This is a genomic window from Kitasatospora sp. NPDC091276 (assembly GCF_040684355.1).
In the GTDB taxonomy this organism is placed as follows: Bacteria; Actinomycetota; Actinomycetes; order Streptomycetales; family Streptomycetaceae; genus Kitasatospora.
This window is the reverse complement of record NZ_JBFBFU010000009.1, coordinates 57672-103463: the sequence shown is the minus strand read 5'-3', so window position 1 is coordinate 103463 and position 45792 is coordinate 57672. Positions and strand designations below refer to the sequence as shown.

General features: G+C 72.9%; 37 protein-coding genes and 1 pseudogene (1 of these 38 cut by a window edge). 17 read left to right on the top strand and 21 right to left on the bottom strand.

The features are described 5' to 3' along the window. The 9 genes and pseudogenes from AB0O19_RS13670 to AB0O19_RS13630 form a co-directional block, all read right to left on the bottom strand. Nucleotides 1-992: protein kinase (locus tag AB0O19_RS13670; protein ID WP_363619422.1), on the bottom strand; the 992-nt coding region annotated here is incomplete at its 3' end. A gap of 259 nt (nucleotides 993-1251) precedes the next feature. After that, nucleotides 1252-1863, bottom strand: a complete 612-nt coding sequence (locus AB0O19_RS13665) for a bacterial proteasome activator family protein (RefSeq protein ID WP_350876669.1) — start codon at nucleotides 1861-1863, stop codon at nucleotides 1252-1254. Between the two features lie 198 nt (nucleotides 1864-2061). After that, nucleotides 2062-2736, bottom strand: coding sequence for a hypothetical protein (locus AB0O19_RS13660; protein WP_363619421.1), 675 nt, complete (start codon nucleotides 2734-2736; stop codon nucleotides 2062-2064). A 134-nt stretch (nucleotides 2737-2870) separates the two neighbouring features. Further along, entirely contained in the window at nucleotides 2871-3848 is a 978-nt protein-coding gene (locus AB0O19_RS13655; RefSeq protein WP_363619420.1) for an NAD(P)H-quinone oxidoreductase, read from the bottom strand. A 47-nt stretch (nucleotides 3849-3895) separates the two neighbouring features. After that, complete coding sequence (locus tag AB0O19_RS13650) at nucleotides 3896-4942, bottom strand: potassium channel family protein (RefSeq protein ID WP_363619419.1); 1047 nt, start codon at nucleotides 4940-4942, stop codon at nucleotides 3896-3898. Nucleotides 4943-4991: 49 nt separating this feature from the next. Further along, the gene (locus AB0O19_RS13645; protein WP_363619418.1) at nucleotides 4992-6266 is read right to left on the bottom strand and encodes a molybdopterin molybdotransferase MoeA; all 1275 of its coding nucleotides are present in this window, start codon (nucleotides 6264-6266) and stop codon (nucleotides 4992-4994) included. Further along, a pseudogene (locus AB0O19_RS13640) lies at nucleotides 6263-7222 on the bottom strand (NTP transferase domain-containing protein). Before AB0O19_RS13640 ends, AB0O19_RS13645 begins: the two are co-directional and overlap by 4 nt. 16 nt (nucleotides 7223-7238) lie before the next feature. Next, entirely contained in the window at nucleotides 7239-8285 is a 1047-nt protein-coding gene (locus tag AB0O19_RS13635) for an MBL fold metallo-hydrolase (protein ID WP_363619417.1), read from the bottom strand. Nucleotides 8286-8517: 232 nt separating this feature from the next. Further along, complete coding sequence (locus AB0O19_RS13630) at nucleotides 8518-9282, bottom strand: polyprenol monophosphomannose synthase (RefSeq protein ID WP_363579852.1); 765 nt, start codon at nucleotides 9280-9282, stop codon at nucleotides 8518-8520. A gap of 329 nt (nucleotides 9283-9611) precedes the next feature. On the opposite strand from AB0O19_RS13630, the gene manA reads away from it, so the two are divergent. After that, entirely contained in the window at nucleotides 9612-10802 is a 1191-nt protein-coding gene (gene manA / locus AB0O19_RS13625) for a mannose-6-phosphate isomerase, class I (protein ID WP_363619416.1), read from the top strand. A gap of 74 nt (nucleotides 10803-10876) precedes the next feature. Here the strand turns inward: manA and AB0O19_RS13620 are convergent, their stop codons facing one another. Then, on the bottom strand, nucleotides 10877-12337 hold the full coding sequence (locus tag AB0O19_RS13620) for an acyltransferase (protein WP_363619415.1): 1461 nt from the start codon (nucleotides 12335-12337) through the stop codon (nucleotides 10877-10879). 80 nt (nucleotides 12338-12417) lie between these two features. After that, a complete protein-coding gene (dnaB, locus tag AB0O19_RS13615) occupies nucleotides 12418-14055 on the bottom strand; it encodes a replicative DNA helicase (protein ID WP_363619414.1) in 1638 nt (545 codons plus the stop codon). Nucleotides 14056-14507: 452 nt separating this feature from the next. Here dnaB and AB0O19_RS13610 point away from each other — a divergent pair, with 452 nt between their 5' ends. Continuing rightward, nucleotides 14508-15848 carry an MATE family efflux transporter gene (locus AB0O19_RS13610; RefSeq protein ID WP_363579856.1) on the top strand — a complete coding sequence of 447 codons (1341 nt, stop codon included), beginning with the start codon at nucleotides 14508-14510 and terminating at the stop codon, nucleotides 15846-15848. A gap of 113 nt (nucleotides 15849-15961) precedes the next feature. Here the strand turns inward: AB0O19_RS13610 and rplI are convergent, their stop codons facing one another. The 4 genes from rplI to rpsF form a co-directional block, all read right to left on the bottom strand. After that, entirely contained in the window at nucleotides 15962-16408 is a 447-nt protein-coding gene (gene rplI, locus AB0O19_RS13605) for a 50S ribosomal protein L9 (protein ID WP_063348488.1), read from the bottom strand. A 17-nt stretch (nucleotides 16409-16425) separates the two neighbouring features. Continuing rightward, the gene (gene rpsR, locus AB0O19_RS13600) at nucleotides 16426-16662 is read right to left on the bottom strand and encodes a 30S ribosomal protein S18 (RefSeq protein ID WP_030304537.1); all 237 of its coding nucleotides are present in this window, start codon (nucleotides 16660-16662) and stop codon (nucleotides 16426-16428) included. Nucleotides 16663-16742: 80 nt separating this feature from the next. Next, nucleotides 16743-17360: a single-stranded DNA-binding protein gene (locus AB0O19_RS13595; protein WP_363619413.1), complete on the bottom strand. Its 618-nt coding sequence runs from the start codon at nucleotides 17358-17360 to the stop codon at nucleotides 16743-16745. A gap of 96 nt (nucleotides 17361-17456) precedes the next feature. Then, the gene (gene rpsF, locus AB0O19_RS13590) at nucleotides 17457-17747 is read right to left on the bottom strand and encodes a 30S ribosomal protein S6 (RefSeq protein WP_063348486.1); all 291 of its coding nucleotides are present in this window, start codon (nucleotides 17745-17747) and stop codon (nucleotides 17457-17459) included. Nucleotides 17748-18062: 315 nt separating this feature from the next. Between rpsF and AB0O19_RS13585 the strand changes: the two genes are divergently transcribed. The 3 genes from AB0O19_RS13585 to AB0O19_RS13575 all read left to right on the top strand — a co-directional run bounded on the left by AB0O19_RS13585 (nucleotide 18063) and on the right by AB0O19_RS13575 (nucleotide 20706). Beyond that, the gene (locus tag AB0O19_RS13585) at nucleotides 18063-18362 is read left to right on the top strand and encodes a hypothetical protein (protein ID WP_063348485.1); all 300 of its coding nucleotides are present in this window, start codon (nucleotides 18063-18065) and stop codon (nucleotides 18360-18362) included. A 177-nt stretch (nucleotides 18363-18539) separates the two neighbouring features. After that, nucleotides 18540-19658: a peptidoglycan bridge formation glycyltransferase FemA/FemB family protein gene (locus tag AB0O19_RS13580; RefSeq protein ID WP_063348484.1), complete on the top strand. Its 1119-nt coding sequence runs from the start codon at nucleotides 18540-18542 to the stop codon at nucleotides 19656-19658. A gap of 13 nt (nucleotides 19659-19671) precedes the next feature. Further along, the gene (locus AB0O19_RS13575) at nucleotides 19672-20706 is read left to right on the top strand and encodes an alanine racemase (RefSeq protein WP_363619412.1); all 1035 of its coding nucleotides are present in this window, start codon (nucleotides 19672-19674) and stop codon (nucleotides 20704-20706) included. Nucleotides 20707-20730: 24 nt separating this feature from the next. On the opposite strand, the gene AB0O19_RS13570 is transcribed toward AB0O19_RS13575, so the two are convergent. Together AB0O19_RS13570 and AB0O19_RS13565 are read right to left on the bottom strand one after the other, a co-directional pair. After that, nucleotides 20731-22308: a glycosyltransferase 87 family protein gene (locus tag AB0O19_RS13570; protein WP_363619411.1), complete on the bottom strand. Its 1578-nt coding sequence runs from the start codon at nucleotides 22306-22308 to the stop codon at nucleotides 20731-20733. A gap of 162 nt (nucleotides 22309-22470) precedes the next feature. Next, entirely contained in the window at nucleotides 22471-25128 is a 2658-nt protein-coding gene (locus AB0O19_RS13565; RefSeq protein ID WP_363619410.1) for a transglycosylase domain-containing protein, read from the bottom strand. A 353-nt stretch (nucleotides 25129-25481) separates the two neighbouring features. Here AB0O19_RS13565 and AB0O19_RS13560 point away from each other — a divergent pair, with 353 nt between their 5' ends. From AB0O19_RS13560 to AB0O19_RS13540, 5 genes are all read left to right on the top strand, one after another. After that, a complete protein-coding gene (locus AB0O19_RS13560; RefSeq protein ID WP_063348480.1) occupies nucleotides 25482-26183 on the top strand; it encodes a PadR family transcriptional regulator in 702 nt (233 codons plus the stop codon). A gap of 126 nt (nucleotides 26184-26309) precedes the next feature. Beyond that, nucleotides 26310-27392: an inositol-3-phosphate synthase gene (locus tag AB0O19_RS13555; RefSeq protein ID WP_363579861.1), complete on the top strand. Its 1083-nt coding sequence runs from the start codon at nucleotides 26310-26312 to the stop codon at nucleotides 27390-27392. Between the two features lie 140 nt (nucleotides 27393-27532). Continuing rightward, a complete protein-coding gene (locus AB0O19_RS13550) occupies nucleotides 27533-28870 on the top strand; it encodes an MFS transporter (RefSeq protein WP_363619409.1) in 1338 nt (445 codons plus the stop codon). 96 nt (nucleotides 28871-28966) lie between these two features. Next, nucleotides 28967-29611, top strand: a complete 645-nt coding sequence (locus tag AB0O19_RS13545; protein ID WP_363619408.1) for a hypothetical protein — start codon at nucleotides 28967-28969, stop codon at nucleotides 29609-29611. Between the two features lie 34 nt (nucleotides 29612-29645). Then, entirely contained in the window at nucleotides 29646-30710 is a 1065-nt protein-coding gene (locus AB0O19_RS13540; protein ID WP_363619407.1) for a hypothetical protein, read from the top strand. A gap of 58 nt (nucleotides 30711-30768) precedes the next feature. Here the strand turns inward: AB0O19_RS13540 and AB0O19_RS13535 are convergent, their stop codons facing one another. Beyond that, a complete protein-coding gene (locus AB0O19_RS13535) occupies nucleotides 30769-32193 on the bottom strand; it encodes a CCA tRNA nucleotidyltransferase (RefSeq protein WP_363579933.1) in 1425 nt (474 codons plus the stop codon). A gap of 331 nt (nucleotides 32194-32524) precedes the next feature. Here AB0O19_RS13535 and AB0O19_RS13530 point away from each other — a divergent pair, with 331 nt between their 5' ends. The 7 genes from AB0O19_RS13530 (at nucleotide 32525) to trxA (ending at nucleotide 43300) form a co-directional block, all read left to right on the top strand. Beyond that, complete coding sequence (locus tag AB0O19_RS13530; RefSeq protein ID WP_363619406.1) at nucleotides 32525-35107, top strand: DUF6049 family protein; 2583 nt, start codon at nucleotides 32525-32527, stop codon at nucleotides 35105-35107. Nucleotides 35108-35164: 57 nt separating this feature from the next. Next, nucleotides 35165-37648: a murein biosynthesis integral membrane protein MurJ gene (gene murJ, locus AB0O19_RS13525; protein WP_363619405.1), complete on the top strand. Its 2484-nt coding sequence runs from the start codon at nucleotides 35165-35167 to the stop codon at nucleotides 37646-37648. Nucleotides 37649-37955: 307 nt separating this feature from the next. Further along, entirely contained in the window at nucleotides 37956-39929 is a 1974-nt protein-coding gene (locus AB0O19_RS13520) for a serine/threonine protein kinase (protein WP_363619404.1), read from the top strand. Nucleotides 39930-39977: 48 nt separating this feature from the next. After that, on the top strand, nucleotides 39978-40697 hold the full coding sequence (gene sigM / locus AB0O19_RS13515) for an RNA polymerase sigma factor SigM (RefSeq protein WP_363619403.1): 720 nt from the start codon (nucleotides 39978-39980) through the stop codon (nucleotides 40695-40697). Next, nucleotides 40694-41656: a hypothetical protein gene (locus AB0O19_RS13510; protein ID WP_363619402.1), complete on the top strand. Its 963-nt coding sequence runs from the start codon at nucleotides 40694-40696 to the stop codon at nucleotides 41654-41656. The genes sigM and AB0O19_RS13510 overlap by 4 nt, the downstream gene beginning before the upstream one ends. A gap of 204 nt (nucleotides 41657-41860) precedes the next feature. Then, nucleotides 41861-42829, top strand: coding sequence for a thioredoxin-disulfide reductase (gene trxB, locus AB0O19_RS13505; RefSeq protein ID WP_363619401.1), 969 nt, complete (start codon nucleotides 41861-41863; stop codon nucleotides 42827-42829). A 144-nt stretch (nucleotides 42830-42973) separates the two neighbouring features. After that, nucleotides 42974-43300 (top strand): thioredoxin, encoded by a 327-nt coding sequence (trxA, locus tag AB0O19_RS13500; protein WP_363579871.1) that lies wholly within the window; start codon nucleotides 42974-42976, stop codon nucleotides 43298-43300. Between the two features lie 64 nt (nucleotides 43301-43364). On the opposite strand, the gene AB0O19_RS13495 is transcribed toward trxA, so the two are convergent. The 3 genes from AB0O19_RS13495 to AB0O19_RS13485 form a co-directional block, all read right to left on the bottom strand. After that, on the bottom strand, nucleotides 43365-43982 hold the full coding sequence (locus AB0O19_RS13495; RefSeq protein WP_350876727.1) for a GNAT family N-acetyltransferase: 618 nt from the start codon (nucleotides 43980-43982) through the stop codon (nucleotides 43365-43367). A 124-nt stretch (nucleotides 43983-44106) separates the two neighbouring features. Next, complete coding sequence (locus AB0O19_RS13490; RefSeq protein ID WP_363579872.1) at nucleotides 44107-45165, bottom strand: ParB/RepB/Spo0J family partition protein; 1059 nt, start codon at nucleotides 45163-45165, stop codon at nucleotides 44107-44109. Next, nucleotides 45162-45792, bottom strand: the 3' portion of a protein-coding gene (locus AB0O19_RS13485) for a ParA family protein (protein ID WP_350876943.1). It continues 320 nt past the right edge of the window; only the last 631 of its 951 coding nucleotides appear in the window; the start codon falls outside the window, past its right edge; its stop codon occupies nucleotides 45162-45164. Before AB0O19_RS13485 ends, AB0O19_RS13490 begins: the two co-directional genes overlap by 4 nt.

Below are 45792 nucleotides of genomic sequence, written 5' to 3'. Positions count from 1 at the left end.
TGCGGGGTCTGCGGGGTCTGCGGGGTCTGCGGCGCCGCGTGCACCGAGCGCGGGCCCTCGTTGATCACCAGCGGCGTACTGGCCTGCAACGGGTGCCCGCTGCCACCGCCCTTCGCGGCCGCGATCAGCCGCTCCGCCTCGTCCCGCATCGCCGCCGCGCTCTGGAACCGGTGCGCCGGGTCCTTGCGCAGCGCCTGGGCGACGAAGGCGTCCACCGCCGGGGTGACCGACCGGTTGAGGGTGGACGGCGCCGGCGGCTCCTCCTGGACGTGCTTGTAGGCGATCGAGAACGCCGAGTCGCCGTCGAAGACCAGCTGCCCGGTGAGCATCTCGAAGAGCATCACGCCGACCGAGTAGAGGTCGGAGCGGGCGTCCACCGGCTTGCCGAGCGCCTGCTCGGGCGACAGGTACTGCGGGGTGCCGACCACCATGCCGGTCTGCGTCATCGACGTGGCGCCCGGTTCCAGCGCCCGGGCGATGCCGAAGTCCATGACCTTGACGTTGCCCTTGCGATCGAACATGACGTTGCCGGGCTTGATGTCGCGGTGCACCAGGGACATGTCGTGCGAGGCCTCCAGCGCGTTCAGCACGCCGACGACGACCCGCAGGGCCTCCTCGGTCGGCATCGCGCCGTACTGGGCGACCGCCTCGTTGATCGCCTCGCGCAGGCCCTTGCCGTCGACCAGCTGCATGACGATGTACGGGGTGCTGGAGCCGTCCGGCGCGACGTCCTCGCCGCTGTCGTACACCGTGACGATGTTCGGGTGCTCCAGCCGGGCCACCGCCTGCGCCTCGCGGCGGAACCGCTCCTTGAACGAGGCGTCCCGGCCCAGCTCGTTGTGCATGCTCTTCAGCGCGACCTGCCGGTCCAGCACGCTGTCGTACGCGAGGTGCACCGAGGCCATGCCGCCCTCGCCCAGCAGCCGCTGCAGCACATAGCGGCCGTTGCCCAGGGAGGAGCCCCCGACCGCCGCGTTGCCGTGCTCGCTCATGGTCCTCTGCTCCCCCTCGGCGCGGCCGTGGCGCCGCGACCGTGACGTTCGGTCTCGTCCGTGCGTGGTGGGCCGGGCCCGCGGGCCTGGCGGACCCCTGCCGCGGCGGTGCGACCGGCCTGCGACAGGGGTCAGGGTATCGGCTGACGCCGACGGTGATCGGTCCAGGGCCGGTCCTGCCCCCGGACCGCCGGGGCGCCCTCCGGCGGCGCCCCGGCCCCGGGCGGACCGTCGTGGTACGTCCGGTGTCGGCGGCCCGTTACAGGTACGGGCCGGAGCGGATGCCGCGGCCCTGACCCGGCTCGTCCTCGTCCGGCTCGCCGCCGTGCAGACCGGGCGGCAGCGCCCGCCGCATCTGCTCCAGCTGGGCCCGCGCCGCCATCTGCTGGGCGAACAGCGCGGTCTGGATCCCGTGGAACAGGCCCTCCAGCCAGCCGACCAGCTGGGCCTGGGCGATCCGCAGCTCCGCCTCGGTCGGAATGCTGTCCTCGGTGAAGGGCAGCGACAGCCGTTCCAGCTCGGCGACCAGCTCGGGGGCCAGACCGAGCTCCAGCTCCTTGATCGAGCTGGCGTGGATGTCCTTCAGCCGGGCCCGGCTGGCCTCGTCGAGAGGCGCCGCCCGGACCTCCTCCAGCAGCTGCTTGATCATGCTGCCGATGCGCATGACCTTCGCGGGCTGCTCGACCATCTCGGTCACCGGGAGCTCACGCGGCAGGTCGCCCTCGTCCTCGTCCCCCGCCGAGCCGGCGAACCCCTGGCCCACGGGCAGCCCGTCCGGTCCGACGATCAGCACCTTCTGGCCGTCCTGCGACTGCCCGCCCGCGGCCTGGAATGGCTGCTGAAACGAGCGCTCGTTCATCGGATTCGTCATGAACAACATTCTCTCTCACTGGGGTTGGTCGGGCGGAAGCCCCCGTACAACCGCCGTCCTGAGCCACCGCTGACGACGGTACGCCCCCGGGCGCCGCCCCGGAATCCGTACGGATACTCAGCTCCCGGCCCGCCCCGGCCCCCCTGGGGCGTGCACACACCCCTCACGGAACCTACCCCGCCGCCCCCACCCCGCGACTCACCCCCGGCGCAGCCGCAGCCCGATCAACCCCAGGCCGCAGCCGATCAACCCCAGCCCCGCGCCCAGCGGGAACTGGACGGTCGAGGCGTCCCGCCAGCGGGCGGGCAGGACGGCGGGGACGGCGGCGGCGACGGCCTGGGCGGTCGCGGCGGCGGCCGCGGTGGCGGCGTCCGGTGCGGCGTCGGCGCCGGGAGCCGCCGCGTCCGGGGTGCCCTGGTCGGCCTCGGGCCGGTCCCCCGCACCGGCCTGCCCGGTGCTCCGGTCAGGAACCTGGTCGGGGTTCTGCTCGGGAGCGTGCTCGGGGTTCTGCTCGGGAGCCCGGTCCGGCGCCCGCTCCGGGGCGGTGTCGGCGCGCTCGGGCGCCCACACCACCCAGCGCCGGTAGACCCGGGCGTCGCCCCGGCCGGGGCGCGGGTGCCGCGGCGGCCCGACCGCCGGAACGGCCGCTGGCTCCGGCCTGCCCACGGCGGCGGGCTCAGCGGTGAACGGGGACGGCGACGCCGCCGCCGGCCCGACGGCGGCGGCGGCCGCCGATGCTGCGGCCAGCGGGAGCGTGAGCCCGAGCACGGCCGCCGCGATCAGTCGCTGGGCCCGGCCCGGGCCGGTACGGCGGGTACGACGGTGGTGCGGCGCGGCGGGCAGCGGCCCGAGGAGGTGCGTTGGTGCGGCCACGGTCGGAGGTCCTTCCGACGGCCGACCGCGCGCGGCGGGGTCGGCGGCGGGACAGCTCCGAACCAGCCTCGCACAATCCGACGATCAGGGCATTTCGGACGTCCCGCCTCGGGCCGCAGGCCCTCGGACCAGGATCAGGTCCGCAGCACGACCTTGCCGACCTGCTCCCCCGCCTCCAGCACCCGGTGCCCGTCGCCGGCGTCGGTCAGCGGCAGCACCCGGTCGATCACCGGCTTCACCACCCCGGACTCCACCAGCGGCCACACGTGCTCGCGCACCGCCGCCACGATCGCCGCCTTCTCCGCCAACGGGCGCCCGCGCAGATTGGTGGCGATCACCGCGGCGCGCTTGCGCAGCAGCGCGTTGAGGTCGAGCTCGCCCTTCACGCCGCCCTGCAGCCCGATGATCACCAGCCGCCCGTTGACGGCCAGCGCGTCCACGTTCCGCTGCAGGTACTTGGCGCCCATGATGTCCAGGATCACGTCCACCCCGGCCCCGCCGGTGGCCTCCTTGAGCACCTCGACGAAGTCCTGCTCGCGGTAGTCGATCGCGATGTCGGCACCGAGTTCGACGCACCGGGCCAGCTTCCCGGCGCTGCCCGCGGTCACCGCGACCCGCGCGCCCACCGCCTTGGCCAGCTGGATCGCCATGGTCCCGATGCCGCTCGCGCCGCCGTGCAGCAGCACCGTCTCGCCGGGCCGCAGGTGGGCGGTGAGGAACACGTTGGACCACACCGTGCAGGCGACCTCGGGCAGCGCGGCGGCCTCCTCGAAGCCCAGGCCCTTGGGCAGCGGCAGCAACTGCCCGGTCGGCACCGCGACGAGCTGCGCGTACCCGCCGCCGGACAGCAGCGCGCACACCTCGTCGCCGACCGCCCAGCCGGACACGCCCGGGCCGAGGGCGACGATCCGCCCGGCACACTCCAGCCCGGGGTAGGGCGAGGCGCCGGGCGGCGGGTTGTAGTTGCCCTGCCGCTGGAGCAGGTCGGCGCGGTTGACGGCGGTGGCCGCCACCTCGACCAGGACCTCGCCCTCGCCGGGCACCGGGTCGGGCACCTCCGCCCACACGAGTGCCTCGGGACCGCCGGGTACGGGAATCGTCATCGCATGCATGCCCCGAACCTACTGCGCGTCATGGCGAGGAGCGGGCAAGGCCCGCGTCAGCCGGTCGACTTGATCACGATCACCCGGTCGGTGAGCTGGAGCACGGCGGCCTCGGGCTCGGTGTAGTTGAGCACCCGCCGGCCGCGGACCACCGCGACCACCAGGTCCTCGCACGCGCGCGGGCTGTGCCCGGCCTCGGCCCGGGTGACGGGGCGCTCGACCACGTCCAGGCCGTTGCCGTAGGTGAGCAGGTCCTCCATGACCGCGCCGGCGTGCGGGCTGAGCATCGACAGGCCGAGCAGCCGCCCGGCCGAACTGGAGCTGGTGACGACGACGTCGGCGCCGCTCTGCCGCAGCAGCGGGGCGTTCTCGTCCTCCCGGACGGCCGCGACCACGGTGGCGCCCTTGTTCAGCTGGCGCGCCGTCAGCGTGACCAGGACGGCGGTGTCGTCCCGTTCCGGCGCGACCACGACCCGGGCGGCGGTGGGCACCTCGGCCCGCAGCAGCGTGTCGGTGCGGGTGGCGTCGCCGACCACGCCGACCAGCCCGTGCCGGGCGGCCTGGTCGATCACCTTGCGCTGCGGGTCGACGACGACGATCTCGTCCTTCTTCACGCCCTGCCCGAGCAGGGTGTCGACGGCGCTGCGGCCCTTGGTGCCGTACCCGATGACGACGGTGTGCTCGCGCACGGTGGACCTCCAGCGGTTCAACCGCCACTGCTGGCGGGTTCGTTCGGTGAGCACCTCCAGCGTGGTCCCGACCAGGATGATCAGGAACACCACGCGCAGCGGGGTGATCACGAAGATGTTGGTGAGCCGGGCGCCGTCGCTGTACGGGGTGATGTCGCCGTACCCGGTGGTGGACAGCGTCACGGTGGCGTAGTACGCCGCGTCCAGGAAGCTGACCCCGTCGCCCGCGTTGTCGTTGTAACCGTCCCGGTCGACGTAGACGATCAGCGTCGTGGCGACTAGGACGGCGAGCGCCAGCAGCAGCCGGGAGCCGACCTGCCGGAGGGCCGGCGCGCTCCGCCGGGCGGGCAGCACGATCCCGGCGTCCGACCACGGCTCGGTCCCCGGGGCGGGCGCACCCCGCAGCCTGCTCATGCGGTCACCTCCCCGCTGTCGTGGGGCGCGCACGCCCCGGTGGGCCCGTTCACGGCGCCTCCAGCAGTTCGACGGGTTCGCCGGCCGCCGCGCCGCCGGGCGGGACCACGGCCAGCGCCTCGGCCCGGGCGAGGCCGCGCAGCATCGCGGGCCCGTCGAAGGCGAGCGGGACGACGCCGTCGGCGGTGCGCCGGACGGGCAGCAGCCGGGTGTCCACCGGGTGCCCGGGCAGGCCGACGGCGGTGGGTGCGAGGGCCGGGGTGACGGCGGACCGCCCGCTGCGGGCGTGCAGCAGCGGCAGGGCGAGGGTGACCGTCCCGGCGACGGCGGCCAGCGGGTTGCCGGGCAGGCCCACCAGGTGCCGCCCGCCCGGAAGCCCACCCGGAAGCCCGGCTGGACCCCCGCCCGGAAGCCCGCTCCGGGCGGGGCCGGCCGACGGGAGTTCGGCCAGCAGCATCGGGTGTCCGGGGCGGACGGCCACGCCGTCCACCAGCAGCCGGGCCCCGGCCTCGGCGAGGGCCCGGTGCAGGAAGTCGACCGGGCCGGCCGCCGTTCCGCCGGTGGTGACCACGATGTCGGCGGTGGAGTGCCGCAGCGCGTCCCGGAGCAGCCCGAAGTCGTCCCGGACGGACCGCACTTCGGCCACCTCGGCACCGGCCGCCCGCAGCCAGGGCGGCAGCAGCGGCCCGAGCGCGTCCCGGACCAGGCCCGGACCGGGGACGCCCGAGGCGAGCAACTCATCCCCGAGGACGAGCAGTTCGACCACCGGGCGACGGCGCACGGCGAGCCGGTCGTGACCGCAGGCGGCGGCCAGGCCGAGCACGGCCGGGCCGACCAGGGCGCCACCGGGCAGCAACGCCTCGCCGCGGCGGCACTCCTGGCCGCGCGGGCGGACGTCCTGACCGGTGGTCAGTGATTGGTGGCCGCAGTCGTGCAGCAGCGTGCCGTCCGTGCGGCCGTGCTCACGGCGCAGGACCGCGGTGGCGCCGGGCGGCAGTTGGGCGCCGGTGGCGATCTCGACGGCGGCGCCGTCGGCCAGCGGCGCGGACGCGGCCCGGCCGGCCAGCACCCGCCCGGCGACCCGCCAGGGGCCCGGCCCGGCGACCGCCCAGCCGTCCATCGCGGAGGTGTCGAAGGCCGGCAGGTCGGTCAGCGCGGTGAGCGGCTCGGCGAGGGTGCGGCCGAGCGCCTCGGCGAGCGGCAGCCCGACCGCCGGCAGCGGACGCAGCCCGGCCCGGCGGGCGGCCTCGCGGGCCTGCGCCCAGCTCAGCACGCCGGGGCCGGTCGACGGGGCGGCCACGGTGGTCTGGCCGACGGCGCTCACGGCTCGCCCGGCCCGGCGTCGGCGCTCCAGCGCTCGGCGAGCGCGGCGGTCCGCCGGGCGGCCTCGGCCACGGCCTCCGGCCCGCCGCCCTGCTGGGCGGCCGCGTAGCCGATCAGAAAGGCGGTCAGCGGCGCGGCCGGGCGGGCCACCCCGTGCGCGACCACCCGGGCGAGGTCGAGCAGTCCCCGGACGTCGACGTCCAGGTCGATGCCCAGGTCGGCCCTGACCTCGGCGATCCAGTCCTCCAGCGTGCGCTCCATGCGCCCATGCTGCCTGATCGGCGGTTTCCCCGGAGTGTTCGCCCCGTGTGCGGCGCGCGTCGTTTCCCGCACGGACACCCACGCGGGCCGTGAACACGGACCCGGAGGGCGCCCCTACGACCGGTCGCGCTCCCGGGCCTGTTCGAGGTCCTCCCAGGTGTCGCAGTCGTAGGCGACGTTGTCGGTGTCGGCCACCAACTGCCGGGCGAGACCGCCGGTGAGGCGGCGCAGCGGGAGGCCGGCCGGATCGCCGAGGGCGGCCAGCGCGGTGCGCAGCGGGGCGGTGCGGTAGGCGGCGGCGAGCGGCTGGTCGCGCCCGCCGGCGTCGACCAGGACGGCGGCGTCGACGGCCGGACCTGCCTCGGCGAGGGCGGTGACCAGCCGGTCGACGGTCCGCCGGTCCAGGAACGGCAGGTCGGCGGCGAGCAGCAGCACGGTCGGCGCGGTGACCAGGTCGAGTCCGGCGGCGACGGCGGCGACCGGCCCACCGCCCGGCGGCTGCTCCCTGGTCCAGCGGACGCCGGTGCGCGCGGTCGGCCGGCCGGGGCCGACCACGACGGTGGTGCGGGCGCCCGCGCAGGCGGCGAGCACCCGGTCGAGCAGGGTGGTCTCGCCCACGGTCAGCCCGGGTTTGTCGGCCCCGCCGAGGCGACGGGCGGCCCCGCCGGCCGGGACGATCACGTCGTAGGGCGTCATGCGGCCAGTATCCGCCCTACTCTGCTCCGCCCGTCCCGGGCTCCGGGGACTTCCCGGGCTCCTCGGGCTCCGTGGACTCCGTGGACTCCTCGGGCTCCTCGACGAGCTCGTCCTCGACGATCTCCGCCTCGATGATGTCGTCCTCGACGATCTCCGCCTCGACGATCTCGCCCCCTCGCGCCGCCCGGGCGGCGTTGGCGGCGGCGCCCAGTTCCAGGATGGCCGGCAGCGTCAGCTCCCCGTACCGCTCGTTCATCGCGGTGACCAGTGCCTCCGGGTCGTGCGGGTGCTCGGCCAGCAGCCGGTCGAAGTCCTGGAGGTACTCGCCGGTGAAGGCGAGCACCCGGGCGGCGTCGTCGCCCTGGTCGGGGGCGCGGTGGCCGGCGATGACCCGGTCCACGCCGAGGTCGGCGATCCGGCCGAGGTTGTGGCCCCAGGTGGTGCGCTGGGCCGGGGTGGTGTCGGCGGTCCAGACGTGGGTGCCGTTGTAGGCGAAGTCCCCGGCGATCACCGTCCGGATGCTCGGCACGTGGACGACCGTCGAGTCGCCGCAGTCGGCCTGGCCGAGCAGCAGCACGGGGATGACCTGGCGGTCGAGCATGAGCGGCTGCGGCAGCAGCGGGGCGGGGATCAGCGGGTGGTCCGGGATGTCGTCGCCGTAGACCGGCTTCCACTGGGCGACCTTGGCGGCGGCGGTGCGCCGGATGCCGTCGACCACGGCGGGCGCGGCCAGCAGCCGGGCGTCGGGGAAGAGCCTCAGCACCTCCTCGGCGCCGAAGTAGTGGTCGGGGTGGTGGTGGGTGACGACGATGGCGAGCAGTCGGCGGCCCTTGCCGGCGACCCATTCGGCGAGTTCGCGGCCGGCGCTGCGGGTGAGCTGGGCGTCGACCAGGATCGCGGTCCGCTCGCCGAGGATCAGGGTGGAGGTGGCGAAGAAGGCCGATTCGGGGCCGGTGAAGACGGCGGTCTCCAGCGGGCGGGCGGGCCGCTCGGGGTCCGGGGCGGCGGCCTCGGCGGCCGTGCGCTCCGCGCCGGCGCCCTCCTCGGACGGGGACGACGTCACTGGCTGCTCCCTCTGGTCGGCGGTCGGACTTCCTGCGCCCTACAGCATGGGAGTACCGGTGTCGGATTGCGCGGAAGGCGCGCCCGGCGGGGCGCGCCTTCCGGCTCAGGTCACACCGCGGTTCAAACGGCCGGCGCTTCGGCGTTGTGGGCGGCCTGCCCCAGGGCACGTAACCGCCCGGGGCCCGTCCGTCGTGACGACGGACGGGCCCCGGGCGGTTACGTCGTGGAGGTCAGCGCTTGACCGCGCCGCGCAGGCGGGCCAGCCGGTCGGAGACGCCCCAGGCGGTCACCCGCCACAGCGCCTCGACCACGATGTTGCGGCTCATCTTGGACGCGCCCAGCTCGCGCTCGACGAAGGTGATCGGCACCTCGGCCACCTTGAACCCGGCCTTCACCGTGCGCCAGGCCAGGTCGACCTGGAAGCAGTACCCGGCCGAGGCCACCTCGTCCATGCCCAGGCCCAGCAGGGTCTCCTTGCGGAACGCCCGGTAGCCGCCGGTGACGTCCCGGATCGGCACGCCCAGCGCCAGCCGCGAGTAGGTCGAGCCGCCGCGGGAGAGCAGCAGGCGCGACTTCGGCCAGTTCACCACCCGGCCGCCCGGCACCCAGCGCGAGCCCAGCACCAGGTCGGCGCCGCGCAGCGCGCCCAGCAGCCGGTCCAGTTCCTCGGGCTGGTGCGAGCCGTCCGCGTCCATCTCGACCAGGACGTCGTAGCCGTGGTCGATGCCCCAGCGGAAGCCCGCGAGGTAGGCGGCGCCCAGGCCCTCCTTGCCCTTGCGGTGCATGACGTGCACGTTCGGGTCCTCGGCGGACAGCTTGTCGGCCAGTTCGCCGGTGCCGTCGGGGCTGTTGTCGTCGGCGACCAGCACGTGGGCCTCGGGGACCGCCGCCCGCACCCGGCCGACGATCCGCTCGACGTTCTCCGCCTCGTTGTAGGTCGGAATGATCACCAGGACCCTGCCGAGATCAGCAAAACTCTGCTGGTTCACGGTCACGTACAAACCTCTCGGCCGATGGCGGGGAGTGTCAGAACACCATCGCCCGCACTCTGGAACGCGGCTCCGCCGGCAGCCCGCCGACGGGGTGACCACGGTGGAAACTGCTGTGCAGGGCGGAGACTACTGCGTCCTGGCATCCTACTACCGCGCCCGGGAACCACCGGTCCGGCCAGGGCACTCCCCTCCGGTACCCGCCGTTTCCTCGCGGGCGACACCGGTCGGCTAGGGTCGATGACCTTGCCCGTGCCCGGCCCCCCGCACCGCCGGGCCCGTTGCCCCGACGATCCGGCACACCCGCCACCCAGCGAAGGAGTAGGACCGCGCGCATGGACAGGCTCATCAACACCGTCCGCCCGTACGCCTGGGGGTCGCTGACCGCCCTGCCCGAACTGCTCGGGCAGGAGCCGACCGGCGAACCGCAGGCCGAGCTGTGGATGGGCGCCCACCCCGGCGACCCGTCCCGGGCCGACCGGGGCGAGGGGCCCCGCCGGCTGGACGAGCTGATCGCGGCCGACCCCGAGGGCGAGCTCGGCGCCGCGACCGTCGCCAGGTTCGGTCCGACCCTGCCGTTCCTGTTCAAGATCCTGACCGCGGGCATCCCGCTGTCCATCCAGGCCCACCCCACGATCGCGCAGGCCCGCGCCGGGTTCGCTGCCGAGAACGCCCTCGGCGTCCCGCTGGACGCCCCCGAGCGGAGCTACCGCGACGCCAACCACAAGCCCGAGATGGTCTGCGCGCTGGGCGCCTTCGAGGGACTCTGCGGCTTCCGGCGGCCCGCCGAGGCGGCCGGGCTGATGGCCGGGCTCGCGGTGCCCGGGCTCGCCCCGCTGATCGACCTGCTGGCCGTCGAGGACGAGGCCGAGGCGCTGCGCGGCACGCTGGCCGCCATCCTCACCATGGACGGGAAGGCCGCCGAGGAGACCGTCCGGGAGACGGCCGAGGCCCTGGCCCGCACCGACCCGGCCGGCGACTACGGGCCGTACGCCCGGATCGCCGAGGACTTCCCGGAGGACCGCGGCCTGATCGCCGCCCTGCTGCTCAACCACTTCCGGCTCCGGGCCGGCGAGGCGCTCTACCTGGACGCCGGCGTGCCGCACGCCTACCTGGCGGGTGCCTGCGTCGAACTCCAGGCCAACTCCGACAACGTGCTGCGGGCCGGCCTCACCCCCAAGCACATCGACCTGCCCGAGCTGCTGAAGGTCCTGGTCTTCGAGGCCTGCGCCCCCGAGCTGCTGCACCCCCGCCCGGTCGACGGCACCGCCGGCGAGGAGCTCTACCCCGTCCCGATCGACGAGTTCCGGCTCTCCCGCTTCGTCCTGGACGGCCGGGACCGCGAGATCGACGGCCGCGCCCCGCAGATCCTGCTCTGCACCGAGGGCACCGCCCGGCTCACCGCCGCCGACGGCACCACCCTGGACCTCGCCCGCGGCCGGTCGGCCTTCCTCCCCGCCACCGGCGCCCCCACCCGGCTGTCCGGCACCGCCACGACCCTCTTCCGCTCCACCGTCACCGTCTGACCGCGCCCGGGGGCCACGCGCCGAGGGCTCGCCTCCCGGGTGGGAGGCGAGCCCTCGGTGTGTCCGTGCGGCGGTCAGCCGACCCGTTGCCCCGGGCCGCCGGCTCCGACCTCGACCGGCACCTGTTCCTGATCCTGGCCCCCGCCCTGGCCCTTCTCCCCGGACTGGGCCGGAACAGCCCCGGCGGCCTCGCCGGTCGCGGGCGCCCCGATCGACGCGGCGGCCGCCGGCTGCGGGGCACCGCCCGGCCAGCGGCGCTCGACCGCCTTGGCCACCTTGCGGCCCAGCTTCTGCACGGGCAGCTCCACCAGCCGGTACATCACCCAGCTCGCCAGCATGATCACGACGAGGTACTCGGCCGTCCAGATCAGCTTGCCGCCGGTCGTCGGCGGCACCTTGGGCACGTGCAGCAGCGGCTGGATGGTGTGCACCAGCGGGACGTGCAGCAGGTAGAGCGAGAAGCTGATCCCGCCGAGCCAGGTGAGCGGCTTCGGGAAGCGGCGCTTGCGCAGCGCCATGCCGATGCCGAACGTGATCCAGGCCCCGAGGTAGGAGCCGGCCCAGGCCATCCAGCCGGCCGTCCAGGTGTTCTGCTCCATGCCGTCACGGTTGTACATCCAGGCGACGGCCACCCCCGCGACGACCACGAAGCCGCAGCACAGGATCGCCTGGAGGCGGTCGATCTGGCGGTTCTCGGCCCGGTAGATCGCGGTGCCCGCGAACATCGTCGCGAAGATCATCAGGGTCTCGAACATCGGGGCCCGGCTGTTGTTGTACATCAGCACGAAGCCCAGCAGACCGAGCGTGATCGCCCCGACCCGGGTCAGGTTCGGTCGGCCGCTCAGCACGCAGGCGAAGCCGAACAGCACGATCAGGACGGAGCCCCAGACCAGGTTGCGGGTCGAGGTGATGTCGCTGGTCAGCGTGTGGGAGGCGATGGAGGTGCCGAAGAGCAGCGCCACGCCGGCGAAGCCGACCGCGATCGGGCCGCTGCGGCGGTGCTGGCCGACCGTGAAGAGCGCGGTGACCATGTAGTAGAAGACCATCTCGTAGCTGAGGGTCCACATGACGCCCAGGCCGTTCCAGACGCCCATGAAGTCCTGCAGCATGGTCGAGTTGGCGGCCACGTAGATCAGGTCGTGATCGGTGGCGAAGAGCGCGACCGAGCCGTCGCCCTTCGGGATGATGGCCAGCGCCACCGTGATACCGATGATCACCGGTGGCCAGAGCCGGAAGATCCGTCCGATCCAGAACGCCCGCACGTCCCCGCGGCGCTCCAGCGAGGCCGGGATGATGTAACCGCTGACCAGGAAGAACAGCATGACGCCGTAGAGGCCCAGGTCCGCGTGCCACCAGATGAAGGACGCCACCCCGTCCGGCAGCATCTTCAGGACGTCGAAGTGGTGGAGCGCCACCACCAGGGCGGCCACGCCGCGAAGCGCGTCGAGCCAGCCCAGCCGACTGGCCGACCCGCCCGCCCGAGCCTGCTTGCTTCCCCCGGCCCGGCGGGCGGACAGCTGTCGTATCGTTTTCACCGCACGGACAGTAGCTCATCACACTGATGCGTTCGCCTCGGTGACGGTCGGACGAGGCCCCCCGATGCCCCCGGCCGCTGCTAGTCCCGGGTCATGTCGACGAAGCGCGAGTAGTGGCCCTGGAAGGCCACCGTGATGGTGGCGGTCGGGCCGTTACGGTGCTTGGCGACGATCAGGTCGGCCTCACCGGCGCGCGGGGACTCCTTCTCGTAGGCGTCCTCACGGTGGAGCAGGATGACCATGTCGGCGTCCTGCTCGATCGAGCCGGACTCGCGCAGGTCGGAGACCATCGGCCGCTTGTCGGTGCGCTGCTCGGGGCCACGGTTCAGCTGGGAGAGCGCGATGACCGGGACTTCCAGCTCCTTGGCCAGCAGCTTCAGGTTTCGCGACATGTCGGAGACCTCCTGCTGGCGGTTCTCCGCCCGGCGGGAGCCGCCGGACTGCATCAGCTGGAGGTAGTCGATGACGACCAGCTTGATGTCGTTGCGCTGCTTGAGCCGGCGGCACTTGGCCCGGATCTCCATCATCGACAGGTTCGGGGAGTCGTCGATGAACAGCGGCGCCTCGCTGACGTCGGGCATCCGGCGGGCGACGCGGGTCCAGTCGTCGTCCGTCATGTTCCCGGAACGCATGTGGTGCAGCGCGACCCGGGCCTCGGCGGACAGCAGGCGCATGGCGATCTCGTTGCGGCCCATTTCGAGCGAGAAGATCACGCTCGGCAGCTTGTTCTGGATCGAGCAGGCGCGGGCGAAGTCCAGCGCCAGGGTCGACTTGCCCATCGCGGGGCGGGCCGCGATCACGATCATCTGGCCGGGGTGGAGGCCGTTGGTGAGCGCGTCGAAGTCGGCGAAGCCGGTCGGGACGCCGGACATCTGGCCGTTGCGGGAGCCGATCGCCTCGATCTCGTCGAGGGCGCCCTCCATGATGTCGGCGAGCGGCGCGTAGTCCTCGTTGGTGCGCTGCTCGGTGACGGCGTAGATCTCCGCCTGGGCTGCGTTGACGATCTCGTCGACGTCGCCCTCGGCCGCGTAGCCCATGCCGGCGATCCGGGTGCCGGCCTCGACCAGACGGCGCAGGACGGCGCGCTCGTGGACGATCTGGGCGTAGTACTCGGCGTTGGCGGCGGTCGGGACGGAGTTGACCAGGGTGTGCAGGTAGGAGGCGCCGCCGACGCGCTGGAGCTCGCCGCGCTTGGTGAGCTCGCCGGCCACGGTGATCGGGTCGGCCGGCTCGCCGCGGGCGTACAGGTCGAGGATCGCACCGTGGACCATCTCGTGCGCGGGCCGGTAGTAGTCGGCCGGCTTGAGCACCTCGACCACGTCGGCGATGGCGTCCTTGGAGAGCAGCATGCCGCCGAGGACGGACTGCTCGGCCGCGAGGTCCTGCGGGGGGACGCGCTCGAAGCCGTCCACGCCGCCCTGGCCCTCGTCGTCGCGGCGCTGCCAGCCGCCGCCACCGCTCTGCGAACCGTCGCGCTGGGAGCCGCTCCGGCTTCCCTTGCCGCCCTTCTGGAAGCCGCCCTCGCGACCGCCGCCGTCCCGGTTGCCCTCCCGGCCGCCGCCCTGGCCGGTGCGGCTGCGGGAGACCGGGAGCCGGTCGCCGGGCCCGTCGGGGAAGGACGCGTCGTCGAAGGCGCCGGCCGGGAAGGGGTCCTCGGCGGGCTGCCAGTCCTCCTCCGGCGGCGGGGCGTCGTGGTCGTCGTACTGGGGGCCGGTCACGCGTGTTCCCCGATCAGCGAGTGGTGCGAGTTGGAGCGGGCCTTGCCGGTGGCTGGGTGGAGCGGAGCCGCTCCTCTTTGTACGCCACGGCACCGACAAATCGGACGCCGGGGCGGGCGGGAGTGTCGGGCGGAGGGCCCACGCTAAGGCGCCGGGAGCCGTTCAGCCAAGGCGGTTATCCACAGGGGGTGTGGACGAGCGGCCCCGGGCTGTGGAGAAGTGCCGCAAAGCTGTGGACGCCCCTGTGGAAGGCTCTGTGGATAACCAGACCATCTGCCCACCGTCAACCTGTTGACCAGGCATTACCTCTTACCGGGCCTGTGCATGAGAAATTCTTCACACGCAGCCGGGCGCCCGCGGGCGCGAAGCGGACCGAGCGCCTCGCTCAAGAATTCGAGTAATGGCCAACTGCCACTAGCAGTCATTACCTGTGGATGAGTAGCCTGGAGCCCATGACCGCCCCTCCCGCAGCCCCGACCCCCTCCAGACGCCGGCACGACCGGGAGATCCTCGCGCTGGCCGTCCCGGCCTTCGGCGCGCTGGTCGCCGAACCGCTGTTCCTGATGGCCGACTCGGCGATCGTCGGCCACCTCGGCACCCCGCAGCTGGCCGGGGTCGGCGTCGCCGCCGCCGCGCTGTCCACCGCGACCGGCGTGTTCGTCTTCCTCGCCTACGCCACCACCGCGGCGGTGGCCCGCCGGATCGGTGCCGGGGACCGCCGCGGCGCCGTCCAACAGGGCGTCGACGGCATCTGGCTCGCCCTCGGCCTGGCCGTCCCGGTGGTGCTGCTCACCGTGCTGCTGGCACCCTGGGCGGCCGACGTCCTGGGGGCCTCGGAGACCGCCGCCCCCTACGCCGTGACGTACCTGCGGATCAGCGCCCTGGGCATCCCCGCGATGCTCATGGTGATGGCCGCCACCGGCGTGCTGCGCGGCCTCCAGGACACCCGCACGCCGCTGCTGGTGGCGATCGCGGGCTTCACCGCCAACATCGGCCTGAACGCCGGCCTGGTGTACGGCGCCGGGCTCGGGGTGGCCGGCTCGGCCTGGGGCACCGTGCTCGCGCAGACCGGGATGGCCGCCGTCTACCTGGTCGTGGTGGTGCGCGGGGCGCGGCGCGAGCACGCCTCGCTGCGGCCGGACGCGGCCGGCATCCGGGCCAGCGCGAGGGCGGGCGGTCCGCTGCTGGTCCGGACGGTCAGCCTGCGCGCGGTGCTGATGATCGCCACCGCGGTGGCCGCCCGGCTGGGCGACGACCAGGTGGCCGCGCACCAGATCACCATGACGCTGTTCAGCTTCCTGGCCTTCGCCCTGGACGCCATCGCGATCGCCGGCCAGGCGATCATCGGCCGCTACCTGGGCGCCGAGGACGTCCCGGGCGCCAGGGCCGCCACCCGCCGGATGGTCGAGTGGGGCATCGGCTCGGGCGTGCTGCTGGGACTGCTGGTGGTGGCCGCCCGCCCGCTGTACGTCCCGCTGTTCACGCCCGATCCGGCGGTGCAGGGGCAGTTGGACACCGCCCTGCTGCTGCTCGCGCTCAGCCAGCCGGTCGCCGGCCTGGTCTTCGTGCTGGACGGGGTGCTGATGGGCGCCGGGGACGGCCCCTACCTGGCCTGGGCGGCGATCGCGACCCTGGCGGTGTTCACCCCGGCGGCGATCGCGGTGCCGGCCACCGGCACCGGGCTGGCCGGACTGTGGTGGGCGATGAACCTGTTCATGCTGGTCCGCGCGGCCTTCCTGGTCGGGCGGGCGCGCGGCGGCCGCTGGCTGGTCACCGGGGCCGTCCGGGGCTGACGGCGCCGGGGCCGAGGGCGCCGGCAGCGAACGCTCCAGCACCGAACGCGCCGGAACACGACCGAGGGCCGGACTCCCGGAGGAGTCCGGCCCTCAGGCCACTGCTACGGAACTCAGGCAGCGACGACGGCGACGTCGAGGTTGGCCTGGACGTCGGCGTGCAGCTTGACCGAGACCTTGTGGGTGCCCACGGTCTTGATCGGCGAGGCGATCGCGACGGCGCGCTTGTCCACGGCCGGGCCGCCGGCGGCCTTGATGGCCTCCACGACGTCGGCCTGGGTCACCGAACCGAACAGACGGCCGGCGTCGCCCGAGCGAACGGCCAGCTTGACCTGGACGCCCTCGAGCTTGCCCTTGACCTCGTTGGCGGCCTCAAGGGTCTGGATCTCGTGGATCTTGCGGGCGCGACGGATCGCGTCGACGTCCTTCTGGCCGCCCTTGGTCCAGCGGATGGCGTAGCCACGCGGAACCAGGTAGTTGCGGGCGTAGCCGTCCTTGACCTCGACGACCTCGCCGGCGGAGCCGAGACCCGGCACCTCGTGCGTGAGGATGATCTTCATTACTTGGTCACCCTCTCTTAGCGCGCGGTGCTGGTGTAGGGCAGCAGCGCCATCTCACGGCTGTTCTTCACGGCCGTGGCGACGTCACGCTGGTGCTGGGTGCAGTTGCCGGTGACCCGGCGGGCACGGATCTTGCCACGGTCGGAGATGAACTTCCGCAGCAGGTTCGTGTCCTTGTAGTCAACGTAGTTGACCTTGTCCTTGCAGAAGACGCAAACCTTCTTCTTCGGCTTGCGAGCAGGCGGCTTCGCCATTGTGTGCTCCATTTGGGGTTCACGGCCCGGCCTGCGTCCTCAGGACGCCGGCGGCCGGGCCGCACGAAATCTGTCAGCTCTTAGAACGGGGGCTCTTCCGAGAAGCCGCCACCGGACGGGGCGCCCCAGCTGCCGCCGCCCTGCTGGCCGCCGGACGGAGTGCTGGACGCCCACGGGTCGTCGGAGGGGCCGGACTGGCCGCCGCCGCCGGAGTTTCCACCCCAGCTGCCGCCGCCCTGCTGGCCGCCACCGCCGCCCCAGCCGCCCTGCTGGCCACCGCCGCCGCCCTGCTGGCCGCCGAAGCCGCCACCGGGGCCGCCGGGGCCACCGGACCGGTTGGCCCGGGTGACCTTCGCGGTCGCCGAGCGCAGGCTCGGGCCGACCTCGTCGACCTCGACCTCGAAGACCGTCCGCTTCTCGCCTTCCTTGGTCTCGTAAGACCGCTGGCGCAGTCGGCCCTGCACGATGACGCGCATGCCGCGCTGCAGCGACTCGGCCACGTTCTCCGCCGGCTGCCGCCAGACGTTGCACGTGAGGAAGAGGCTCTCGCCGTCCTTCCACTCGTTCGTCTGACGGTCGAAGGTGCGGGGGGTGGACGCGATACGGAACTTCGCGACCGCCGCACCCGACGGGGTGAAGCGCAGCTCGGGGTCGTCGACGAGATTGCCGACGAGGGTGATGACGGTCTCGCCTGCCATGGTGGTGATGACCTCTCGGGAAGATGTCCGTTCACCGCTGTTTCACGTGAAACAGCGGACGCGAGCTACCCGAGACCCGAAGGCCTCAGAGGTGGCTCAGTGGGTGTCCGGGCGCAGGACCTTGGTCCGCAGAACCGACTCGCTCAGGCCCATCTGGCGGTCGAGCTCCTTGACGACCTCAGGCGTGGCCTTCAGGTCGATGACCGAGTAGATGCCCTCGGACTGCTTGTTGATCTCGTAAGCCAGACGGCGACGACCCCAGGTGTCGACCTTCTCCACCTTGCCGCCGGCGTTCCGGACGACGGTGAGGAAGTTCTCGATCAGGGGGGAGACAGCGCGCTCCTCGACCGAGGGGTCGAGGATGACCATCACCTCGTAGTGACGCATGGGTAACCCACCTCCTTTGGACTCAACGGCCACGGTCTCTCCGTGGCAGGAGGGTTGTGCAGCGTCGGCACCGGAGCAGTGACGACACCGGCCACCGTAGCGGCCGGGTCCGACAATCGGGCCCCGCTCACCCGACGGGGTGGTCGCCCGGAAGAGGGCGCAAGGGGGCACAACTACACCAGTGCAGACGGCACAGCCTACCCGCACCCGGACGGCCGAACAAAACGCATAGGGGTTGTGAGACCGACCCAACCGCCGCAATCTGGACGGAACGGGATTCCTGCCCGTTCGTCTCCACGCCAGGAGGTGGGACACATGGCCCAGTCCGTCCACCGCATGCCCGCGCTCACACTGAACACCGACGGCCACCCGCACCCCCGCGAGAACGCCCTGGTGGGCCTCACCGCCGTGCTGGGCGTGATCGCCTTCACCACCTCGTTCTTCCACAACCTGCACCTGCTGACCTCGTGGACCGGCCTGTTCGGGATCATCACGGGGCTGCTCGGCATGTTCGTCTCGGTCACCACGGCCGAGCGCTTCGTGCTGATGATCACGCTCGGCGCCTCCGCCATCGGCTTCTACCTCGGCATCGCCCGGGGCGGCCTCTGGGGCTGAGCCGCCCCGGTCGCACCGTTCCGGAACCCTCGGCGCCCCCGTGGCGTATCTGCAAGGAGACAGGTACGCGACGGGGGCGCCGTCGCGCCCGCAGCGGCGGGCGCCCGGGCCCCGGACGATAGGGTCAGCCCGAGAACCTGGGCCCACCGCAGCCCGACCGACGAGGAGCACCGAGCAATGAGCCTGCGCCTGAGGACGATCACCCGCGAGGAGCACCTCGCCTTCATCAGGAGCCGCGCCTCGGCCAGCCACATGCAGGTGCCGTCGTGGGGCGACGTGAAGGCCGAGTGGCGCTCGGAGTCGATCGGCTGGTTCGACGAGGCCAACCAGCTCGTCGGCGCCGGCCTGGTGCTCTACCGGCAGCTGCCCAAGCTCAAGCGCTACCTCGCCTACCTGCCCGAGGGCCCGGTCATCGACTGGTTCGACCGGGACCTCGACCGCTGGCTCTCCCCGATGCTCGCGCACCTCAAGTCGCAGGGCGCGTTCTCGGTCAAGATGGGCCCGCCGATCGTCATCCGCCGCTGGAACGCCCCCACCATCAAGGAGGCCATCGCCGGCAAGCAGGCCAAGCGCCTGCGCGACGTCGAGGCCGACTGGTACGAGGCGCGCGCCTTCGAGGTGGCCGACCGGCTGCGCAAGGCCGGCTGGCTGCAGGGCGAGGACGGCGGCGCCGGCTTCGGCGACGTCCAGCCGCGCTACGTGTTCCAGGTGCCGCTGGCCAACCGCTCGCTGGACGACATCCACAAGAACTTCAACCAGCTCTGGCGCCGCAACATCAAGAAGGCCGAGAAGAGCGGCGTCGAGGTGTACCAGGGCGGCTACGACGAGCTGCCGATCTTCCACCAGCTCTACCTGGTGACCGCCGAGCGCGACAAGTTCACCCCGCGCCCGCTGTCCTACTTCCAGCGGATGTGGAAGGCCCTCACCGCCGAGGACCAGAACCGGATGCGGCTCTACATCGCCTACCACGACGGCGAGCCGCTGGCCGCGACCACGATGCTGGTGGTCGGCGAGCACGTCTGGTACTCCTACGGCGCCTCGGCCAACCACAAGCGCGAGGTCAAGCCGTCCAACGCGATCCAGTGGCGGATGATGCGCGACTCCTACGCGCTCGGCGGCGGCGTCTACGACCTGCGCGGCATCAGCGACACCCTGGACGAGAACGACCACCTGTTCGGCCTGATCCAGTTCAAGGTCGGCACCGGCGGCCAGGCCGCCGAGTACCTCGGCGAGTGGGACTTCCCGCTCAACAAGCTGCTGCACAAGGCCCTCGACCTCTACATGTCCCGCCGCTGAGGAGGCTGACCCGATGACGCTGTCGCTCTACCTCGACACCGAACGCTGGCGCACCCACCAGCGCTCCGTCCTCGCCGAGTTCCCCGGCCTGGTGCCGGTCGCCAAGGGGAACGGCTACGGCCTGGGCAACCACCGGCTGGCCGAGGAGGCGACGCTGCTGGGCACCGGTGTGCTGGCCGTCGGCACCGCGTACGAGGCGGCCGACGCCGCCGAGTGGTACGGCGGCGAGCTGCTGGTGCTCACCCCGTACCGGGTCGGCGAGGAGGTCCTGCCGCTGCCGCACGCCCGGGTGATCCGGACGGTGGCGAACCTGGACGCGCTGCGGGCGCTGCGCGGCGCCCGGGTGGTGGTGGAGTGCATGACCTCCATGCGCCGCCACGGGGTGAGCGCCGCCGACCTCACGGCCGTCGCCGCCGAGCTGGACGGCGTCGCCTTCGAGGGCCTGGCGCTGCACCTGCCGATGGACCGGCCGGACGGCTCCAGCCCGACCGAGGAGGTCGTCCACTGGGTGGACACCGCCCGGGCGGCCGGGGTGCCGGTGCACACCGTGTACGTCAGCCACCTCGGCGCGGCCGGCATGGAGCAGCTGGCCCAGCGCTACCCGGACATCGTCTTCCGGGCCCGGATCGGCACCCGGCTCTGGCTGGGCGACCACGGCGCGCTGGAGGTCCGGGCCACGGTGCTGGACGTCACCCCGGTGAGGAAGGGCGACCGCTACGGCTACCGCCAGCACCCGGCGCCGGCCGACGGCCACATCGTGGTGGTGGCCGGCGGCACCGCGCACGGCATCGGCCTGGAGGCGCCCAAGTACGTGCAGACCATGGCCTCCCGGGCCAAGGGCATCGCCCGGGCCGGCCTGGCGACCGTCAACAAGACCAAGTCGCCGTTCCACTGGGCCGGCAAGCAGCTCTGGTTCGCCGAGCCGCCGCACATGCAGGTCTCGCTGCTGTTCCTGGACGGCGAGACCAAGCCCCCCGCGATCGGCGAGGAGCTCGGCCTCCAGGTCCGGCACACCACCACGCACTTCGACCGCGTGGTGGACCGCTAGAGCGACCGAAGCGCCCGTGAGCGCCTACGCCTTCTCGGCCGGTTCCGGCAGTCCTGGCTCGTCCAGCCACTGCTCGGAGCCGGCCGGCGCGTATCCGGCGTAGCTCTCCTCCTCGCGCAGCGTCCGGGCGGTGCCCAGCACGAACACGTCCGGGGCCCGGTCGAGCACCCCGCCCGACGGGTCGTCGCTGCCGTCCCAGCGCACCGGGTCGCGGTCCGGCTGCAGGGCGTCGCGGACCACCATGACCACCAGGTAGAGCGTGCCCAGCAGGTGCAGCACGACCGCGAAGTGGTACCAGGCCTCGCCGATCCCGTGCTGCTTGGGCCCGGTGACGAAGCCCAGGTGGGACCAGATGCCCAGGGTGTACAGCACCTCGCAGGCCTGCCAGATCAGGAAGTCCCGCCAGCGCGGCCGGGCCAGCACCGCGAGCGGCAGCAGCCAGAGCGCGTACTGCGGCGAGTACACCTTGTTGACCAGCACGAACAGGGCGACCACCAGGAAGACCAGCTGCGCGAAACGCGGGCGGCGGGGCGCCGAGAAGCCGAGCCACGCTATGGCCAGGCAGCCGAGGACCATCAGCACGCCGATGTAGAGGTCGAGGTCGGCCAGCCCCGTGCCCCGGCTCTGCATCAGGATCAGCCAGAACGAGCCGTAGTCCTCGGCGCGGTGCTTGCTGAACACGTAGAAGGTCGACCAGCCCTGCCAGTTGGCCGCCATGATCGGCAGGTTGACCAGCAGCCAGGAGCCGGCCGCGCCGGCCAGCATCACCCGGAACTCGCGCCACTTCCCGGCCCGCCAGCAGAGCACCAGCAGCGGGCCGATCAGCAGCACCGGGTAGAGCTTGGCCGCGGTGGCCAGGCCGATGAAGACACCCGCCCAGCCGGGCCGGGAGCCGGACCACCAGGCCATCGCCACGGCGGCCAGCGCGACCGCGAGGAGGTCCCAGTTGACCGTGCCGTTCAGCAGCAGGACGGGCGCGAGCGCGAACAGCAGGGCGTCCCAGGGGCGGCGGCGGTGGGTGCGCGAGAGCGCCACCACGGCGACCACCGCGCAGGCCATCAGCAGCCCCGCGTTGATCGCCCAGAACCACCGCTCTTGGTCCTGCGCGGTGCCGGCGCCGGGCGTCAGCCAGGCCGCGACCTGCATGAACAGGCCGGTCAGCACCGGGTATTCGAGGTACTGCAGATCCCCCGAGGTGCCCGGGATGCGGTCCACGTACGGATGCAGCCCGGCCGAGAAGCCGCGGCCGGAGAACAGGTGCGGGATGTCGCTGTAGCAGGCGTGGATGTACTGCGGCGAACCCGGCTGGAACCAGGCCTGGTTGTAGCAGGGCGCCTTCTGCACCATGCCGAGCACCGAGACCACGATCACCGCCAGCGCCAGGAAGCGCGCCGGGATCCACCACGAGACGCCCAGCAGCGCCCGACGGCCCGGCGGGCCGCCGATCACCTCGCTGCCGGCCGCCGCCACCGGGTCCTCGTCGGCCGGGACGACCACGGTGTTGACCGGCGGCGCGGCCGTGGCGACGGCCGGCCCGACCGGTCCTGCGGCGTCGCCGGGCCCGGCCGGCCCTGCGGATTCGTCACGATCGCTCGACGTCATGCCGGACATCCTGCCGCACCGGCCCCACCGGGACGAGGAGGACCCCGCAACGGGCCCGGCCTCCGTCGCCCGGTGGCACGGCGAATCATGACGAAACGGCGGTGGCGGCCCTCCGGAGAGGGCCGCCACCGCCGTTCGGTTCATCCGCTCAGCGGGTGGTGGTCAGGGCAACAGCCCGTTCTGTCCACCGCCCCCGCCGGTCGAGGACGGGGTCGACGGCCTGCCGCTCGGCTTGGTGGTCGTCGGCGGGGGGTCCGTCGGCGGCGCCGTGGGCGGGGGCGTGCTGCAGCCGAGGAGGCCGCAGCTGCTCGTCGGACCGGGGTTGGTCGTCTTGTGCGTCGACGTCTGGCTCGGCTGCGTGCCCGGGCAGTCCACGCCCGGGACACAGCCCGGGCCCTGGCTGGACACGGGCGGCTGCGGCTGGTTGTTGTTGGTCGGCGGCGGCTGGTTGTTGGCCGGCTGGGTCGCGGGCGGGGCCGACGGGGTGTCGCTCGTCGTCGGCGTGGGCGTCATGCTCGGCGAGACCGGGGCGCCGGAGGAGTCCACCTCGGTGCCGACCGGCTGCGGGGTCGGGAAGTCCATCTTCTTCTCGTTGGCCAGCGCGGCCTTCATGTACCGGGTGAAGACGTCGGTCGGGATGTCACCACCGTGGATGGACTCCTTGCCGCCGGTGCCGTTGAGCGACAGCCGCTCGTGCTTGCTCGGGTCCTCGCGCCACATCGCGACGCTGGTCACCAGTTGCGGGGTGTAGCCGACCCACCAGGCCGACTTGTTCTGGTCGGTGGTACCGGTCTTGCCGGCCACCGGGCGGCCCAGCTCCTTGGCCTTGAACCCGGTACCGTTCTTCACCACGTTCACCAGCACGTCGGTGACGTTGTCCGCGACGGCCGGCTCCAGGGCGACCTTGGCGTCCTTCTTGCCGAAGCCCGGGCGCTCGATGCCGTTCACCTCGACCTTGGTGACCGAGTAGGGCTCGGCCTCCTTGCCGCTGGCCGCCAGGGTGCCGTAGGCGGTGGCCATCCGGATCGGGCTGATGGTGGAGGTGCCGAGGGCGAAGGTCGGGGTCTTCGGATCGGCGAAGCTCTCCTTCCTGACGCCCATCTGCTCGGCGATGTTGGCCACGTTCTGACCGCCGACGTCCTGGTTGAGCTGGACGAAGGGCACGTTGAACGAGTTCTGCATGGCCGCCCGCAGCGAGACGTAGCCGCGCTTGCCGGAGTCCTCGTTCTTCTGCCGGTAGGGCTTGCCGTCGTCGCCGATCACCAGCGAGCCGTCCGGCTTGCGGATCTCGGACATGTCGTCGGACAGGTAGCGGCTGTCGGCGTTGATCCGCTTCGGCTTGCCCTTGTCGTCGGTGGCCGTCTGGACGCCGATCTGCATGGCGGTCGCCAGCACGAAGGGCTTGAAGGTCGAGCCGACCTGGACGCCGATGGCGTCGGCGTTGTTGTCGAAGTGGCCGTTCTCCACGCCGTCGCCGCCGTAGAGGGCGACGATCGCGCCGTCGCCGGGGCGGATGCTGGCGGAGCCGAACTGGATGAAGGTGTCGTTGTTGGGGCGCTTCTGGGCGTTGAGGTTCTCGCCCTTGACGTCGTCGACGGCCTTCTTCAGGGCGTCGACCTTGTCCTTCTCGAAGGTGGTGTAGACCTTCAGACCGCCCTTGTCGATCATCTGCTGAGTGATCGTCTTGTCGGTGGCCATCAGGTACTTGTTGGCGGTGTCGACCAGGTAGCTGACCTCACCGTTCATGTTGGAGCTGGGCTTCTGCGGGATCGGGTCGGGGAAGGTGGTGCACTTCGCCCGCTCCTCCGGGGTGATGGCCTTGGTCTTCACCATGTTCTCGAGGATCCAGGCCCACCGCCCCTGGGCCCGCTCCTTGTTGGCCGGGTTGCTGGGGTCGTAGTACGACGCGCCCTTCAACAGGCCGGCCAGCATGGCGCTCTGGCAGAGGTCGAGGTCCTTGGCGTCGACCCCGTAGTAGGCCTGCGCCGCGGCCTGGGCGCCGTTCGAGCCTCGACCGAACCAGCTGGTGTTCAGGTACCCCTTGAGGATGTCCGGTTTCTGCATCTTCTGATTGATCTTCAGCGTGATGAAGAACTCCTTCAGCTTGCGGCTGAGGGTCTGCTCCTGGCTGAGGTACGCGTTCTTCACGTACTGCTGGGTGATCGTCGAGGCGCCCTGGGTCTCGCCGCCCTTGGCCATGTTGTAGACGGCGCGGAGCATGCCCTTGGGGTCGATGCCGCTGTCCTCGCGGAAGGTCTGGTTCTCCGCCGCGATCACGGCGTTCTGCAGGTTGGGGCTGATGTCGGAGAGCTCGACGATCTGACGGTTGGTCTCACCCTTGCGGGTCATCTCCGAGCCGTCGGCCCAGTAGTAGATCGTGTTCTGGTCCTTCATCAGATCCTTGAGCTTCGGGATCTCAGTGGTCTGGTAGAGGTAGAACACCCCGCCCACGCAGGTGGCGAAGACGATCAGGAAGCCGCTCAGCCACTGCCGCCAGGACGGCAGCCAGCGCCGGACGCCGGTCTTGCCGAAGCGCGGGTAGTCGATGAACCGCTTCTTGCCGGGGCCTGCGGCGGCGGCCGCGGACGCGGCGGCAGCACCGCGCCGGCCGCCCTTGCCGCCCTTCTGGGCGGCCTTGCGCATCTCGGCGCGGCCCATCCGGGGCTGCTGAGCGGTCTCCCGTTCGCCCGGGGGGCGCCGGCGGCCGATGCCGTCCGAGCTCACCTCGTCCCGGCCGGGTCCGCCCTGACGGCCACCACCACCCGGGGGCTGCTGCCCGTCACCGCCCGGGCTGGGCGTCCTTCGCCGTCGTTCACTCATGTTGCAGCCACTCCTCGCCAGGCGGTTCCAGCCTGAAGGCAGGGTTCACGTCCGATGCCCGCCAACCGCCCTAACCCCGGAGGTGGTCCTCGTGCACACGCGACAGCGTACGCAGCCGGGAATCCCAACTAATCGGGCATCAGTCCCCAATGACCGCAAAACGGCAGCAGATCATTACACGCCCGTTGCCAATCACTCCTGCGCGTCGGCTTGTGATCACCTTCACGCGTGCCCCCCTTGCCCGTTCCGAGGGCCCGGTTTACTGTTCTCGATATATCGAGCCGATACATCGACGCGGCATACCGCCCGATGCAGCGGCCGGACGACGGCCGAGAGGAAGGAGGACGACGGCAATGGGCAGGCGCTCAGGAGTGCTGGAGTTCGCCGTTCTCGGTCTGCTCCACGACGCCCCGATGCACGGCTACGAGCTGCGCAAGCGGCTCAACGTCCTGCTCGGAACGTTGCGGGCGTTCTCGTACGGAACGCTCTACCCGTGCCTGAAGAGCCTGGTCGCCCAGGGTTTCCTGGTCGAGGACAACCCGGACGTCGAGTACGTCCCGGCCACCGCGCTCAACGGCAAGCGGTCCAAGACCGTCTACCGGCTCTCCCCCGAAGGCAAGCAGCGCTTCGAGGAGCTGCTCGCCGACTCCGGGCCCGACGCCTGGGAGGACGAGCACTTCGGCGTCCACTTCGCGTTCTTCGGCCAGACCGACCGGGCCGTGCGGATGCGCGTCCTGGAAGGGCGCCGCAGCCGGCTGGAGGAGCGACTGGAGAAGATGCGCAACTCGCTGGCCCGCGCCCGCGAGCGGTTCGACGACTACACCGTCGAGCTGCAGCGGCACGGACTGGAGTCGGTGGAGCGCGAGGTCCGGTGGCTCAACGAGCTGATCGAGACCGAGCGGGCCAACCGCACCGGCCGGACCGGGCCCGCCACCGGCGGCAACACCACCGCCGTACCCCACAAGACTTCGGACGGCCGTGGCCAGGAGGAAGGGTCCCAGGACCCGCCCGGGCCACCGTACGACCGCCCGGGGCGCTCCGCCCAGGAGCGCTGACACCGCGTCAGCCCTGTGCCGCGCGGCAGGAGTGGGCGCCTCGCGCCCGTACAAGCAGTCATCGAAGAAGCAGGACGAGTGCCGTCGACCCCGGCGGCCCTCATGAGATCACAGGGAGCAACCGGAATGGGTTCGGTTCGCGTAGCCATCGTGGGCGTGGGCAACTGCGCCGCGTCGCTGGTGCAGGGTGTCGAGTACTACAAGGACGCCGACCCGGCCGGCAAGGTCCCCGGGCTGATGCACGTCCAGTTCGGTGAGTACCACGTCCGCGACGTGGAGTTCGTCGCCGCGTTCGACGTCGACGCCAAGAAGGTCGGCTTCGACCTGGCCGACGCCATCGGCAGCAGCGAGAACAACACCATCAAGATCTGCGACGTGCCGCCGACCGGCGTCACCGTCCAGCGCGGCCACACCCTCGACGGCCTGGGCAAGTACTACCGGGAGACCATCGAGGAGTCCGACGAGACCCCGGTCGACGTCGTCCAGGTCCTCAAGGACCAGCAGGTCGACGTCCTGGTCTGCTACCTGCCCGTCGGTTCCGAGGCCGCCGCCAAGTTCTACGCCCAGTGCGCCATCGACGCCAAGGTCGCCTTCGTGAACGCCCTGCCGGTGTTCATCGCGGGCACCAAGGAGTGGGCGGACAAGTTCACCGAGGCCGGCGTGCCGATCGTCGGTGACGACATCAAGTCCCAGGTCGGCGCCACCATCACGCACCGCGTGATGGCCAAGCTGTTCGAGGACCGCGGTGTCATCCTCGAGCGCACCATGCAGCTGAACGTCGGCGGCAACATGGACTTCAAGAACATGCTCGAGCGCGAGCGCCTGGAGTCCAAGAAGATCTCCAAGACCCAGGCCGTCACCTCGCAGATCCGCGACCGCGAGCTGGGCGCCAACAACGTCCACATCGGCCCGTCGGACTACGTGGCCTGGCTGGACGACCGCAAGTGGGCGTACGTCCGCCTGGAGGGCCGCGCGTTCGGCAACGTCCCGCTGAACCTGGAGTACAAGCTCGAGGTCTGGGACTCCCCGAACTCCGCCGGTGTCATCATCGACGCCGTGCGCGCCGCGAAGATCGCCAAGGACCGCGGCATCGGCGGCCCGATCCTGTCGGCCTCCTCGTACTTCATGAAGTCCCCGCCGGTGCAGTACTTCGACGACGAGGCCAAGGAGAACGTCGAGAAGTTCATCCGCGGCGAGGTCGAGCGCTGAGGTCGAGCGCCGGAGCCGGCGGCGGGTGACCGCCGCCGGCCGCGCCGGAGGGCCCACGATCATCGGATCGTGGGCCCTTCACCGTTTCTCGGCGAATGTTTCACGTGAAACGGCGGCCGGTTCCATGGCACTCTGGGCGGGTGGCGATCACCGAGAACGGCAGCACCCACCAGTCCGCACACCGTGCCACGCTTCTCGGTCTGCTCCGCGGCCGGGACTTCCGGCGGCTGCTGACCGCCCGGGTGCTCTCCCAGCTCTCGGACGGCGTCTTCCAGGTCTCGCTCGCCGCCTACGTCGTGTTCTCCCCGGAGAAGCAGTCCTCCCCCGCCGACATCGCCTCGGTGCTGGCCGTGATGCTGCTGCCGTTCTCGGTGATCGGCCCGTTCGCCGGGGTGCTGCTGGACCGCTGGCGCCGCCGCCAGGTGCTCTACTACGGCAACCTGGCCCGCTTCGGGCTCGGCCTGGGCACCGGCGCCCTGCTCCTGGCGGAGGCGCCGACCTGGCTGTTCTTCGCCTCGGCGCTGCTGGTCACCGCGCTCAACCGGTTCATCCTGGCCGGCCTGTCCGCCGCCCTGCCCCGGGTGGTCGAGCAGGACCAGCTGGTCACCGCCAACGCGCTCTCCCCCACGCTGGGCACGGTCGCCGCCGCCTCCGGCGGAGGGGTCGGCTTCCTGCTGCACCAGGTGATGACCCCCGGGCCGAAGGCCGACGCCGCGCTGGTCACGGTGGCCGCGCTGCTCTACCTGTCGGCCGCACTGGCCGCCCGCCGGATGGACCGCGACCTGCTCGGCCCGGAGAAGCACGGCGACCGCCCGGCACTCGGCCAGGCACTGGTCCGGGCCGCCGTCGAACTCGGCGCCGCCGTGCGCCACTTGGTGCGGGACTGCCGGCCCGCCGTGCACGCGCTGGCCGCCGTCACCGCGGCCCGGTTCTGCTACGGCGTGCTGATCGTGGTCGTGGTGATGCTCGCCCGGTACACCTTCAACGACCCGGCCGACAGCGCGGCCGGACTGGTCACGCTCGGCCAGGCGGTCGGCCTGTCCGCCGCCGGGTTCTTCGTCGCCGCGGTGATCAGCCCCTGGTGCACCCGGCGGCTCGGCCTGGCCGGCTGGATGACGGTCTGCCTGGCGGCCCCGGTGGTCTTCGTCCCGGCGCTCGGCCTGAGCTTCACCCTGCTGCCCTGCCTGCTCGCGGCGCTGCTGCTCGGGGTGGTCACCCAGGGCACCAAGATCTGCGCCGACACCGTGGTCCAGGAGTCGGTCGAGGACGAGTACCGCGGCCGGGTCTTCGCGATCTACGACGTGCTGTTCAACGTCGCCTTCGTGACCGCCGCCCTGGTCACGGCGCTGGTGCTGCCGCTCTCCGGCCGCTCGGTCGTGGTGGTCGTCGGGGTCGCCGCGGTGTACGGGCTCTCGGCGCTCCTCTACCTGCGCTCCGCCCGGCGGTACGGGCCGCTCCCCGGCGACCAGGCCTCCTGAAGGCCCTCGGCCCCTCGGGACGGGGGCGTCCGACCGAGTCGCTAAGGTACGTCAGACCTGTCGGAGCGACAGCACTCGGCCTCGGGGGACGAACTGATGAGCACACCGCCCGGCCCGTACGGGCCACCTCCGCCGTACGGGCCGCCCCCGCAGCCGGCCCCGCCGTACGGGCAGGTGCCGTACATCCCGTCGCAGCCCCAGCCCGCACCGCCCGGCTTCGGACCGCCGCAACCCGGACCGCCCCAGCCCGCACCGCCCGGCTTCGGACCGCCCCCGGCCTACGGCCAGCAGCCGCCCGGCTACGGCGCCCAACCGCCGTACGGCCAGCAGCCGCCCGCCGGCCCGTACGGCTACCCGCCGCCCGCCCCGGCCGACGAGGCGCCCGCCGCGAAGCGCGGCGTCAAGGCGAAGCTGCGGATCGTCGGCGTGGTCGGCGGCTGCCTCGCGCTGGCCGTCGGCTACTTCGTCAGCGGGCCGAGCGTCAGCAGCGCCAAACCCGGCGACTGCGTCCGAGTGAGCGGCACGCGCGACGTCGAGATCGTCAAGTGCACTGACACCAAAGCGAATTACCGGGTCCTTTCGACGTTCGGCGACACCACCGACGTGAACCGCTGCCGGCAGACACCGCAGACCACCAGTGCCGTCTCGGGCAAGAGCGGACGCCGCTGGAACAAGAAGCGGTACGTGCTCTGCCTCGGCCCGATGACCCCGGCCGGCGCCCCGCTGCCGGGGAAGGCCTGACCTCTCCACCACCACCGCATCCCCGGGGGATCTCTTGTCCGTTCCGCCGCCCCAGCTGCCGTACGGTGCCCCGTCGCCCGACGACGGCAACCCCTACGCCACCGGAAACCCCTACGGCCGGCCGACCCCGCCACCGCCGCCGGGCCCGCCGCCCGGCTACGGCTACCCGGCCGCCCCGCCACCGCCCGACCAGCCGTACGGCTACCCCCCGCCGCCCGCGCCCGGCTACGGGTACGGGTACGGATACCCGCCGCCGGCGCCGCAGGACGGTCCCGCCTGCCGCTTCTGCGGCGGCTTCCCGGCCGTGGACGCCACCGTCCGCGGCCACCAGGGCCTGGTCCTGGCGTACCGGATGCTGCGGATGCCGGGCCCGTTCTGCCGCACCTGCGGAACGGCGACGGTGCGCGACCTGTCCGCCCGCACCCTGGTCCAGGGCTGGTGGAGCCCGGCATCGGTGCTGCTGGCGCCGATCACCCTGCTGCTGAACCTCGCCGCCAACGGCAAGGTCAAGCGGCTGCCGCCGCCCGTCCCGGGCAGCCACGGCCCCCAGCTCGACCCCGGCGTCCCGCTGGGCCGGCGTCCGCACGCGCTGATGCTGCTGCTGCCGCTCTCGGTGGTCGTCACGCTCGTCCTGGCCGCCACCGGAGTGCTCGGCCCGAAGGACGACGGCCCGGCCGCGCCGATCGCGGTACCGACGGTGACGGTGCCCCCGGTGACCACCTTCTCGGCGCCGCCGCTGCCGACCCACGCGCCGCGGCCGTTCCCCTCGCCGACGTTCAGCATGCCGCCGGTGCCCACCATCACGCTGCCGCCGCCGACCGCCCCCAGCACCGCGGCCGACAGCATCGACCGGGCCAACCCCGGCGACTGCCTGCGCAACGAGAACGGCACCGGCGCGACCCACGACGCCAACCCGAAGATCACCATGCTGCCCTGCGGCGACTCCCGCGCCCAGTACAAGGTGGTCTTCAAGTACCTGGCCACGTCCGACGAGAAGGTCTGCGAGAAGCAGCCGAAGTCGGACAGCACCTACACCCGCACCTACTCCAACCTGCCGGCCCTCAACTACGTGCTCTGCCTGCAGAGCCTCCACGGCTGACCCGGCACGCCCGAGGGGTGGTCCCGGCGTCGGCCGGGACCACCCCTCGCAGCGTCGCTCAGCCCTGCTGCTCGGCCCACCAGGCCCGCAGCGCGGCCACCGCCTCGTCGTGCTCCAGCGGGCCGTGCTCCAGCCGGAGTTCGAGCATGTGCTTGTACGCCTTGCCGACCTGCGGGCCGGGCTTGAGCCCGAGCAGCTCCATGATCTGGTTGCCGTCCAGCGCCGGGCGGACGGCGTCCAGCTCCTCCTGGGCCTTCAGCTCGGTGATCCGCTGCTCCAGGCCGTCGTAGGTGCGCGACAGCGCCGCCGCCTTCTTGCGGTTGCGGGTGGTGCAGTCGGAGCGGGTGAGCTTGTGCAGGCGCTCCAGCAGCGGTCCGGCGTCGGTGACGTAGCGGCGCACCGCGGAGTCCGTCCACTCGCCGCCGCCGTAGCCGTGGAAGCGCAGGTGCAGTTCGACCAGGTGCGAGACGTCCTCGGTGAGCTCCTTGGAGTACTTGAGCTCGCGCATCCGCTTGCGGGTCATCTTGGCGCCGACCACCTCGTGGTGGTGGAAGGAGACCCGGCCGTCCGACTCGAAGCGGCGGGTGCGCGGCTTGCCGATGTCGTGCAGCAGCGCGGCCAGCCGCAGGGTGAGGTCCGGGCCGTCCTGCTCCAGGTCGACGGCCTGTTCCAGGACGGTCAGCGAGTGCTCGTAGACGTCCTTGTGCCGGTGGTGCTCGTCCCGCTCCAGCCGCAGTGCGGGCAGCTCGGGCAGCACGTGGTCGGCCAGGCCGGTGTCGACCAGCAGCCGCAGGCCCTTCACCGGGTGCTTGGCCAGCAGCAGCTTGTTCAGCTCGGCCTGGACGCGCTCGGCGGACACGATGGTGATCCGCTCGGCCATGGCGGTCATCGCGGCGACGACCTCGGGGGCCGGCTCGAAGTCGAGCTGGGCGGCGAAGCGGGCGGCGCGCATCATCCGCAGCGGGTCGTCGGAGAAGGACTCCTCGGGGGTCGCGGGGGTGCGCAGCACCCGGGCCTCCAGGTCCTCCAGGCCGTGGTGCGGGTCGATGAAGCCGCGGCCGGGCAGGTCGACGGCCATCGCGTTGACGGTGAAGTCCCGGCGGACCAGGTCCTGCTCGATGGTGTCGCCGTAGGTGACCTCGGGCTTGCGGGAGGTCCGGTCGTACGCCTCGGAGCGGTAGGTGGTGATCTCGATCAGGAAGGAGCCCTCGGGGGTGTCCTTGCGGGCGCCGACCGTGCCGAACGCGATGCCGACGTCCCAGACCGCGTCCGCCCAGCCCTTGACCAGCCTGAGCACCTGCTGCGGGCGGGCGTCGGTGGTGAAGTCCAGGTCGTTGCCGAGCCTGCCGAGCAGGGCGTCCCGCACCGAGCCGCCGACCAGGGCCAGCCGGTGGCCGGCCGCCTCGAACCGACGGGCGATCTCGTCGGCCACCGGCGACACCCGCAGCAGCTCTTGCAGCCCCAGGGTCTGGGCCTCGCTCAGGCCTGGGACGGCCTGGACGGCGGTGCTGGAACGGTCGAGGTGCGCGGTGGACTCATTGGCAGTGGACACGGCTCACAAGAGTACGTGGCCCGGCAGGTCAACCGCCCGCGCGTTTTGGGCGTCTCACCCCAAGGCCCGCAACACTGCACCACGGGCTGCATCGTTACCATGCCGGTGGACGAGTCTCGGGCACCGGACAGGGGATGCGGTGTCGCGTGCCGCCGAGGACGGCGGAGCTCCCGCGGCACCAGCGCGGCGAACAGCGTCAAGCGAAGAACGTCAAGCGAACAGCATCAGCAGCGAGCGATCGAGAACGGCGAGGGCGGAACGAGTGAGTGAGCCGGCACGGCACTCGGGCCTGGGGGCGGACCGACGGCCCGGAAGGACCGAACGCCCCGTCGAAGGGCACGGTACGGGGCGGCGCGCGGGGCGGGCGGCCCGCCGCCTCGCCGCCGTCTGCGGGGCCGCCCTGGCCCTGTTCTCGGCGGTCGCCCCGGCCGCGGCGCTACCCGCCGGGGGCGGCATCCGGCCGACCGCCGACAACGGCGTCTCGGCCGAGTACCCGGTGGAGATGACCATCGAGACGGTGGCACCGCAGGTGGCCAGCCCGAACGGCATCGTGAAGATCACCGGGCACGTCACCAACACCGGCAAGGCGGCGGTCAAGAACGCCCACGCGGCCGTCCGCAAGCCGCTGTCCAGCAAACCGCTGCAGCGGCGCAGCGACCTCTCCCTGGTGACCACCCGCAGCGGCCCGAGCAACTCCGACGGCGTGGAGCTGGACAGCCCGCAGTACGCCCTGCCGGAACTGGGCCCGGGCCAGAACCAGCCCTACACCCTGAGCGTCTCGGTGAGCGACCTCGGACTGTCCGACAGCGGCGTCTACGAGCTCGCGGTGGACGCCTGGGGCTCGACCGCCGACAACCAGCGCGACCGGCCGCTGGGCATCGCCCGGACCTTCCTGCCGTACAACCCGGGCGGCGCCGAGGCGCAGCCCAGCAAGGTCACCACGCTCTGGCCGCTGGTGCACGCGCCGGTGCTGGCCGCGCAGACCTACTCCGACAACGACCAGCCCGTCCCCGTCCTGCGCGACGACAGCCTGACCGCCGAGTTCTCCCCGGGCGGCCGGCTGTACGAGCTGGTGGACACCGGGGCCAAGATGACCGGGCTGACCTGGGTGGTCGACCCTGACCTGCTGGACACCGCGTTCGCGATGACCAAGCAGTACCGGGTGCAGAAGCCGGGCCAGGACGTCGTCGGCAAGCCGGCCAAGGACGACAACACCGTCCCCGGCACCGGCCAGGCCGCCGCCGCGGCCTGGCTGGACAAGCTGCGGACCGCCGTCGCCAAGCCGGGCGGCCAGGTGGTGTCGCTGCCCTACGCCGACCCGGACCTCGCCTCGATCGCGCACAACGGCGCCGACCTGACCGGGATGGGCACCGCCATGGGCAAGGCGGCCACCGCCGGCCGGCTCACCGTCGAGGGCCGGCTGTCCGTCGACACCCGCTCGGACGTGGCCTGGCCGTACCAGGGCTACCTGGACCAGCAGATCGCCGGCGTCGCCCAGCAGGCCGGCAACGGCCTGGTCCTGGTCAACGGCGCGAGCATGCCGGAGCCGGACGCGATGAACTACACCCCGACCGCGGTGCGCCCGATCGGCAACGGGCAGAACGCGGTGGTCGCCGACGAGACCGTCTCCTCGCTGTTCCAGACCGACCTCGCCTCCCCGCAGGCGCAGACCAGGGCGAACCAGCGCTTCCTCGCCGAGACCTACACGATCACCCACGAGCAGCCGCAGAACCAGCGAGGCCTGCTGGTGATGCCGCCGCGCGACCTGACCGCGAGCACCGCCAAGGTGCTGGCGGACGCCCTGCAGACGGCCTCCGACAACAAGTGGCTCGCCCCGGTCAAGCTGGACACCCTGGCCCAGGCCTCGCCCGACCCGAAGGCCAACACCACCGTCCCGGCGGCCGCCGACTACCCGGCCCAGGTCCGCGCCTCGGAGCTGTCCGCGGCCGAGCTGAGCAGCACCGACGAGATCCAGCAGAACCTGGACACGCTGATGCGGGTGCTCACCCTGCCCCAGCGGGTGCGCGGCCCGTTCAGCGCCGCGATGGTCCGCTCGCTGTCCACCGAGTGGCGCACCAACGCGGCGGCCGGCAGCACCTACCGCGCGGACGTCGCCAAGTACCTGGACGAACTGACCGGGGCCGTCCGGGTGCCGAAGAAGAACGTCGTCACCTTCGCCGGCAACACCGGTCTGCTCCAGGTCAGCGTCCGCAACGACCTCACCCAGACCGTCACCAACCTCAAGCTGGTGCTCACCTCGACCCAGCCGAACCGGCTGCGGGTGGGCAAGGAGGAGGAACTGGTCATCCCCGCCTCCCAGAGCGTCACCCTCCGGTTCAACGCCGAGGCGCACAACAACGGCCCGGTCAACATGACCGCCCAGCTCTGGACCACCGGCCCCAACCCGCAGAAGTACGGCGAACCGCAGCAGTTCAGGGTGGACGTCACCTCGGTGACCAACGGCGTGCTGTACGTCTTCGCGGCCGCCGCCGCCCTGCTGCTGCTGGCCGCGCTGCGCTTCGTGCGCCAGCGCAAGCGGCGGGCCGGGCAGCCGCACGCCGACGGCGACCAGCCGGTCGACGGCCCGGCGGCGGGCGGCGCACCGGCCCCGGCGGCGGACGGGGCCCGGGACGGGGCGCAGGACGCGGGCGGGGACGCGAGCGGGGAGAAGCCCGACGGCGAGGCCGGGGGCGGTGCCGGCGAACCCGCCGGGAACGGCCCCGGCGACGGCCCCGAAGACGGCTCCGACGGCGGATCCGCCGAGGCCGGCCCCGCGCAGACACCGCGCGGCAGCAACGCGGATGGCCGGGATCGGACCGCCAGTGATGAGAAGGTTGGTCCTTGATACCGCCGACCCCCCGCAACGCCGGGCCGGCCTCCCCCACGACAGCGAAGAGGTGACATGACCGGGCGCAGCGAGGAGCGGCCGCCGGGCCGCGGTGAGAACCGGCCGGGCGCCGAGTCGCCGTCCGGCGACTGGTACGTGGCCGACACCTACGCCCAGGACCCGTACGCGGCCGACGCGTACGGGAACCCGCAGGCCGGCCAGGACCCGTACGGTCTGCGGGCCGACCGGCCCGCGGCGCCTCAGCCGCCGGCCACCGCGTACGACGTGCCGCCGCAGCTGCCGCCGCAGGGCGGCGGCTACCCGACGCCGGTGCCGCCGGCGCAGTACTCGGCGCCGACGCCGTTCGCGGCCCCGGTGCCGCCCGTGCAGCCCGGCTGGGACACCCCGGTGCAGGCCGCCTGGCAGGAGGCCCCGGCTCCGGCCGGCGGCGGCCAGTGGGGCGGCCCTGAGCAGCCCCGGCCGCAGTGGGAGCCGGGCCCGGCGCACTCGACCTGGGACAGCGAGACCACCGAGTACGTCGGGGTGGACGCGCTGTTCGGCGGCCACCAGGCGCAGGCCGCGGCCCAGCCGCCGGTGCCCCCGCCCGCCCCGGCGCACCCGACGGCACCGCCGGTCGCGCCCCCGCCCCCCGCCGCCGCCGTGCCGCCGGTCGCCCCCGCGCCGTACCCGCCGATGGGCGGCTACCAGGGGCAGCAGCAGTACGCCGGCCCGGACGGGCACCGCCCCTTCGTCCCCCCGATCGAGTTCGACCCGCCGCTCTCCGAGGACGAGGCCACCATGCAGGTGGCCGCCGTGGCGGTGCCGCCGGCGGTGGAGCCGCTGGCGGACCTCGTCGCCGAGGAGCGCGCCGCACAGCTGGCGCCCGCGGCCGAGCCCGCCCCGGCGGCCGGCGGCGGCAAGGTCGCGAGCCTGCTGAACTCCAGCGCGATCATGGCGGCGGGCACGCTGGTCTCCCGCGGCACCGGCTTCGTCCGGACCATGGTGATCACCGCGGCCATCGGCGTCGCCGTCATGGGCGACTCGTACAACGCCGCGTACACCCTGCCGACCCTGCTGTACATCCTGATCGGCGGCGGCGCGCTGAACGCCGTCTTCGTGCCGCAGCTGGTGCGCAGCATGAAGAACGACGAGGACGGCGGCACCGCGTACGCCAGCCGGCTGCTCACCCTGGTGATGGTCGGGCTCGGCGGCGTGGTGTTCCTCGCGGTGCTCGGGGCACCGCTGCTGGTGCAGCTGATCTCGCACCCGATGATGGAGAACGCGGAGCGCGCCGAGACCACGGTCGCGCTGGCCCGGTACTGCCTGCCGACCATCTTCTTCATGGGCGTCCACGTGGTGATGGGGCAGATCCTCAACGCCCGCGGCAGGTTCGGCGCGATGATGTGGACCCCGGTCCTCAACAACATCGTGGTGATCTTCACCTTCGGCGCCTACATCTGGGTGTACGGCGGCTACAGCGGCACGCACGTGACCCCCGAGGGCATCTCGCCCGAGGGCGTCCGGCTGCTCGGCCTCGGCACCCTGCTCGGCCTGGTCGTCCAGTCGCTGGCGATGATCCCGTACCTGCGGTCGGCCGGCTTCCGCTACCGGCCGCGCTTCGACTGGCGAGGCCACGGCCTGGGCAAGGCCGCCCGGCTGGCCAAGTGGACCTTCCTCTTCGTGCTCGCCAACCAGGCCGGCTTCCTGGTCATCACCCAGCTGGCCACCGCCGCCGGCAGCGCCGCCGAGAAGGGCGGCCACGAGGGCGTCGGCCTCGCGGCGTTCTCCAACGCCCTGCTGATCTGGCAGCTCCCGCAGGCCGTGATCACCGTCTCGATCATGAGCGCGGTGCTCCCCCGGCTCTCCCGGGCGGCGGCCGACGAGGACGCCGGAGCCGTCCGCGACGACCTGTCGTACGGGCTGCGCACCAGCGCGGTGGCGGTCGTCCCGGGCGCCTTCCTGTTCCTGTCGCTCGGCCCGGCGATCGCCCGCTCGATCTACGGGATCGGCGGCGGTGACCGGGCCCTGGACAACGCGACCAACGTCGGTCTGATGCTGTCGGCCTTCGCGCTCGGGCTGATCCCGTACTCGGCCCAGTACGTGATGCTGCGCGGCTTCTACGCCTACGAGGACACCCGGACGCCGTTCTCCAACACCGTCTGGGTCGCCGTCTGCCAGGCCGGGTTCTCGGTGCTCTGCTGGTTCACGCTGCCCGCCCAGTGGGCCGTGATCGGGATGTCCTTCGGCTATGGTCTGGCCTACGCCGTCGGGGTGGCGGTCGCACTGCCGAAGCTGAAGAAGAAGATCGGCGGGCTGGACAGCAAGCGGATCGGCAAGACCTACAGCCGGCTGGCCACCGCCGGCGTGCCGTCCGCGCTGGTCGGCCTCGGCGTCAGCCTGGCGGTCCAGCAGGTGCTCGACGGCTGGATGGGCAGCGTGCTGTCCCTCGTCGCGGGCGGCGGCCTCCAGCTGGCCGTGTTCGTGCTGATCGCGAAGCGCCTGCGGATCGAGGAGCTCAACGCCATGCTCGGCATGGTGCGCGGCCGGCTGGGCCGCTGATCCACCACACCGACCGACCGGACGAGCGGGCGCCCTGACCGGGTGTCAACGGGAGCCACCGGCTCCTCCGCCCGTCCGGCCGGGTGCCGGGCCGCCGCCCGCGCCCGGCTCCGCCCGGGCCGCGAGATGGCGGCCCGGTGTCGGATCTGCACCACATCTCTCCACCAGCACGCAACCGAGCGCGCCCCTCAGCGGTCGTACTCGGTGGAGAAGAGTGGGCACAATTGTCCTGGAGCACGTGGCCGCCAACCCGCGGGCTCCAGCGACTCTCTCAAGCCGGGGCGACACAAGGGGAGGCAGGACCACGGTGGCTGATGGCACCAAGGCGGTCGTCGACACGTCAGCAGCTGACGCGGCGGCGGACGAGGCCGCACTGGCCGCGGCGATCGACGAGCTCACGGCGGGGAAGGCCGCCCCGGCGGGCGCCGCCGACACCTCCTCCAAGGACCCGGCCGAGGACGCGCCCGAGGACCGGGGCGCCGCCCCGGACACCCCGGTGGCCGCCGACGCGGGCACCGACGCCTCCGACGCCGGCCAGGACACCCCCCTCGGCGAGGAGACCTCGGAGATCACCGCTCCGCTCTCGGCCCACGAGATCGCCGCCGAGCTGGCCGCGGGCACCGCCCGGCGCAAGCCCGCCGCCCCGGAGCCCGCGGCCGCCAAGCGCCGCCCCACCGACCCGCAGCCCACCGTCGACCCGCGCGACACCGCCACCCTGCCCCGCACCCTCCCCGCCCCGCTGCGGCACAGCGGCGACATGATCGGCCACCGGTACCGGCTGGAGGAGTGCATCTCCCAGACCGAGACCTTCAGCAGCTGGCGCGCGGTCGACGAGAAGCTGCGCCGGGCCGTCGGCGTCCACCTGATGGCCTCCGGCCACCAGCGCGCCCGCAAGGTGCTCGCCGCCGCGAAGTCCGCCGCCCTGCTCGGCGACCCGCGCTTCGTCCAGGTCCTGGACGCCGTCCAGGAGGGCGAGCTGGTCTACGTCGTGCGGGAGTGGCTGCCGCACGCCTCCGACCTCGCCAAGCTGCTCGCCGACGGCCCGATGGAGCCGCACGAGGCGTACCAGATGGTCCGCCAGGTGACCGACGCGGTCGCCGCCGCCCACCGGCGCGGCCAGGCCCACCTGCGGCTCACCCCGCGCTGCGTGCTGCGCACCGACAGCGGCCAGTACCGGATCAACGGCATCGCGGTGGACGCCGCCCTGCGCGGGCTGCCCGACGAGGACGGCACCGACGGCTCCGAGCGCACCGACACCCGCGCGATCGGCGCCCTGCTGTTCGCCGCGCTCACCCACCGCTGGCCCTACCCGGAGGACCGCTACGACCTCCAGGGCCTGCCCAAGGGCCTCCAGAACGCCGCGCCGGACCAGGTCCGCGCGGGCGTCCACAAGGGCCTGTCCGAGCTGGCCGCGCGGGCCCTGTTCGACCACCCGCCGCACCACGCCGAGCCGATCACCACCCCGGAGGAGCTGACCCGGGCGATCGCGCGGATGCCCCGGATCCGCCAGCCCGAACCGGAGCTGCCCGCCTTCCCTGCCCCGCCCCGGCACAACACCCACGCGCTGCCGACCGCGCCCAACCCGACCCGGGTGGCCGACCCGGCCGTCGCCCCGCTGCCCGCCTCGTCCCGGCCGACCTCGAACCGGCGCACCCGGCGGCGGCTGCGCCGAGTCGTCAAGGCGACGGCCTGGACGGTCGCCCTGGGCGCCATCGGCGTCGCCTCCTGGCAGTTCGTGGACAACCTGCGCAACACCGGACCGGGCACCCCCCCGCGGGCCTCGGCCACCAGCGACGCACCGACCCCGCAGGCCAGCACCCACAACCCGACGCCGATCGCGCCCAGGGCCGCCCTCTCGTACAACCCGAAGGGCGACTCGGCGGAATCCGCCTGGGCCCTCCCCAAGGCCATCGACGGCGACCCCAGCACGAGCTGGCCGACCTTCGGCTACGACGACCAGTTCGTCCCGGGCGGCTACAAGGAGGGCACCGGTCTGCTGATCGACCTCGGCTCGCCGCACGCCGTCAGCTCGGTGAACGTCCAGTTCGTCGGCACCACCACGGCCGAGCTGCGGATCCCGAACGGCCAGGCGGCGGACAACCCGCAGAAGGCGCCGCTGACCTCCTTCACGACCGTGGGGAAGAAGAGCGGCAGCAGCGTCGACTTCGCCCTCAACGCCCCGACGAACACCCGCTTCCTCTTGATCTGGCTGACCAGCCTGCCGAAGGATACGGATGGCAAGTTCCGCGGGCAGGTCGCCGAGGTCAAGGTCTCCGGCTGACCGGAGGTCCGGCCTGCGGAACGACGGCGAGGGGGGCGAGGGGTGACGGTGGCGGAGGACGACGCGGCGCTGCTCGCCCGGCACGTCGCCGGCGACCCGGACGCCTTCGGCCTCCTGGTGAACCGCCACCGCGACCGGCTCTGGGCGGTCGCCCTGCGCACCCTGGGCGACCGCGAGGAGGCCGCCGACGCCCTCCAGGACGCCCTGGTCTCCGCCTTCCGCGCCGCCCCCGGCTTCCAGGGCCGCTCGGCGGTCACCACCTGGCTGCACCGGATCGTGGTCAACGCCTGTCTGGACCGCGCCCGGCGCAGCGCCACCCGCCGCACCACCCCGCTCGACGAGGACCCGCGGCGCCTGGACACCCTGGTCGGCGCCGCGGAACCGGCCGACTCCCCGGTGGTCCGGGCCGAGGTGCAGCGCGAGCTGGCCGCCGCGCTCGCCGAGCTGCCCGCCGAGCAGCGGGCCGCGCTGGTCCTGGTCGACATGCAGGGCTACCCCGTCGCCGAGGCCGCCGAGCTGCTGGGCGTCCCGGTGGGCACGGTGAAGAGCCGCTGCGCCCGGGGCCGGGCCCGGCTGCTCCCGCTGGTCCGCCACCTGCGCGAGAGCGGCGGCGGAACGGATGTTTCACGTGAAACACCGAACGCCCCCGGCGCGGCCCCGCCACCTCGGCGGAACGCGCCGGGGAACCCGACGGGCACCGGCACCGTCACAGGGACAGGCCCGAACACCGGTCGGACGGTTCTGGAAGGAGACGCGAGCACGCGATGACGGCCCACCTCTCCTCCCCCGGCCCCGCCGGTCCCGCCGAGGACCACCCCTCCGTCGACGAGCTCGCCGACCTCGCCGAGGGGCTGATCGAGTCCGCCGACGCCGCCCGGACGCTGCGTCGGCACCTGGACGGCTGCGCCGAGTGCCGCGAGAGCGCCGACGCGCTCGGCGAGGTCCAGGCACTGCTCGGCGCCGTCGAAGCCCCGCCGATGCCCGCCGACGTCGCCGCCCGGCTGGATGCCGCCCTCGCCGCGGCCGCCGCCTCCGCAGCGGCGGAGGAGGCCGAGAAGGCCCCCCTCGCAGCCTCCCGGGCCGCCGCCCCTGCCCCGGCCGCCCGGGCCGCCGCGGCGCCCGCCGCACCCCCTTCCCGGCCCGCCGCTCCCACCGGCCCGGGCCGCCCCCGCCCCCGGCGGCGGCGCGCCGGCCTGCTGCTCGGCGCGACCGCCGCCCTGGCCGCGATCGCCCTCGGCGCAGCCCTGCTGCTGCACCCGGCCGGCCAGGACGACCAGCACCCGGCCCTGTCCGCCGGCGCCCCGGCCTCCGCCTCCCTCGGCACCGGCGCGAGCCCCGGCACGGCACAGAGCTCCCGCGCCGACCACGCCGCGGGAGCCGGCCCGACCTACCAGGACGATCAGCTCGCCACCCAGATCCAGCAGCTGCTGGCCCGGTCGGGCACCGCCCCCGGGCTACGCCCGACCGGGCCCGCCAAGCCCTCCGCCGCGATGCCCGCCGACGGCCGCCAGGAGCTCACCGCCCAGGCCTCCCCGCCGTCGTCCCCGCCGTCCTGCCCGGCCCCCGCCGAGGGCGTGCCGCTGGCCACCGACCACGGCAGCTACGCGGGCGCCCCGGTCGAGGTCCTGGTCTACCCGGCGCCCGGCCGGCCCGGGTTCGCGGACGTCTACCTGCGCTCCCCCGGCTGCGGCCCGGTCGTGCTGCAACGCACCGTCCCCACCCGTTGACGTCCCGGGGATCGGAGGTCCCGGGGATCGGGGCTCCGTTCCCATGCGATCGACGAGCGGGGCGCCGCGCCGCTCCCACAGTGCGACCGCCTGGTACTGATCCGCCTGGGAATGCGAGACACTGGTCAGTCGTTGTCCCGGGCGGCGGAGCAGAACCGCCCTCCCCGCACCTAGCGCGGGTCGCGATGCGAACCAGGAGATGCAGTGAGCGACGTCCGTAACGTGATCATCATCGGTTCCGGCCCGGCCGGCTACACGGCCGCGCTCTACACGGCGCGGGCCTCCCTCAAGCCGCTGGTGTTCGAGGGGGCCGTCACCGCCGGCGGCGCCCTGATGAACACCACCGAGGTCGAGAACTTCCCGGGCTTCCGGGACGGCATCATGGGCCCCGAGCTGATGGACAACATGCGGGCGCAGGCCGAGCGCTTCGGTGCCGAGCTGATCCCGGACGACATCGTCTCGGTCGACCTCACCGGTGACATCAAGACCGTCACCGACTCCGAGGGCAACGTGCACCGGGCGCGCGCCGTGATCGTCACCACCGGCTCCCAGCACCGCAAGCTCGGCCTGCCGAACGAGGACAAGCTCTCCGGTCGCGGTGTCTCCTGGTGCGCCACCTGCGACGGCTTCTTCTTCCGCGACCAGGACATCGCGGTGGTCGGCGGCGGCGACACCGCCCTGGAGGAGGCGACCTTCCTCTCCCGCTTCGCCAAGAGCGTCACGATCATCCACCGCCGGGACAGCCTGCGCGCCTCCAAGGCGATGCAGGAGCGCGCCTTCGCCGACGAGAAGATCCGCTTCGAGTGGGACAGCGCGGTCGAGGCCATCCACGGCGACCCGAAGCTGAGCGGCGTCACCCTGCGCGACACCACCACCGGCGAGACCCGCGAGCTGGCCGTCACCGGCCTGTTCATCGCGATCGGCCACGACCCGCGCACCGACCTGTTCAAGGGCCAGCTGGACCTCGACGCGGAGGGCTACCTCAAGGTCGAGGCGCCCTCGACCCGGACCAACATCCCGGGCGTGTTCGGCGCCGGCGACGTCGTGGACCACACCTACCGCCAGGCCATCACGGCCTCCGGCACCGGCTGCTCCGCCGCGCTGGACGCCGAGCGCTACCTCGCCGCCCTGGACGACCTGGAGGCCAAGGCCACCGCCGCCGTGGCGGTCTGACCCCCTCGCCACCGACCGACCCCCGCGGGGGTGTGACACCCGTTTCACGTGAAACACCCCCGCCCCGGCCAGGGCGAAACAGAACGGGCCCGCCCGTTGTTCACCTGGCAGCAGCCCCCCTCCGTCCGAACCCGAGGAGTTCCCGTGGCCGGCGCCACCACCACCGTCACCGACGCGACGTTCAAGGCCGACGTCCTGGACAGCGACAAGCCCGTGCTCGTCGACTTCTGGGCCACCTGGTGCGGCCCGTGCCGCCAGGTCGCCCCGATCCTGGACGAGATCGCGTCCGAGCACGGCGACAAGCTGACCATCGCCAAGCTGGACGTGGACGCCAACCAGGCGACCGCCGCCCAGTACGGCGTCATCTCGATCCCGACCCTGATCCTCTACAAGGGCGGCGAGCCGGTGAAGTCCATCACCGGTGCCCGTCCGAAGGCCGCGCTGCTGCGCGAGCTGGACGGCTTCATCTAGGTCGACCGTACGGCGGCGGGGCTCCCCACACCGGGGAGCCCCGCCGCCGTCGTTTCCACCCGCCTCAGAACGGCCGCAGCGCCGGCTCCTTGCGCGCCCCGCCGAGCAGCCGCTCCAGCGCCACCTCCACATCGCCCCGCCAGGACAGCGTGGTGCGCGCCTCCAGCCGCAGTCGCGGGTAACGGTGATGCGAGCGGACGGTCTTGAAGCCGACCGCGAGCAGGTGGTCGGCCGGCAGCACGCAGCTGACCGGCTCAGGACCGGCCGAGCCGAAGGCCTCGATCGCCCGCACCCCGCGCCCGAGCAGGTCCTTGGCCACGGTCTGCACCAGCACCCGGCCGAGCCCCTGCCGCTGGTAGCCCGGAACCACCCGGCTGACCATCAGCTGGACGGCGTCCGGCGAGACCGGACTGGTCGGGAAGGACTGCGACCGGGGGACGTAGGCGGGCGGCGCGTACAGCACGAAGCCGGCCGGCTGGTCGTCCACGTAGACGATCCGGCCGCAGGACCCCCACTCCAGCAGCACCGCGGAGATCCACCCCTCCTTCTCCAGCTCCGGCTTCCCGGACTCCACCGCCGCCTTCCCGCTGACCGGGTCCAGCTCCCAGAACACGCAGGAGCGGCAGGTCGTCGGCAGATCGGCGAGGTTGTCCAGGGTCAGCGGAGCGATCCGGCGTCCCATGCCCCGCACCTCCTCCTCCACTTCACGGTCGAGCATGCCCCCACAGACGCCGACGGGTGCATGTTTCACGTGAAACAGTGCTCACGCGGAACATGCACCCATCGGGTGTCGTCCCCGGCCCGGCTCAGCCCTGCGACAGCCGCAGACCGTCCTCGCCCGGGGCCAGGCTGTCCAGGATCCGGTTCAGGTCCTCCACCGAACCGAACTCCAGCACCACCTTGCCCTTGCCCAGCTTGCCGCCGCGCTGCGACACCTCGACCTTGACCCGGGTGTCGAAGCGGTCCGACAGCCGGCTCGCCAGATCGTTGAAGGCCGGGGAGATCAGCTTGCCCGCCTTCGGCGCCTGGCGCTTCGGCTTCCGGTCCTCCTCCTCGGCCATCAGCGCGACGATCTCCTCGGTGGTCCGCACCGAGAGGCCCTCCGCGACGATCCGCTTGGCCAGCAGCTCCCGCCGCTCGTCGTCCGGCACCCCGAGCAGCGCCCGGGCGTGGCCGGCGGTCAGCACCCCGGCGGCGACCCGGCTCTGCACGGTGGGCGAGAGCTTCAGCAGCCGCAGCGTGTTGGAGACGTGCGAACGCGAGCGGCCGATCCGGTCGGCCAGCTCGTCGTGGGTGCAGGAGAAGTCCCGCAGCAACTGGTCGTAGGCGGCCGCCTCCTCCAACGGGTTCAGCTCGGCCCGGTGCAGGTTCTCCAGCAGGGCGTCCAGCAGCAGCTTGTCGTCCTCGGTGGCGCGGACGATCGCCGGGATCTGCTTCAGCCCGGCCTCCTTGGAGGCGCGCCAGCGGCGCTCGCCCATGATCAGCTCGAAGCGATCGGGCGCGACCTGGCGCACCACGATCGGCTGGAGCAGACCGACCTCCTTGATCGAGACGACCAGCTCGGCCAGCTTGTCGTCGTCGAAGACCTCACGCGGCTGACGCGGGTTGGACGTGATCGCGTCCAGCGGCAGCTCCGCGAAGAAGGCACCGGCCGCCGGCGCCGGCTGCGCCTGCTCGGCCCGCTTCTCCGCGGCCGCCCGGGCCGCCACCGTGCCGCGGCCGGTCGGCAGCGTCGGTACCGAGGTCGGGGACGTCGCACCGGTCGCCCCCACCGGGGCCGGTGCGGGCGCGGCCCCGCCGTCCACCGGCACGGCGGGGCGGATCAGCGCCTCCAGCCCTCGTCCCAAACCCCTGCGACCGCTCACCGATGACCCTCCGTCGTACCGTGCTGTGCCACCGGGGCTCCGTGCCCCGTACCGCTGCCGTGCCGCTGCTGCCCCAGGAGCGGGCCGCCGCCCGTCCCCGCCGCGCGCAGCCCGAGCTCGCGGGCGGCCTCCAGGTAGGAGAGCGCCCCGGTCGAGCCCGGGTCGTAGGTGAGGACCGTCTGGCCGTAGCTGGGCGCCTCCGAGATGCGCACCGAGCGCGGGATCGCGGTGCTCAGCACCTCCTGCGGGAAGTGCGTCCGGACCTCCTCGGCGACCTGGGCGGCCAGCCTGGTCCGGGCGTCGTACATGGTGAGCAGGATGGTCGAGACGTGCAGCGCGGGGTTGAGGTGCGCGCGCACCAGTTCGACGTTGCGCAGGAGCTGGCCCAGGCCCTCCAGCGCGTAGTACTCGCACTGGATCGGGATCAGCACCTCCCGCCCGGCCACCAGGGCGTTGACCGTCAGCAGGCCCAGCGAGGGCGGACAGTCGATCAGGACGTAGTCCAGCGGCTGCTCGTAGGCGGCGATGGCGCGCTGGAGCCGGCTCTCCCGGGCCACCAGCGACACCAGCTCGATCTCGGCGCCGGCCAGGTCGATGGTCGCGGGGACGCAGAACAGCCCCTCGACG

What these genes read in the sequence shown, in the direction of transcription:
- AB0O19_RS13610 (WP_363579856.1), top strand. Translation starts at nt 14,508, where the DNA reads ATGACCGCCCCTCCCGCAGCCCCGACCCCCTCCAGACGCCGGCACGAC.
- rpsF (WP_063348486.1), bottom strand. Translation starts at nt 17,747, where the DNA reads ATGCGTCACTACGAGGTGATGGTCATCCTCGACCCCTCGGTCGAGGAG.
- rpsR (WP_030304537.1), bottom strand. Translation starts at nt 16,662, where the DNA reads ATGGCGAAGCCGCCTGCTCGCAAGCCGAAGAAGAAGGTTTGCGTCTTC.
- AB0O19_RS13650 (WP_363619419.1), bottom strand. Translation starts at nt 4,942, where the DNA reads ATGAGCAGGCTGCGGGGTGCGCCCGCCCCGGGGACCGAGCCGTGGTCG.
- AB0O19_RS13545 (WP_363619408.1), top strand. Translation starts at nt 28,967, where the DNA reads ATGAGCACACCGCCCGGCCCGTACGGGCCACCTCCGCCGTACGGGCCG.
- rplI (WP_063348488.1), bottom strand. Translation starts at nt 16,408, where the DNA reads ATGAAGATCATCCTCACGCACGAGGTGCCGGGTCTCGGCTCCGCCGGC.
- AB0O19_RS13595 (WP_363619413.1), bottom strand. Translation starts at nt 17,360, where the DNA reads ATGGCAGGCGAGACCGTCATCACCCTCGTCGGCAATCTCGTCGACGAC.
- AB0O19_RS13495 (WP_350876727.1), bottom strand. Translation starts at nt 43,982, where the DNA reads ATGGGACGCCGGATCGCTCCGCTGACCCTGGACAACCTCGCCGATCTG.
- AB0O19_RS13655 (WP_363619420.1), bottom strand. Translation starts at nt 3,848, where the DNA reads ATGCATGCGATGACGATTCCCGTACCCGGCGGTCCCGAGGCACTCGTG.
- AB0O19_RS13555 (WP_363579861.1), top strand. Translation starts at nt 26,310, where the DNA reads ATGGGTTCGGTTCGCGTAGCCATCGTGGGCGTGGGCAACTGCGCCGCG.
- AB0O19_RS13585 (WP_063348485.1), top strand. Translation starts at nt 18,063, where the DNA reads ATGGCCCAGTCCGTCCACCGCATGCCCGCGCTCACACTGAACACCGAC.
- AB0O19_RS13580 (WP_063348484.1), top strand. Translation starts at nt 18,540, where the DNA reads ATGAGCCTGCGCCTGAGGACGATCACCCGCGAGGAGCACCTCGCCTTC.
- murJ (WP_363619405.1), top strand. Translation starts at nt 35,165, where the DNA reads ATGACCGGGCGCAGCGAGGAGCGGCCGCCGGGCCGCGGTGAGAACCGG.
- manA (WP_363619416.1), top strand. Translation starts at nt 9,612, where the DNA reads ATGGACAGGCTCATCAACACCGTCCGCCCGTACGCCTGGGGGTCGCTG.
- AB0O19_RS13575 (WP_363619412.1), top strand. Translation starts at nt 19,672, where the DNA reads ATGACGCTGTCGCTCTACCTCGACACCGAACGCTGGCGCACCCACCAG.
- AB0O19_RS13570 (WP_363619411.1), bottom strand. Translation starts at nt 22,308, where the DNA reads ATGACGTCGAGCGATCGTGACGAATCCGCAGGGCCGGCCGGGCCCGGC.
- AB0O19_RS13665 (WP_350876669.1), bottom strand. Translation starts at nt 1,863, where the DNA reads ATGACGAATCCGATGAACGAGCGCTCGTTTCAGCAGCCATTCCAGGCC.
- AB0O19_RS13510 (WP_363619402.1), top strand. Translation starts at nt 40,694, where the DNA reads ATGACGGCCCACCTCTCCTCCCCCGGCCCCGCCGGTCCCGCCGAGGAC.
- AB0O19_RS13565 (WP_363619410.1), bottom strand. Translation starts at nt 25,128, where the DNA reads ATGAGTGAACGACGGCGAAGGACGCCCAGCCCGGGCGGTGACGGGCAG.
- AB0O19_RS13560 (WP_063348480.1), top strand. Translation starts at nt 25,482, where the DNA reads ATGGGCAGGCGCTCAGGAGTGCTGGAGTTCGCCGTTCTCGGTCTGCTC.